This is a genomic window from Pseudomonas sp. LF020, from assembly GCF_053456425.1.
Map to the genome: position 1 here is coordinate 1 of NZ_JBRFIX010000001.1, position 56375 is coordinate 56375.

A 56375-nucleotide genomic window follows, 5' to 3' on the forward strand; every position below is an offset into this window, starting at 1 on the left:
AGATAACCGCTGAAAGCATCTAAGCGGGAAACTTGCCTCAAGATGAGATCTCACTGGAACCTTGAGTTCCCTGAAGGGCCGTCGAAGACTACGACGTTGATAGGTTGGGTGTGTAAGCGCTGTGAGGCGTTGAGCTAACCAATACTAATTGCCCGTGAGGCTTGACCATATAACACCCAAGCAATCTGACTACTCGAGAGAGACCAGATTGCGGTGTGTGAAGACGCAATGAACCGAAAGTTCGCGCTGCTCACAAACACCTGTATCACATACCCGATTTGCTGAAGCGAGGCCAACCGGCCGCGAGTCAGTACCCGAATTTCTTGACGACCATAGAGCGTTGGAACCACCTGATCCCATCCCGAACTCAGAAGTGAAACGATGCATCGCCGATGGTAGTGTGGGGTTTCCCCATGTGAGAGTAGGTCATCGTCAAGATTAAATTCCGAAACCCCAATTGCGAAAGCAGTTGGGGTTTTGTTTTGCCCGCAGGAAAGTATTTTTGCTTAGCCAGCGAACAATTTTGCACAGTTATTTTCGAATCAGAACACTAGAATAACCCCCATCTTTTTCGGAGCCAGAGCCTTTATGTCAGATCCGGTTGACGCCCAAGGGCTGTCAGATTTACCGCTGGAAGACTTGGTGGCCTGTCATGAGTGCGACCTGCTGATGCGCAAGCCCGAGCTTGCCTATGGCGAGAAAGCGCTCTGCCCGCGCTGCGGTTACGAGTTGTACGCCCATCGCCATAATGTGGTGCAGCGCAGCCTTGCCTTGGTGATCGCAGCATTATTGCTGTATATCCCGGCAAACTTTTTACCCATCATGCAACTCAATATCCTCGGACAATCTTCGCAGGATACGGTCTGGAGCGGCGTGCTCGGCTTGTTCAATACGGACATGCAGGGCGTTTCGATCGTCGTATTCCTGTGCAGTATGGCCATTCCGTTGCTGAAGTTGCTTTGCCAGTTATTCGTTTTGCTGACGATCCGTTTCAACATCGGCCGCAGTTACGGCTTGCTGCTCTACCGCATTTATCACCACCTCAAAGACTGGGGCATGCTCGAGGTCTACCTCATGGGCGTCCTCGTGGCGATCGTCAAACTGGCGGACATGGCGGCCATCACCGTCGGCCTCGGTCTGGCGTGTTTCATCGGTTTGTTGTTGGTCCAGGTCTGGCTGGAAGTGGTGATGTCACCGCACCAGATCTGGCAGGCATTATCAGGAGAGGATGCCCATGCGGGCGATTGATGCGGGCATTCTGATCTGTACCGAATGCCATGAATTGAACAGACAGGATGCGGACACCGACGAGCAGACCTGCACGCGCTGCGGCGCGCTGGTTCACGCTCGCCGGCCCAACAGCCTGGTCCGAACCTGGGCCCTGCTGATCACGGCTGCGATTATCTATATTCCGGCCAACGTGTTGCCGATCATGACCGTCAGCTCTTTGGGTCAGGGCGACCCTAGCACCATCATGTCCGGCGTGATCCAGTTGGTGCAGCACGGCATGATCCCGATTGCCGCCGTGGTGTTCATCGCCAGTATTCTGGTGCCGACCTTCAAGCTGGTGGGCATCGCGTTGTTGCTGTTTTCGGTGCAGCGATGCCAGCCATTGTCTGCACGGCAGCGGATCTGGATGTACCGCTTCATCGAGTTCATCGGTCGCTGGTCGATGCTCGATATCTTTGTGATCGCCATTCTGGTGGCGGTCGTCAACTTCGGCCGGCTTGCCAGTGTCGAAGCCAACCTTGGCGCCATCGCCTTCGCCAGTGTGGTGATTCTGACGATGCTTGCCGCAGTAACTTTCGATCCCCGACTGATTTGGGATAACACGGAGTCGGACGACGACCATGACTGATTTGCCTGTAGCGAAAACCCGACCGGCCTCCAACTGGTCTGCCATTTGGGTACTGCCTCTGATTGCCCTGATCATCGGCGGCTGGCTCGGCTGGCGTGCCTATAACGAAACCGGCATCGAGATTCAGGTGCGTTTCGAAAGCGGTGAAGGCATCCAGGCCAACAAGACCGAAGTGGTCTACAAGGGCATGCCAGTGGGTAAAGTGAAGACACTCAAACTGGATGACGAAGGCAACTCCAAAGGGGTAATTGCCACCGTCGAAATGAACAAGGACGTCGAGCAATACCTCAAGACCAGCACGCGTTTCTGGCTGGTGAAACCGAGCGTGACCCTGGCCGGCATTACCGGTCTGGAAACCCTGGTTTCAGGTAATTACGTGGCCATCAGTCCCGGTGAAGGCGAGCCGACCCGCAAGTTCAAGGCACTCGCCGAAGAGCCGCCGCTGTCGGACTCCAAGCCCGGCCTGCACCTGACCATCAAGGCCGATCGCCTTGGTTCGCTGAACCGCGGCAGTCCGGTGTTCTACAAACAGATCAAGGTCGGTCAGATCAAAAGCTACGTGCTGTCTGAAGACCAGAGCACCGTTGAGCTCAAAGTGTTCATCGAGCCGACCTACGCCAAACTGGTGCGCAAACACACACGTTTCTGGAATGCCAGCGGCATCAGCATCGACGCCAACCTGTCCGGGGTAAAGGTACGCAGCGAGTCTCTGGCGAGCATCGTCGCCGGCGGTATCGCCTTCGCCACACCGGAGAATCGCAAGGACAGTCCACCCACTGATCCAAGCCTGCCGTTCCGCCTGTATGAGGACTTCGACGCCGCCGCTGCCGGCATCCGGGTCAAGGTCAAACTCAGTGACTTCGAAGGCCTGCAGGCCGGCCGTACGCCGGTGATGTACAAGGGCATTCAGGTCGGCAACATGAAAGCGTTGAAAATCGATCCGGATCTGAATAGCGCCACGGCCGAGCTGACGCTGGATCCTCTGGCGGAAGACTATCTGGTCGAAGGCACGCAGTTCTGGGTGGTCAAACCGTCGATTTCCCTGGCCGGTATCACCGGGCTCGAAGCGTTGGTCAAAGGTAACTACATCGCCGTGCGTCCGGGCGACAAAGGTGCCGCGCCGAAACGCGAGTTCGAGGCGCGGCCAAAAGCGCCGCCGCTGGATCTGCGTTCGCCGGGTCTGCACCTGGTGCTGTTCACCGATGTTCTCGGTTCGATCGAAGTCGGCAGTCCGATTCTGTACAAGCAGGTCAAGGTCGGTTCGGTTCAGAGCTATCAGTTCTCCAAGACCAAAAAACAAATCGTCATTGGCGTGCATATCGAGAAGGAATACGAAAACCTGGTCAACGCGTCGACACGCTTCTGGAACGTCAGCGGCATCACCCTCACCGGTGGTCTGACGGGCGGGATTCAGGTCAAGAGCGAGTCGTTGCAGACGTTGATGGCCGGCGGCATTGCCTTCGAAACACCGCAAGCCAAAGCGCCGCTGCAGAAGCGTATTCCACGCTTCCGGCTGTTCGCCAACCATGACGAGGCCAACCAGAAAGGCACTTTAGTCACGATCAAGGTCGACCGCGCCGATGGTTTGCGTCCGGGCACGCCGATTCGTTTCAAAGGCCTGGATGTCGGCAAGATTGAAGACGTCGATCTGACCGACGATCTGCAAGCCGTGATGATTACCGCGCGGATCACCGAAGTGCCGGAGCGCATTGCGCGGGTCGGCAGTCAGTTCTGGGTGGTCAAGCCAGAGTTGGGACTGATCAAGACGCAGAACCTGGAAACCCTGGTTACCGGGCAGTATGTGGAAGTGCAGCCGGCGGCAAAAAACCTCGGCCCGCAGAAGAACTTCGTTGCGCTGGCCAGTCCGCCGGAAGTCGCCAAACAGGAAGCCGGTTTGAGTCTGGTGTTGAGCGCTGCGCGCCGTGGCTCACTGAAACCGGGCGTACCCGTGACCTACCGAGAAATCACTGTGGGCAAAGTCACGGGCTATGAGCTGGGTCAGACCGCAGATCGCGTCTTGGTGCACATTCTGATCGAGCCGAAGTACGCGCCGCTGGTGCGCAGCGGCAGCCGATTCTGGAACACCAGCGGTGTCGGTTTCGACATCGGCTTGTTCAATGGTCTGACGGTGCGCACGGAGTCGCTGGAGACGGCGATTCAGGGTGGCATCGCCTTCGCCACGCCGGACGGTGAGCGCATGGGCAACCCGGCACGACCTGAGCAGACGTTCCCGCTGTTCGACAAGTTCGAGGATGAGTGGCTGACCTGGGCGCCGAAGATTTCGCTCGGTAAGTAATCCGGAATTGATGTGGCGTCTGGGAGGACGCCTTCGCTGGCAAGCCAGCTCCCACAGGGTTTTATGTCGTATACAGAATTTGTGTTTAGCGCAAAAACCTGTGGGAGCTGGCTTGCCAGCGATGAGGTCCTCTAAGTCAGCACAAACCCAAAGCCATAAAAAAGGGCCGCGATCCCAACAGATCGCGGCCCTTTTTTTGCCTTCAGCTAACGCCGGTCAAACCTCATCCAGCTCCGGCTCATCGGCTTGCACATTGACGGTGGCCTTCACCACATCATGGCGGCGGATGTACTTCCAGTCCGCCTCGTCGATGTAGATCCCCGCCGGACCGCTGCCGCCCTCTAGGTCGATGGCGACACTGGCGCAGACTTGCGGCTTCACGCTCGCCAGAATCGGCACGAAGCCCAGTTGCAGGCTGGTTTCCAGCAGCGCGGCCTGGTTCTTCTCGTCGATGTCCGCCGCCTCATCGAGGTAGTACGGCAAGCGCACGCGACCGGCGAGGTCGCGATCCATCAAGTGCAGCAACAAGTACATGTTGGTCAGCGCCTTGATGGTCATAGTGGTGCCGTTGGAGGCCGCGCCGTCGATGTCGGTGTGAATCACCGGCTGACCGTTGACCTTGGTGATCTCGAACGCCAGTTCGAACAAGTCCTTGAGGCCTAGTTGGTTGTGGTTCGCTGCCACCAACCGTGCCAGATATTCCTTGGCCTCTTCGTTCTTGTTGTCCTGTTCGGCGCTCTGGCTCAGATCGAACACCGACAGGGTTTCGCCTTCTTCGTACTGACCGGCGCTGTGGATGATCTGGTCGATGTGCTTGAGCGCTTCCTTGTTCGGCGCCAGGACGATGCGGAAGCTCTGCAGGTTGGACACCTGACGCTTGTTGATCTCGCGGTTGAACAGCGCCAGTTGGTGTTCGAGGCTGTCGTAGTCGCTGCGAATGTTGCGCAGGGTCCGGGCGATGTCGGTGACCGCCGCACGCCGTGCCTTGCCCAATGTCAGGGCTTCGTCGGTACGGTGCGCGTAAGCGTTGATCAGCAGCGACAGACGGCGCTCCATGTCGTCTTCGCTGTCGAACTTGGCCACGCCTTTGAGGCGTACTTGCGCGTACAGCGCTTCGATCTGCCCGTCAGCGCGCAGCAAGCCTTGCCAGCTGTCCTGATAGTCGTTGAGCAGCGGCAGCAGGTTGTCCATCGAGTCGTCGACTGGATCCATGAACGGCGTGCCGAACGGCAGGTCCGCCGGCAGCAGTTGACGGCGACGCAAGGCGTCGTCGAGGGTGCGCTGCTTGGCTTCCATGTCGGCGATCTGCCGACCGACCAGTTGCAGCTTGGCTGACAGCTGCTGGACGCGCTCGGTGAACGCATCGCTGGAGCGCTTGAGTTCGTCCTGCGCGGCTTCCATCTGCGCCAGTTGCTCGAGCTTGTCGCCTTCTTCGGCGCTCAGCGTCTGGGTACGGCGGAAATCTTCCAGGGCTTTCTGCGCATCCAGCACTTGCTGATACAGCGCTTCGGTCTGGGTCTTGCTCGCGGCGCGGTCGGCAGCCACGGCTTGCTGGGTTTTCAGTTGCTTGAGTTCTTTTTCCAGACGCTCTTTCTGGTCACGCAGCGCGGCGCGGTCGGCCAGCGCTTGCAGAGCTGGCGGCTCGATGTGCGAGATGTCGATCGACAGCCCCGGCACTTCGAAACGCTCGCCCTTGAAGCCATCGAGGATCAGCTCGACTGATTTGACCCACTCGCCATCCTCGTCGAGGGTGATGCCATGTTCGCCCAGCGGCAGACTGAACAGCGCGCTGTTGAACAGGCGCATCAGGCGCTCGACGTCCTGCTGTGAGAACTCCTCACGCAGGCGCGCATAGCTGTTGTTGTCGGCGTGATCGAGTTGCTGCTTCACCGACTTCAGGCGTTTTTCCAGATCGCGCAGACGCTCTTCCAGATCCTCGGCGCTGAACTGTCGGGACTGTGCCAGCGCACCGGCCAGTTCGTCGTGGGCATCCTTGGCCGCGAGCAACTGTTGCTCCAGCACTTTCACGTCATCGACCAGGGCGAAGCGGTTCTTCAGCACCGACAACTCACCGAGCCAGCGTTGGATACCGGAAATTTCCCGCTCCAGACGCATCAGTTCCTGCGTGCCACCGCGCTGATCGTTTTGCAGATCGTCCTGCTCGCGACGGTAGTGTTCGGCCTGAATGGTCAGCTCTTCCTTGCGCGCCGTGGCGTAGTCCGACCAGGTGCCGAGCAACGAGTCGAGCAGCGGCGACAGGCGATGCAGCTTGCCGCGCAGCACATCGCGCTGTTTCACGCCGTTGGCCAAGGCTTCGACCAGCGGGCCGGCGGCGACCAGCGAGTTGTAGTCCTGCTCCATGCGGCGCACGTCGCGGAAGGCTTCTTCGCACGCGGCGATGTAATCGACGCTGCCGGAACGCAGGCTGTGCTCGAAGGCATCGAGGAACAGTTGCTTCAACTTGGCCGCAGTGATTTCACGCATGTGCAGCAGGTTGATGAACAGCGCGCGGAAGGTTTTCAGGCTCTGCTCGCTGGTGGAGCGCAGCGGGATCAGCGTCAGGTCCAGCGGGATAGAGGTGTGCCCGCCCACCAGCAGACGACGCAATTCATCAGGTTTGAGTTCGTAGGCTTTCAGGCCTTCTTTCTCAAGGTTGCTGAACAGCTCTTTCTGCCGCAGGCAGGTGTCGTTCTTCTGGTAATGCGCCAGATCCAGCTTGCCGGCATAAGCGAAGAACTGGTGACCGAAACCACCACCCGGGCCGCGACCGACCACACCGATCACGTGCGGACCGTGGGGCAGATTGACTTCGACGAGGATGTAACTGGTGTCGGAGGCGAAGTAGAAACGCCGCGATTGTTCCAGGCTGTACTTGCCGAAACTCATGTCCGACATGCGCGCCAGAATCGGGAACTGCAAGGCGTTGATCGACGCCGACTTACCGAGGTTATTCGCGCCGTAAACCGACAGCGGTTCTTCCAGCGGGAACAGGCCGAGGCTGTAACCGGCGGTGTTCAAAAGAGCAAAGCGGCGGATGCCGTAGCGTTCCTGGCTCATGCGTCGGACTCCTGTTCTTCGGCAATGGCGCGGGCCAGTGCGTCTTCTTCGCTTTCTTCTTCGAATTCGGACAGATCAAGCGGATCGTCGGTCTCGAGGAATTTCGCTTCGGCTTCTTCGTCGATCACCACCGGTGCCGGCAGCGGCAGCACGCTGTGCACGCTGGCCGCCAGATCGCGGTCCTGTTGCACCGACAGGCACACGTCGAGGAAACGGTGCATCGGCGGCAGGAAGCGGTACACGCCGTTTTCTTCGCCGGCGAAACCAAGCTGAGTCATGCGACGCATGATTTTTTCTTCGAGCTCTTCAACGGTCTGCACTTCGGCCTGGATGAACAGGTCGCGGTATTTGTCCAGCAGCGACGGCAATTCTTCGCGGCCGAGGCTGCCGCCGTCGAGCACGGCAATCGGGTCGCGGCCCTGATCGGCCAGGTGCTCGACGAGGATGAAGGTGAACAGTGCCAGACGCTGGGCGGTCTTGTTCACCGCCGCAGCGGCCATGTCCGGCACGAAGTAGTAGAAACCCCGGGTGTCGCAGACCAGCTCGAACCCCAGCGCCTTGAACAGCGTGCGGTATTGATCCTGGAAGTTCGACAGTTGCGCGTACAGCTCCGGGTCGCGGCGGCTGACGTGGTAGCCCTTGAACAGCTCACGGAAGATCGGCGCCAGTTGGGACAGTTCGGATAGATCAAGATGCATTGGGGATGCTCGCAGAATCCTCGGCGGCGGCAGGGTCGCGGGCCGAGAGCAGGGCGAAGGAGCGCAGGCTGACCTGGTGCTCGTGAGTGTGGTATTCGCGGCGTTCCAGACGCTCGCGGGTGAAGCGTTTTTCCCGCGACAGACGCGAGAACCAGTAGAGCAATTCGTCGGTGGCGCCGTCCGGTTCCTGCTCCAGCAACCATGTCATCAGATCCGGCATCGGCAGCGATTCTTCGCAGCGCTCGACCATCTCGCGCACGGTGCGCGGTGCGCGCGGGGCGTCGCCGGTCTTCTGGGTCTTGTGCGCCTTGGGGAAACGCGCCGGTTTCGGCTCGAAACGCGCCAGGGCGTAGACGTAGGCCTCGACCTGACTGGCGCTGCCGAGGAAGGTGCTTTGCGGCCGGGTGAACAGTGGCATCGCCGCTTGCGGCACGGCATCGATGCCTTTGCGGCGAATCGCCGCCAGTGCGAGTGCGGCGCCACGGGTCACGGCGTTGTGCCGGCGCGCCTCTTCACGCAGCGGCAGCAGCAGTTCGCGGGCGTGGCGCAGGGTCAGCTGGGCGCTGGTCTGCATCTCGAGGATGCGCGCGTGGGTGCGCAGCAGCATGTCGTCATCGACCAGATGGCCGAGGCGCTGCTGTTCGCTGAGCATCTTCAGCAGCACGGTTTCGACCTTGCGCACGCCTTGTTCGAAGGCGCCGTCGGCGTTCACCAGGTCGATCATCGGCTCGACGTATTCGTCCCAGGTTGCCAACACTTCGGCGTATCGCTGACGCAACGGAATCTGCCGGTCGCTGGTCTTGGCCCGTTCGGCCACGGCCACCAGTGCCTGCTCATCGTTATCGAGCTTTTTCAGCACGTCGCGAACGCGCATGTCGAGCAAACGCAGTTGACGGGCGAGGTCGTTGCCATCGCGCACGTCGAACGCGTCCTGAATGTAGCCGGCCAGCCGTTCGAGGTGGCGCAGATAGGCTTCAATTTCCAGGCACAGGCCCAGACGGTGCTCACGACGCAGGTAGGCGAGGAAGTCGTGGATCTGCGCGTTGAGCTCGAAACGGTTCGGGCTTTTCGCCACGGGCACCAGAATGTCCAGGCGAATCCACACGTCGAGCAGGCTGGTGATGTCCTGCGGCGTGCTGTCCAGTTGTTGGGCGGCCAGTTGCGTGCGCAGTTCGTTGAGGCTCAGGGTGCCCTGGTCGAAGTGCTCGCACAGTGGCTCCAGAAGTGCCCAGTGTTCAGCGAGGGCGCGCAAGACGCGCTTGGGTTCGATCATCGGAATGGCCGGCTGGTTGGCGATTAAAAGCCGCGATTGTACTGCATCGGGAGGGATGCGATTCACTCTCGGGACGGGCTGTCGCATTTTCTCAGGGAGCGAGCCCAGGTAAAGGCTATCGATCAACAGCAAGCGATCTTGAACGAAGGGCGGTAGAATCAGCCTACTTTCAGTTATCCACAAGTGGCCGACCTTTGCTTATCGAGTCCCGCCGCCGCGCCTATTTGAACGCCATGCAGGTGGTCAACTGGCTGCCGCGCACCGAATTGCCTTTCGCCGCCCCGTCGCGGCCCGAGCTGCTGGACATGCCCGAGCCTGAGCCCGAGGTCGTGGCGATGCCGGTCGCTCAGGCCCAAGCCCCGGTGCAGACTGCACTGCGCCCGGTCGAACGGCCGAAGATCGAAGTGCCACGCCCGTCGCTCGCCAGCACCCGCACCGGTGCCAAACCGGTGGCAGAGGTCGAGGAGGCGCCGGTCGTGGTCAAACCCGCGCCCGTGCCGCCTCCGCGTTTCGCTCTGCAACTGCTGCGCGCCGGGGCTTGCCTGCTGCTGGTCGAGTTACCCACAGGCGAAGCGTTCCAGAGCCGCGATCCGGCTTATCTGCTGCTTAAGGACATGCTGCGCGCCGCCGGTCTGCCGGATGCGCCACAAATCGTCGGCGAACCGGTGCGCTGGCCATGGTTGAATCGCGGCACCATGGACCAAGGCCCGGAGGCGGCGCGCGACTTCGTTCAAGGCTTCCTTTCGGTGCAAATGGAAGCGGCGCCTTGCGCCTGCCTGTGGCTGATCGGTCTGCCGGCGGTGCGCTTTGCCGGTGAGGCGGATGCTGCAGCGTTCAATAGTGAGTTGCAGATCGAAGGCCTGGGCCAGGCCTGGGCCATCCCCGGTCTGGAATTGTTAATGGAAGAGCCGCAGCGCAAAGCCGCTGTGTGGCAAGCCATGCGTCGGCTGATGGCGCGCTGGAAACCATCGAATGAGTGAAGCTGTATCGTTCCGCCCGATGACCGAGGCGGACCTGGACGCGGTATTGAAGATCGAATACGCGGCGTACAGCCATCCCTGGACCCGCGGGATTTTTCTCGACGGGCTGGGCAAGTATCAAATCTGGCTGATGTTCGAAGGCCAGCAGCAGGTCGGCCATGGCGTGGTGCAGATCATTCTGGATGAGGCGCACCTGCTGAACATCACGGTCAAGCCGGAAAATCAGGGGCGTGGGCTGGGGCTGACGCTGCTCGAGCATCTGATGTCGCGAGCGTATGCGGCTGAAGCGCGGGAGTGTTTTCTGGAAGTGCGTGACAGCAATACTGCGGCGTTCAAGCTGTATGAGCGCTATGGATTCAATGAGATTGGCCGGCGGCGGGATTATTATCCGGCGGTGGGCGGGCGTGAAGATGCTGTGGTCATGGCCTGCACGTTGGTTGACTGAATACCTGTAGGAGCTGCCGCAGGCTGCGATCTGTTGATGTTGTTTTTAAAAGCAAGATCAAAAGATCGCAGCCTGCGGCAGCTCCTACAGTGAGTCGCGTCACATCAGGCTATCAGCGGTTGCCATCCAGCGGATCGCGCCGCGCCAGCTCCGCCTCATCCAGGCCATTGCCGCCGCCGATGTCGTCTTCATCGACAATGCTCAGATCCCAATCCGCCTGATTGCCTTCGCCAGCTTCCTCGGCATCCCGGGCGCCATCTTCATGAATCAGTGTTTCCGGACTCATATCGTCGTCGGTCGGTTCATGGTCAGCGGTCGATGCACCGGTAAACCCGGCCTCGCGTACTCTTTCGTTGGGCATCAGTTGCTCGCGTTCACGTTCCGGAATCTCGTCGCCAATCTTGGCGCTGGGTTCGTCTTCATCGAAATCCAGCTCGTGCACCGAGCCCATGCGGTCTTCGTTGTCATCGATGGGTTCCGGTTGCACCGCATCGTACGGACGTCGTGAATCAGTCATGGCAAATCCTCATACTGTGGGCCTTACTGAGTGGACTCACCGGGCACCCGAGAATTCCAAAGAAAAACACCGGCGATTCTCGCGTGACCCCGACGGGCGGTCGTCTGTCATACCTGCGCATCTTTCTTGAGGCCTTAACCATGCACGACTTACAAGACCTGATTGATAACAACGAGCGTTGGGCTGACGCGATCACCAAGGAAGACCCGGATTTCTTCGCCAAGCTGGCGCGCCAGCAGACCCCGGAATATCTGTGGATCGGCTGCTCCGACGCACGGGTGCCGGCCAACGAGATCGTCGGCATGCTGCCGGGCGATCTGTTCGTACACCGCAACGTCGCCAACGTGGTGCTGCACACTGACCTCAATTGCCTGTCGGTGATCCAGTACGCAGTCGATGTGCTCAAGGTCAAACACATCCTTGTCACCGGCCACTACGGTTGCGGCGGGGTCCGCGCCTCGATGCAGGATCGCCAGTTCGGTCTGATCGATGGCTGGCTGCGTTCGATCCGCGACCTGTATTACGAAAAACGAGAAGAACTGGCCAAGCTGCCCACCGAGGAAGAGCAGGTCGATCGGCTGTGCGAGCTCAACGTCGTCCAGCAAGTGGCCAACGTCGCCCACACCAGCATCATCCAGAATGCCTGGCATCGCGGGCAGAGCCTGTCGATCCACGGCTGCATTTACGGCATCAAGGACGGTCGCTGGAAAAGCCTGAACACCACCATCAGCGGTTTCGAGCAACTGCCGCCGCAATATCGCCTGCGTCCGGTCGGAGCCTTGTAATCCCGATCAGTGCGCGTGCCGCCAGTGCTGCAAAAAGTGCTGGCCCTCGATACTGGGTGGCTCGTCGTAACCGGTGATCCACCCCCGACAGCGCGGCGAGCCACAGGTGCAGGCGAATTGCTGCAACAAACGGTCCTCGGTGGCGGCGAGGTCGATGGTCAGGCGTTCACCCGGCTGAATGTCGCGCAGCGCCCACAGCCACAGTTCACTCATGTCCAGAAATACATTCGGATCGCAGGCATGTTCGAGCAACCCGCAAAAGCGCGGGTCGTAGATATGGATGCCGGCCAGTAGCTGGCGGGTCTGGCGACAGCGATAGGGCAGCAGTTGCCCGGACACCCGACACATCCGGGTGATGCGCAAGAATGCCCGGCGCGCCACCACTGCCGCGCGACCATGGCTGTTCTGAACGATTTGGAAATCCTCAGTCGAGGGGAAACCCAACCGTACCGGCAACCCGGCAAATGGGTAGATACCCGGTGTGTCGCGGGGGATGGGGTGTTGATGTGCCTGGTTGTTCATAACGATCCCTGTCGGCAAATGCTGCGACTTCCCCGGTCTGACGTCCTGTCAGCGCTGCAACATGTTTGGATCCAATATTCCGGTGTATCTCTCAAACCGTCTACTGTCAGATCTGACAGGCGTAATCCGCTGCTTCCCGCGTCAGCATTGACTGACACGGGAAGCTTTTTCAGCGGATCAGAGGTGTGGTGCGGGAACGGCGGTGTCCGGCAATTCGCCCTGAAGCTGTTGCAGCTGCGTCTTGATCGGCGTGGTCGAGCACTTGGCGGCAGCATCCGCCGGGCTCAGGTTGCGGATCGAGGTGTAGAACAGCTCACAGGTTTTGACCTTCTGCGTCACTTGCCAAGACTGCTTGCAGCTGTCGAGCAGGGTTTTCGCATCGGTACCGGGTTTGCTGCCCATTCCGGCCTGCCAGCAAGCGGCGCTCAAGTCCTGACCCATGACCTTCAAACCGGCGGCATCGGCTTTCGCTTCATCGCCGTCGTAGCTCGCCGGATCGGCGGCGTACCAGATGTAGCTCGGGTGGTTCGATCCCAGCACCGGCACGTTCACCCCTGCACTCGGGCTGATAGTCGCCAGACCCAATACCGCCACGGTCGGGCCGTATTGCTGCTTGATCCAGTTACGCACCGGCGCACCGAAGGCGACCATCGGCAGGGTGCTACCGGCGCTGGTCTGGCTGAACTGCTTGACCAGCGTGGTCTGGTAATCCTTGAAGTAGTCGTAGACGCCCTCCAGATCACTGCCGGCATTGGACGGCGCGGCGATTGGCGCGATGTCGATGATGGTCTGATAGGCCGGCGTCTGGTCAGCCGGGATGCCGTTGGCGGTCAGCAGCGTGGCCCAGCGGTCGGTGGTGTTCGAGCGCAGATAATCCTGGGCCTGGGTTAGCGAGTAATCGGGCGGAAAGTGCAGCAGTTCGACGCTCTTGCGGTTTTCCAGGGCCATGCCCAACGGCAGGAACAGATACCAGCTGTACGCCCACTTGCCATCGGCATTGAGCTTGCTGGCGCCGGTATAGGCCAGATCCCCGGCGTCCAGTAGCGCCGACAGCGGCTTGTCGTAGCCTTCGGGAACGCCGCTGATCTCGGCGTAAATCTGCCCGTTATCGTTCTTCACCAACACCTTGGCATTGCTGTAGCCATCGCGTTGCACGCTCTGGCTCAGGTAATGGGCGACGGTCTGCTCCAGCGACCAGTTGCGATAGCAGATCACGCTGCAGTTGTTGGGGTAGGCGAAGAGGCGGGTGACGCGTTCGGTGCTGCCCAGCTTCAGATCGACATCGGCGTGGGCCGCCGCGCTCAGGGTGAGCGCGGCGAGGGTGAAGGCTGCGGAGGTCAGTCCTGCGAGTTTGAACATGCTCAGATCCTTTTCAGCGTGGGTTCCCCGGGATTTCGGGGCGCTTCATATTGGATCAGCCGTGTTGCACAGAGAAGCCGTCATTCACGGATTTTTGCGTCAGCCCGCAGAACCGGGTTTTCAGGCCTGAAACTGCAGAGCGTTGGTCAGGTCGCCCATGGGTTTCTGGCCGCGTGCGCTCATCGCCTCATCGCGCTGCTTGAGGCCATCGAGGGTTTCGAGCTGGAACACCCGGGTGATCAGGCGCAGGATCGACGCCGTGTCGTAGACCGTGTGATCCACCGTGCCTTTGCGGGCGAACGGCGACACCACCAGCGCCGGCACCCGTGAACCCGGGCCCCAGCGATCGCCTTTGGGCGGCGCCACGTGATCCCACCAGCCGCCGTTTTCATCGACAGTGACAACCACCACCATGTTTTTCCACTGCGGACTTTCACGCAGCACTTTCAAGGCGCGGACGATGTGCCGGTCACCCGAGGCGACGTCGGCATAACCGGCGTGCATGTTCAGGTTGCCCTGGGGTTTGTAGAAACTCACCGCCGGCAACTTGCCGGCCTCGGCATCGGCGAAGAATTTGTTGGTGCTTGATTCATCGCCCAGGCCGGCATCGCGCAGGCGTTTGTTACGCTCGTCCGGGTTCTCCGGACCTTGCTGCTTGAAGTAGTTGAACGGTTGGTGGTGATACTGGAAGTTGGGGATCTTCGGAATCCCGCCCGAATCCTTGTACTGCTCCAGCGTCGCCTGCCACGCGCCGGCATACCAGGCCCAGTCGACGTTCTTCTTCGACAGCTTGTCGCCGATGTGCTCGTGGGTCTGCGGCACCATCACGTTGGGCAGATCCGGCTTGGAGTAGGCCGGACGCTCCGGGTCGCGAATCCACGTCGGCCAGTACGGCGGGGCAAGGGTGTTCACACCGTAGCCGTCCGGGGTCAGCGCACTCGGGCCGAACTGCGGCGGACCGGTCATGGCGCTGGCCGGCGATTGTTCCAGTGGTTTGAGGCGCGGATCGGCGGGGTCAGCGCTTTGCAGCGTTGCGATTTGCGATTTGGCTACCGAATTGGCCGCGTCCGGATAGAACGGCGCGGTGGCGCTGATCAGATACTGGTGGTTGAGGAACGAGCCGCCGAAAGCGCCCTGGAAGAAGTTGTCGCACAGCACGAATTCTTGCGCCACGTCCCACAGGCGCAGCGAGTAACGACTCTGTGCGTAATGACCCATGGTCAGCCCACCGGAATCGGCCCAGGCGACGAAGCCGTCGTTCTTGCCACCATTGATCTGCATCTGGTTCTGATAAAACACGTGCCACAAATCACGGGTGACCAGGCCGAACGGCAAATCTTCACCATTCGGGCCTTTGAGGGCGAACGGTGCGTTGGGCAGATTTTCCTGAAACTGCGTAGCGGCGGGGTAGGTCACGCCATCGAGGGTTTGCGGGCCGATCTGCAACACGCCGCCCCAGGCGGGGGGCAGGGACTGCAACAGACTGCCGTCGCGGTCACGTTGCTGGTAATCGGCAGGCTTGAGCGACGACAGCGGCTTCTCGACACCGGGGAAATCACCGAACAGGTTGTTGAAGCTGCGGTTCTCGGCGTAGATCACCACCACGGTTTTCACCTGCTCGCGCAGGGCCTTGTCCAGCTCGGCTGGCGTCAGCGGTCGCTCGACTGGTTTGCCCGGCTGATCGCTGGCGCTGCCACAGCCGGCCAGCGTCGCGCCCACGCCGAGGACGGCAACACCACCGAGGAAGCGGCGGCGGCTGGTGTCGGTAGGGGTGTCGGATTCTGGCGAGGTGGGTTCTTTGTCGTTCGTCTCGTCGTTCATGTCGCGCCCGTTTTGCTTAAATGTTTCAGTATGTTTCGGCGGACGCTAGCAAGGGAATGTGACGGTTGGGTTACAAAATCGTGCGGTGTCTACGACCCCTCCGCACTGCTAGACTGCTGCAATACCGAAACTGGCCTGAGTGAACCATGAAGCCTTCCATTGCTCTTGATCTGCAACGAGCTGCCGTTCGTGAGGTTGTCGGCAGATTCCGTGTGGCCAATCCGCGCGTGTTTGGCTCGACGGTGTTGGGGACCGATATGGAAGGCAGTGACCTTGATCTGTTGGTCGATCCATTGCCCGGTGCCACCTTGTTTGATCTCGGCGGGCTTCAGGTTGAGCTTGAAGATTTGCTGGGCGTTACCGTCGACCTGCTGACGCCGGGAGACCTTCCGCTGAAGTTTCGTCAGCAGGTACTTGAACAGGCCCGGCCCGTATGAACGAGAACCGACTTGCTCATGGCTATTTCATCAATCTGGATGTCGTCTGGGATACGGTTCAAGTTGCTTTGCCTGAACTGTTGAGATTCCTGCCCTCCGAGCAACATTGATTGCACCTGCCCTAAGGCAGGTGCAATCTCGTCAATCTACGGCATCACCGGCGGCGTATACGCCAATGTCGTCCCCAGCACCCACAGCAGGAACAGCACCAGCGGCGTGTGCACCAGCAACTGCACGAACGAGAAGCCGATCAGGTCCCGCGCCTTCAAGCCGAGTACACCCAGCAACGGCAGCATGTAGAACGGGTTGATCAGGTTCGGCAGCGCTTCGGCGGCGTTGTAGATCTGCACCGCCCAGCCGAGGTGGTATTGCAGATCGTTGGCCACTTGCATCACGTACGGCGCTTCGATGATCCACTTGCCGCCGCCGGACGGGATGAAGAAACCGAGAATCGCCGAGTACACGCCCATCAACAGCGCATAAGTGTCGTGCGAGGCGATGCTGACGAAGAAGGTCGAGATGTGATGGGCCAGCGTCTGCGCATCGGCGCCTTTGACCGTGGTCAGCAGCGCGGCAATCGAGCCGTACAGCGGGAACTGGATCAGCACGCCCGTGGTGGTTGGCACCGCGCGGGCCACCGCATCGAGGAAGCTGCGCGGGCGCCAGTGCAGCAGGGCGCCGAGCATGATGAACAGGAAGTTGTAGGTGTTGAGTCCGGAAATCGCGGTGATCGCCGGTTTGCTCGAGAACTCGTGGAACAGCCAGCCGGCCGCCAGCAACACCAGCAAGATAATCAGCAGCGGACTGTGTTCCAGCCATTCGCCGGGCCGGGTGCGTGGTTGCAGTGGTGGCAGATTGAACGCCGGGTCGATGCCGCAATCCTTGGCGTCGCGCGCAGAGTTCGGGCCGGGCGCAGTGGCATAGGCGACGATGATCGAAATCACGATCAGCGCCAGCAGCATCGCGCCGGACTGCCAGAGGAAGATGGTCTGCGTGAACGGAATCACCCCGGTGATCGACAGAATCGCCGGCGGCAGGCTGGCCGGATTGGCCTGCAATTGCGCCGCCGACGATGACAGCCCCAGCGCCCACACCGCGCCGAGGCCCAGATACGCCGCCGCACCGGCCGCGCGGTAGTCCATTTTCAGATCGGTGCGGCGGGCGAGGGCGCGCACCAGCAAACCGCCGAACACCAGCGACAGGCCCCAGTTCAACAGCGAGGCGACCATCGAGATCAGCGCGACCCAGGCCACGGCGGAGCGGCCGTTTTTCGGGATGCGCGCCAGTTTGTCGATCAGTTTGACCGCCGGCGGTGAACTGGCGACCACATACCCGCCAATCACCACGAAGGCCATTTGCATGGTGAACGGGATCAGGCTCCAGAAGCCGTCGCCGAACGCCATCGCGGCATCGGTGGGTTTGGCGCCCATGGCCAGGGTGGCCAACGCGACAATGATCACCGCCAGTGCGGCGAACACCCAGGAGTCGGGGAACCAGCGTTCGGCAAAGCTTGAACAGCGCAAGGCAAAGCGCGCGGAGCGGCTATCTTCGATATCAACGGCCACAGGGAGTACCTCGGATTTTTATGGTTATTGTGGTCCTTGGGACATTCAAACCCGACAACCCTGTGGCGAGGGAGCTTGCTCCCGCTGGACTGCGCAGCAGTCCCCTTCTTTTACGGTTCAGAGGGGGCCGCTTTGCGACCCAGCGGGAGCAAGCTCCCTCGCCACAGAGGCAGAACCTGATTCAGGCGTGTCCCGCCAGACAAGCCTCAACAGTAAATCAAGCCAAGCCATTTTGTGAGCAGGTTTTGCCAAACCATGACTATGGTCTAACGGGTTGTCCATCAGCGCATTTGCGTAGACCATGAGCGCCTTGGTTTTTTGCCTGCCAGAGTTCTTTGCCATGACTGCCCAATCCACAGCCCGACCGGCGCCGTTCAGCCGTTCCGACTACAAGACCCTCGGCCTTGCGGCCCTCGGCGGGGCGCTGGAGATCTACGATTTCATCATTTTCGTGTTCTTCGCCCTGACCCTCAGCCAATTGTTCTTCCCGCCGGAAATGCCCGAATGGCTGCGTCTGCTGCAAAGCTTCGGGATCTTCGTCACCGGTTATCTGGCGCGCCCGCTGGGCGGGATCCTGATGGCGCATTTCGCCGACAGACTTGGGCGCAAGAAAGTCTTCAGCCTGAGCATCCTGATGATGGCGCTGCCGTGCCTGCTGATCGGGATCATGCCGACTTATGCCCAGATCGGTTATTTCGCGCCACTGCTGTTGCTGGCGCTGCGCATCCTGCAAGGTGCAGCGGTGGGGGGCGAGGTGCCGAGCGCCTGGGTGTTCGTCGCCGAGCACGCGCCTGCCGGGCATCGCGGTTACGCGCTGGGCTTTTTGCAGGCCGGGCTGACCTTTGGTTACCTGATCGGCGCGCTGACCGCCACGTTCCTCGCACAAGTGTTCACCCCGGCGGAAATTCTCGACTACGCCTGGCGTTATCCGTTCCTGCTTGGCGGAGTGTTCGGCGTGATCGGTGTGTACCTGCGCCGCTGGTTGAGCGAAACGCCGGTGTTCATGGCCATGGAAGCCCAGCGTGAGGCACGGGTCGAACTGCCGCTGCGTACGGTGTTGCGCGAACATCGCCTGGCGATGTTGCCGGCGATGCTGCTGACCTGCGTGCTGACCTCGGCGGTGGTGGTGTTCGTGGTCATCACCCCGACCATGATGCAGAAAACCTTCGGCATGACCGCCAGCCACACCTTTGCCCTGAGTGCACTGGGCATTGTCTTTCTCAACATCGGTTGTGTGATTGCAGGTCTGTTGGTCGATCGCCTCGGTGCCTGGCGCACGGTCATGCTGTATAGCCTGCTGCTGCCCTTGGGCATTGGTGTGCTTTATAGCTGTCTGATCATGGGCGGCGACTGGGTGGGGTTGGCGTATGCCATCGCCGGTCTGGCGTGCGGAGTGGTCGGCGCGGTGCCGTCGGTGATGGTCGGTCTGTTCCCGGCGCGTATCCGGGTGTCCGGCATCTCCTTCACCTACAACATTGCCTACGCCGCATGGGCGAGCATCACACCGCTGTTGCTGATCGGTCTGATGCCGTGGAGCCCGTGGATCTGCGTGATGTTCTGTGCGGTGATGGGGGCGGTTGGCATCGTCAGCGCGGCCTACTTCGGCGGACGTATGCCGGGAGTCGGACGCCAATCCGTGGCGCCCTGTTCCTGAGAATTTTCAGGTCAGCCAGTGCCACCAGAGCAACGTCCCCACCAGTCCCACCACCGAGACGATGGTTTGCAGGATCGACCAGACCCAGATGGTCTGTTTGAGCTGCAAGCCAAAGTACTCGCGAACCATCCAGAAGCCGGCGTCGTTCACGTGGCAGAAGAACACTGAGCCGGCGCCAATCGCCAGCGCCACCAACGAGCTTTGCGTCGCGGCGAGGCCCGCCATCATCGGCGCCAGAATCCCCGCCGTCGTCGTGGTCGCGACGGTCGCCGAACCCGTAGCCTGACGCAGGGCCACGGCAATCAGCCAGGCCAGCAGCAGATACGGCATGTGCGCACCTTCGGCGACTTTGCTGATGGTCTGGCTGACACCGGCGTCCAGCAAGGTCTGCTTCAAGCCGCCGCCAGCACCGATGGTCAGCAACAACACGGCAATCGGCGCCAGGCTTTTGCGCAGCGTACCGCCGACTTGCTCACGTGGCATGCCGTTGGCCCAGCCGAGGCAGATCACCGCCGCCATCACCGCGATGCCCAGCGCCACCAGCGGTTCGCCGAGGAACCTCAGGGTCAGGGCGACGCTGCTTTCCGGGCTCATCGCGACTTTCGCCAGGGTGCTGCCGAGCATCAGCAGCACTGGCAACAGAATGATCAGCAACGACAGGCCGAAACTCGGCTGGCGCGGCGCTTTCGGCGGGGCGCTGAACAGTGCGCCGAGCTCTGCCGGCTCATCGACGTGCATGCGTTTCGACAGCCAGTTGCCGTAGATCGGCCCCGCCAGAATCACCGCCGGAAGCGCAATGCTGAAGCCCAGCAACATGGTCAGCCCAAGATCGGCATGCAACGCACTGACCGCGATCAGCGGCCCGGGATGCGGCGGCATCAAGGCATGCAGGGTGGTCATCCCGGCCAGCGCCGGAATGGCGATTTTCAACAATGGCTGCCCCGAACGACGGGCCATGACGAAGATGATCGGCACCATCATCACCAGCCCCACTTCGAAGAACAGCGGCAAGCCGATCACCATCGCCACCAGCGCCATGACCCACGGCAAGGACTTGCCTTTGCCCAGACCCAGCAGGGTCGAGGCGATACGGTCGGCCGCGCCGGACTCGGCCATCAGCGCGCCGAGCATCGAGCCCAAGGCGATGATGATCCCGGCTTCACCGAGAATCGCCCCGGCGCCTTTGCTGAAGGCCTTGGCGACATCTTCCGGCGGCAAACCGGCGCCGATACCAGCAATGAAGGTGCCGATCAGAATCGATAGAAAGGGCGGGAGTTTAGTCGCGCTGATCAGCACGATGATGGTGGCAATCGCCACCAGACAGCAGAGAATCAGGCGGGTGTCATGCACCATCCAGGCAGCGGTCGATAAATCCAAAAGGGCACTCCTTATCGGGCGGATACCTGCAACATGTTGTTGCAATTTTCCCTGAGAATACCTGAAGTGGCCGGACCAGAGCGGCGGCTTTTGTAACCGCGTTGCGGGGTGACGGTTTAGACCAATGGCCTATTGAGATTATTTTTGACTGACCAGTCTCAAACGCTCTTCAGAAAAGTTTTCCAAGGCCGATGGTTAAGCTGCATCCCGCTTTCTACCCTGCCTATCGGTACTTCCCCATGTTCAACAAACGCCTCAAGCAAGAGCTGGCCACTCTTCGTGAAGAACTCTCCAGCCTGCTGCAGGTAAAGGAAAGCCTGGAAAGCGAGATGCTGGTGCTGACTCTGGAACCCGATGGCCGGATTCAGTCGGTCAACCAGAATTTCCTCGGCGAGATGCTCTACAAGAGCCAGGATCTGGTGGGGCGCGCCATTGAAGACATCGTTCCGGCGCATGTGAAGGCCGATGACTTTCATCATCGTTTCAAGGCCGCACTGACCCGTGGCGAGCATTTCGCTGGCGCCGTGCGCCTGCTGCGCGGTAATGGTGAAGAAGCGTGGCTGCGCTCCATCGTGCAGCCGGTGCGCGCTTCGGACGGGCGGATCAAACATTTCTCGATCTTCTCCAGCGACCTGACCCGCACCATCGAAGCTTCCCGCGAACACGAAAACCTGATCGGCGCGCTGGTGCGTTCGACGGCGGTGATCGAGTTCGACCTCAATGGCAACGTGCTCAATGCCAACGAGCGCTTTCTGCATGGCATGGGTTACAGCCTGGCGCAGATCAAAGGCAAACATCACCGGATGTTCTGCACACCGGAGGAGTACAACAGCGCCGAATACCAGAACTTCTGGCGTCGTCTGAACAATGGCGAGTTTGTCGCCGACCGCTTCAAACGGGTCGACAGCCATGGTCGTACGGTGTGGCTGGAGGCGTCCTACAACCCGGTGGTCGATGCCAACAACAAACTGTACAAAGTGGTGAAATTCGCCACGGTGATTACCGATCAGGTCAACCGCGAACAAGCGGTTGCCGACGCGGCCAGCATTGCCTACAGCACTTCGCAGCAAACCGACAGCACCGCGCAACGCGGCACCACGGTGGTCACCGAGGCGGTGAATGTGATGCGTGATCTGTCGCGCCACATGCAGGCGGCCGGTGAAGGCATTGAGGCGCTGAACGAGCAGTCGCAGGTGATCGGCACCATCGTCAAAACCATCAGCGGCATTGCCGAACAAACCAACCTGCTGGCGCTCAACGCCGCCATCGAAGCTGCCCGCGCTGGCGAGCAGGGCCGGGGCTTTGCGGTGGTGGCCGACGAAGTGCGGCAACTGGCCTCGCGCACCAGCCAGGCGACCGAAGAGATCGTCACTGTGGTGCGGCAGAACCAGGAGATGGCGCGCAACGCCGTGGCCCTGATGACCGATGGCAAGCTGCAGGCCGAGCAGGGCCTGGCGCTGGCGGCGGAGGCGGGCACGGTGATCGTCGAGATCCAGGACGGCGCGCAGAAAGTGGTGGATGCGGTCGGGCAGTTTGCCAATCAACTCTCCAACTAACCTCCATTGATCCCATGTGGGAGCGAGCTTGCTCGCGAATGCGGTGTGTCATTCAACATTGATGTAACTGACCTATCGCCTTCGCGAGCAAGCTCGCTCCCACAGGTTTTTCATCCGCCTTCTTTCTGTGGTCTGGCGCTACAATCTGTTCCTTTTTCCCCGGAGCAGATCCCCATGAGCGCTTCCCATCGCCGCCCGGTTCCCCTGAACAAAGCCTACCGTCTGCTCAATCACGGGCCGACCGTGCTGGTCAGCGCTGCCCATGACGGCCAGCGCAACATCATGGCCGCCGCCTGGGCTATGCCGCTGGATTTCGAACCGCCGAAAGTAGCGGTCGTCCTCGACAAGTCCACCTGGACCCGCCAGTTGCTCGAAGCGTCCGGCACCTTTGTGCTCAACGTGCCGTGCGTCAATCAGGCCGACATCGTGCAAACCGTCGGCAATACCTCGGGGCTGGAGATCCGGCAGAATCAGGGGCAGGACAAGTTTCAGGCTTACGGCCTGCAAACCTTCACCGGTGAAACCGTTGAGGCGCCGTTGCTCGAAGGCTGCGTGGCCTGGCTCGAATGCCGCTTGCTGCCCGAACCGCGCAACCACGAGCAATACGACCTGTTCCTCGCCGAAGTCATCGCCGCTCAGGCTGATGAACGGGTGTTCAGCGACGGCCGCTGGCATTTCGACGGGCACGACGGCTTGCGCACGCTGCACCACGTCGCCGGCGGGCATTTCCTGACGATTGGCGATGCGGTGGACGGTAAAACCCTGCCGTTGTGATATTTGCCTGATGGAAAACCTGCGCCGGATGTAGCAAGGTGTGGGGCATTGTCGAACCAATCAGGCGCTCGCCCCATGGACCTTTCGCTTTCTGGCTATCTCGCTCCGTTGCTGTCGCTGGCGCTGTTGTGGACGGTCGCAGTGGTCACCCCCGGCCCGAACTTCTTCAACATCGCCCAACTGGCGGTCAGCCGCTCGCGTCGTCACGGGGTGGTCGCGGCGCTGGGCGTCGCCAGCGGGACCGTGTTGTGGGGCCTGGCCGGCGGTTTGGGTATTCAGACCTTGTTCAGCGCGGCGCCAACCCTGTTCCTGAGCTTCAAGATCGCCGGTGGCTGCTACCTGATCTGGCTCGGACTCAAGCAGTTCAAACGCAAGGCGCCGATTGCCCCCGGCACGCTGGATGAGTCGCAGCAAACCTTGCTCGGCGCTTACGGGCGAGGCTTGCTGGGCAACATGACCAACCCCAAATCGGCACTGTTCGTCGCCACCATCTTCGCCACCGCAATGCCGGCCCACGTCCCGCCACTGTTGTTGGCGCTGGCGGTGCTGACCATGGCCACGTTGTCGTTCAGCTGGTATTGCAGCGTCGCGCTGTTCTTCGCCAGCCGCCGGATCGCCAGTGTTTACGAGCGTTCACGGCAATGGCTGGATCGTTTGGCCGGTGGTTGTTATTTGCTGTTTGGGGCGCATTTGGTGGCTAATCGTTGAGCGGATAGTCTTTGGATTTAAATCAGTTGCATGAAAAAAGGCTTACCTCGCGGTAAGCCTTTTCTTTTCTCTGCGTAACCTCAATCCCCCAACGCTTCCCCTTCGCGCCGCGGATCTGCGCCACCTTCCAGCGAGGCTTTCCCTTGCGCATCCTTGATCCGCACGATCGCCTGAGTGCCGCTGGTCATGTCGATTTCATTTACCACATGCCCTTTATCTTTCAACGCCTGGATCAGCGCCGGGCTGAACTGGCCTTGTTCCAGTTCGGTCGGGCCGTTGCGGCTGCCGAAGTTGGGCAGGCTGATGGCGCGTTGCGGGTCGAGGTTCCAGTCGAGCAGGCCGACGGTGGTTTTCGCCACGTATTCGATGATCTGCGAGCCGCCCGGCGAGCCGACGCTGGCGAGGAATTCGCCGCTGTTGCGGTCAAAGATCAGGGTTGGTGCCATCGACGAGCGTGGGCGTTTGCCGGGTTCGACGCGGTTGGCGACTTTCTGCCCGTTCTCTTCGGGGATGAACGAGAAGTCGGTCATCTGGTTATTCAGCAAAAAGCCCTGAACCATCAGGTGCGAGCCGAACGCCGCTTCGATGGTGGTGGTCATCGACACCGCGCCACCGAGGTCATCCACCGCCACCACTTGCGAGGTGGAGATGCGCAGCGGCGAGCGATCCGGGGCGTAGGCCACTTGCACGCCCGGCGGGGTGCCCGGTTGGGCGCTGCCCATGCTGCGTTCGCCGATCAGGCTGGCGCGGCTGGCCAGATAACCCGGGTCGACCAGACCTTTGACCGGCACCGGAACGAAATCGGTGTCGGCGACGTATTGCGCCCGGTCGGCGTAGGCCAGGCGTTCGGCTTCGGCGATCAGGTGCACGGCTTGGGGATCGGGTTCGATACCGGCCGGTTTGTTGGTTTTCACGGGTTTGAGCGGCGTCAGCGACAGGCGCGGGTCGCGGGTTTCCAGCGCCTGCAAGGTGCCGAGAATCTGCGCCACGGCGATCCCGCCCGACGACGGCGGCGGCATGCCGCAGACCTGCCAGCGTTTGTAGTCGGTACACAGGGGGGCGCGTTCCTTGGCCTGATAACGCTGCAGATCATTCAGCGACAGGCTGCCGGGGTTGGCGTGGCCCTGCACCTTGGCGACGATCTCTTCGGCGATCGGGCCTTTGTACAGCGCGTCCGGGCCTTCGTTGGCGATGCGCTTGAGCACGGCGGCGAGCGCCGGGTTCTGCAGGCGCGTGCCGACCGCTTTGACGCTGCCGTCGCTGTTGAGAAAGTACGCGGCCATGTCCGGCGATTTACGGATCACCGGGTCGGAATCCAGCAGCGAATGCAAGCGCGGCGAAATCGCAAAACCCTGCTCGGCGAGCTTGATCGCCGGTTCGAACAGCGTGGCCCACGGCAGTCGACCGTGTTGTTTGTGTGCCATTTCCAGCGCACGCAACACGCCCGGCGTGCCCACCGAGCGCCCGCCGATCTGCGCCTGCGGGAACGGCATCGGTTTGCCGTCAGCCTGCAGGAACAACTTCTCGGTGGCGCCCGCCGGTGCGGTTTCGCGTCCGTCATAGGTGCGCACCTGTTTGCCGTCCCACAACACGATCATCGCACCGCCACCGATCCCGGAGGATTGCGGCTCGACCAGGGTCAGCACCGCCTGCATCGCAATCGCTGCATCAATCGCCGAACCACCCTTGCGCAGCATCTCGCGCCCGGCCTCGGCGGCCAGCGGGTTGGCGGCAGCGGCCATGTGTTTGCTGGCGTGGCGGGTCTGCAGATCGGTGCGATAGCCCGAGGCGGCTTCCGGCGCCAGTGGCAAGGTCGAGGAGGGCGGGGCGTTGCATGCGGTGAGGGTCAGGGCGCTGATGATCAGCGTCAGGGCAGGCAGGCGAAAGCGGCTCAGGGGCAGGGCTGGAAACACGTGGGGCTCTCCGTCCGTGGGGTGAAAGGTCTGACGGACTTTATCGACCGGTCGGTCGCGACGCAAACCGGTGGGCATTTTTGTCTTTCTTTTCGGGGCGGATGTTCGCTAGGGTCAACCTCAATCGAACGACCGCAAACACCCCCCTGTAGGAGTGAGCCTGCTCGCGATGGCGTCATAACATTCAACATCTAAGTTGACTGACCCACTGCTATCGCGAGCAGGCTCACTCCTACAAAGGTCAAGCCATAAAAAACACAAGAGGCCGACATGCACAGCGAGTTCCCCACCGAATCCAGTTACCGCGATCAACGCGAACAGTTTCTGACCGCCGCCCAAACTGCCGGAGCCACGCTCACCTCCTACGCCCATCCGCGTTGCGGCCCTTTTGGCGAACCGCTGAGCACTGACGTCGCGGTGCTCGGTGATCCGCAAGCCAAACGCCGGCTGGTCGCACTCAGCGGTACCCATGGGGTCGAGGGCTATTACGGTTCGGATTGCCAGATCGACTGGCTGAAGACCTTCGTGCCGGGTTCGCTGCCCAAGGATGTCGCGGTAGTGATGATTCACCTGATCAATCCATGGGGTACCGCGTGGCTGCGCCGGGTCAACGAAGACAACATCGACCTCAACCGCAATCACCTGGATTTCACCGGGCCGCTGCCGGACAACCGCGCCTACGCCACACTGCACGAGATCTACGCCTGCACCGATTTGCACGGCCCTGAACGTGAGCGCGCCGATGCCTTGCTCGACGCGCAGATTGCCGAACACGGCTGGCCGGCGGTGATGTCGATTGTCGAGGGCGGCCAGCATAGCCATCCCGATGGACTGTTCTATGGCGGCCGCGCGCCGAGCTGGTCGAATCGCACGTTGCATCAAATCATCGACGCACATGTGGCTGGCGCTGAAACCGTCATGTGCTTCGACCTGCACACCGGGGCAGGGGAGTACGGGCATCCGATGTTGCTCACCATCACCCAGGCGCCTTATCCGGCACTCGCGCAGGCACAGGCGATTTATGGCCCATGGCTTTACACGCTGCACACCGGCGCCGAGACCTTGAGCGAAACCGGTGTGGCAGCGACGGCTACCGGGTACACCTCGCAGGCGCTGCTCAATGCGTTGCCCGACGTGCAACTGATGCCATTCGTGATCGAGTGCGGGACGTATCCGGGGCCAGACGTGCATCGGCATTTGCGCGATGACCATTGGCTGCATCTGCATGGTGATCCGCTGGATGCGACGGGGCAGGCTATCAAGTTGAATCTGCTGGAGCAGTTCTATCCGGCGGATCCGGACTGGCGGGCGATGGTCGGGTTGCGAACCCGGCAGATCTGGGCGAAGGGGCTGATGGCCCTGTCGGCAGAGAATTCTGAATAGCCCTGTAGCGAGGGGATTTATCCCCGATGGACTGCGCAGCCGTCCTGTTCGCTTTTTACTGGGCAAGAAGGGAATGAATCCCCTCACCAGAGATGATGGTTTTTTCGAGGCATAAAAAAACGGCCTACCTTTCGGTAAGCCGTTTTTAGTACTTGGTGGCTACACAGGGACTTGAACCCCGGACCCCAGCATTATGAATGCTATGCTCTAACCAACTGAGCTATGTAGCCAAGTGGCGCGCATTATTCCCCTGAAATGGAAAAGCGTCAAGCGTAAATTCAAAAATTTTTTCTACGCTTTCAACCGTTTATCAAAATCATGGGCCGAGCAGCGGTGAAGGAACGCGTTCGAACCAGCGGCTGGCCTGTTCATACGCGTGCGCCAGTTGCAGAACCGCGAAGTCCGCCTGATGCCGGCCGATGATCTGCAGCCCCATCGGCAACCCCTGTGCATTGAAGCCGGCCTGGACGCTGGCCACCGGACAACCGGACAACGTGCCGGGGATCACCACCTCCATCCAGCGGTGATACGTGTCCATGGCCACGCCTTCGATTGCCTTGGGCCACGGCTGGGTTTTATCGAACGGGAAGACTTGGGCGCTCGGCAGCAGCAGATAGTCGTATTGTTCGAACAAGCGCGAGATCGCCCGATACCAGTCGCTGCGCACCACCGAGGCAGCGAACACTTCGCTGGCCGAGAGCTTCAGACCGTTTTCCACTTCCCAGCAGGCTTCCGGTTTCAGCTGCGCGCGCTTCTGCGGATCGGCGTAGGCCGCGCCCAAAGACCCCGCGACCATCCAGTGCCGCAACGTCCGCCAACTGCTCCACAACCGCTCGGGAGCGAAACCCGGTTCAACCGACTCGACCCGGCAGCCGAGGCTTTCGAAGTCGGCAAAGGTTTTTTCGCACAGTCCGAGGATGCCGTTCTCCATCGGCAGATAACCGTTGAAATCCCCCAGCCATCCCAACCGCGTGCCCTTGAAATCACGCTCCAGCGGCGCCGCAAAGACCTCACCGGATTCAGCGATGGACAGTGGCGCCCGCGCATCGCCCCCGGCCTGCACCGACAGCAGCAATGCCGCATCCCTCACGCTGCGCGCCATCGGCCCTTCGTAACCGAGTTGATCGAAAAACAGATCGGCACTGTCATCAAACGGCACGCGGCCCTGAGAAGGTCTGAACCCGAAGATGTTATTGAACGCCGCCGGGTTGCGCAGCGAACCCATCATGTCGCTGCCATCGGCCACCGGCACCAGATGCATCGCCAGTGCTGCCGCCGCGCCACCGCTGCTGCCGCCCGCGGTTTTGCTCGGGTCATAGGCGCAACCGGTGGCGCCGAACAGCGGGTTGTAGCTCTGCGAACCGAGGCCGAATTCCGGGGTGTTGGTCTTGCCGATGATGATCGCACCGGCCGCTTTGATCCGCTCGACCATGATGCCGTCGCGCTCGGGGATAAAGTCCTTGAACAGCGGTGAACCCAGCGTGGTGCGGATGCCCTGGGTCAGCGACAGATCCTTGATCGCGTGGGGCAGGCCGTGCATCCAGCCACGGTATTCACCGCGCGCCAGTTCGGCATCGCGCGCATCGGCCTGGGCCAGCAGGGTTTCCGGTGACTGCAGGCTGATCAGCGCGTTGACCTGCGGGTTGAAACGTTCGATATGGGCAAGATAAGTCTGCATCACTTCGCGGCAGGACACCTGGCGCAGGCGGATGCGTTCGGCGAGCTCGTGGGCCTGCAGCAGGACCAGTTCGCTGATGTTATTGGAATTCATGACAACGGCGCCTTTCAGACGACTGGAGAAACGCCCCGGCCGCATGCCGGGGCGGGCAGGGATCAACGCATCAGGTTGGTCCAGAGACGGTCAGCGAGACGGATCGCGCCTTCGCCGCAGGTCTTGCTGAACACCACGTGGGTACCCTCGGGAATGTGCAGCTCCGGCGCATCCTTGAGCGCCGCGTCGAGGAACGGTTCGACGCCTTTGATCGGGCTCTGGTGCTTGAGGAAGTTCTGGGTCATCGCCGAGTTTTCCGGCTGGCTGAGGAAGGCGATGAACGCCTTGGCATTCGCCGGATTCTTGCTGCCGGTGGGGATGACCATGTTGTCGACCCAGGCCAGCACGCCTTCTTTCGGGTACAGGTATTTCAGGCTCGGTTTCATTTCGCGGGCACGCATCGATGAGCCGCCCCAGAACATCGACATGTCGATTTCACCCGAGGCGAGGTTCTCGCGGATCGAGCCGGCCTTGGAGCTGTAGGTCTTCACGAACGGCTTCTGCGCCTTGAGCAGCGTCAGCACTTGCTGCATCTGTTTCGGGTCTTCGCTGCACAACGGAATGTTCAGGTACAGGCTGGCCATGTCGACCATGTCGCTGACCGAATCGAACATGTTGATCCGCCCCTGCAACTCGGCTGGCGGCTCGTACAAAACCTTGTAGCTGTCGACCGGGCCTTTGTAGCGCGCACTGTCGAGGACCACGCTGGTGGTGCCCCAGATGAACGGCACCGAATACGCGCCTTCCGGGTCCCAGCTCGGTTTTTTCAGGTTATCCACAACGCTGGCATAGTACGGCTCCTTGACCGGATCGAAACGCTCCAGCAGGTTTTCCTTGATCAGGATCGGGATGAACTGGTGTGACGGAATCGCCACGTCATACCCGGTGCCACCCTGTTTCAGTTTGGCCAGCAGGGTCTCGTTGGAATCGTAGGAATCGACGGTGACTTCGATGCCCGTCTGCTTCTGGAACTTGGCGAGAATCTCCGGCGAGAAGTAACCGCTCCAGCTCACCACATTGAGTTTTTCTGCGGCCTGAACGCTGCCGGTCATGACCAGCGGCACAGTCAGGAACAACGCAGTGCCGACGTTTTTCATCCACTTGCTCATGCTATTTCCCCACGGTTCGTAGAAGGTTCAGGCGGGCTTTTTGCCCAGCAGGTAAGAGAGGCTGACAAACAACACCGAGACGCCGAGGATCAGGGTCGAGACGGCATTGACGTCGGGTGTCACGCCCATGCGCAGCAGGCCGAAGATGAAGATCGGCAGGGTCGTGGTGCCGGCCTGGGAGACCATCATCGAGATCACGAAGTTATCCAGCGAGACGATGAAGGCCAGCATCAACCCGGAGAAAATCCCTGGCATCAGCAGCGGCAAGGTCACTTTGCGAAAGGTCCGCCACGGGCCGGCGTAGAGGTCGGCCGAGGCTTGCTCCAGCGACAGATCCATGTCGTTGAGGCGCGCACGGATCGGCAGGTAGGCAAACGGAATGCAGAACACCGTGTGCGCGATGATCAGATTGCCGTAACCCAGCGACAGGCCAATGGTCGAGAACAGTGCGAGCGTCGCCACACCGACGACAATTTCCGGCAGCACCAGCGGCAACATGATCGCGCCCATCGACAGTTGCAGGCCCTTGAACTTCGCTCCGCGTGAAGTGCCGAGGGCGGCGAGGGTAGCAATCGCCGTGGCGATCATGCTCGCGCAGACCGCGATCAACAGGCTGTTGCCAGCGGCCTGGCGCAGGGCCTGATTGGCGAACGCGGCGCGATACCAGTCGAGGCTGAAGCCGGTCCACACCGTCGCTGACTGATTGGCGTTGAACGAGAACACCACCAGCACCACGATCGGCGCGTACAGGTACAGATAGAACAGCAAACTGAAACCACCGAAGCCGGGAAAGTCCTGCACGCCCAGCCCTTTGCGTTTGAATAGCGCGAGCATCACGCACCTCCCTTGGCGATGCGCTGGCGCTCGGCGCGCAGGGCATACACGGTCAGCACCAGCATTACGGCGGCCATCAGCACCAGCGACAGCGCGGCGCCGAACGGCCAGTTACGCGCATCGCTGAACTGCCGGAAGATCAGGTTGCCAAGCATCATCCGCGTGCCGCCGCCGAGCAGTTCCGGGGCGATCATCGCGCCCAGGCATGGCACGAACGTGAGGATGGCGCCGGCGAGAATTCCCGGTCTGGCGATCGGCAACACCACTTTGCGCAAGGTGCGCACGCGGCCGGCATACAGATCCTGAGCGGCTTCGAGCAGACGGATATCCATCTTTTCCAGCGTCGCGTAGATCGGCAACACCACGAACGGTGCATAGGTATAAACCAGCCCCAGCAGCACCGCGCCGTCGGTGTACAACAACTGCAACGGCTCATGGATGACACCCATGCCCATCAGGCTGTTGTTGATCACCCCGGTGTTGCGCAGCAGCAGAATCCACGCGTAGGTGCGGATCAGCAGGTTGGCCCAGAACGGCACGGTGATCAGAAAGATCAGCAGGCCACGCCGGTGTGCCGGTTGCATCGCCAGCCACACGGCGACCGGAAACCCGATCAACAGGGTGATGATCGTGGTCAGTCCGGCGATGCCGATCGAGCGCAGGGCGATGATCAGGTAGGAGTCGGCGAACGCGAGGCTGTCGTCCATTTGCCGTTCGAACAGCAACGATGTGTAAGCGTCAGTGCTGAAGACTTTATTGACCCCGCCGTAGGGGTTGGCTTCCATCAGCGAATAGCCGATGACGATCAGGATCGGCACCAGCAGAAACAGGCCGATGGCGAGCAGTGCCGGGCTGACTCCGAGGAAGCTCTGGAAGGCCTTGCGGCGTTCCAGCGTGTTGGCAATCGGTAAGGCGTGCATGGCAATTCCTCGGGCTCAATCGTGCAGGACGCTGGCGCTTGCGCGGTCGAACAACAGACCGGCCTGACTGCCGACCGCAAAGCGCAGGCTCTGGTCGACGCAGTTGGGTGTGCGCACGGTGAGGCGCGACCCGTCGCTGAGGCAGACCTGATATTGCAGATCGGTGCCGAGGTAGATCTGCGCTTCGATCCGGCACGGCAGCGCGGCTTCGGTCGCGGCGGGCACCAGGTGCAGGCGCTCGGGACGTACCGACAAGGTCACGCTGGCGCCGACTGCCACGTCGCTGCACGCTTGCGCCGGCAGCGGATGCCCGGCCGGCCCGGCGAACCAGGCTTGGCCGTCCTCGATCTTCGTCACCGTGCCCTGGATGAAGTTGGTCTCGCCGATGAAGTCGGCGACGAAGCGATTGCGCGGCCGTTCGTAGATGTCTTCCGGGCGGCCGACCTGCTGCACTTCGCCTTCGGACAACACGGCGATGCGGTCGGACATGGTCAGCGCTTCTTCCTGGTCGTGGGTGACGAAGATGAAGGTGATGCCGGTCTTGGCCTGAATGGTTTTCAGCTCTTCGCGCATGGCCTGGCGCAGCTTCAGATCGAGGGCCGACAGTGGCTCATCCAGCAGCAGGACTTTCGGGTGCGGTGCCAACGCACGGGCCAGCGCCACACGTTGTTGCTGGCCGCCGGACAGCTGCGCCGGTTTGCGATTGGCGAAGCGTTCCATCTGCACCAGCGCGAGCATCTCGCGCACGCGCTCGGCGACTTGCGTTTTGTTCAGCACCTTGCCCATTGGATGCGATTCGAGGCCGAAGGCCAGGTTCTCGGCGATGGTCATGTGCGGGAACAATGCGTAATGCTGGAACACTGTGTTGACCGGGCGCTGGAACGGCGGGCGATCAGCGATGTTTTCGCCGTACAGCAGAATCTCGCCTTCGGTGGGAAACTCGAAGCCGGCGATCATTCTTAGCAGGGTAGTTTTGCCGCAGCCGGAAGGGCCGAGCAGGGTGAAGAATTCGTTGTCGCGAATGTCCAGGTCGACGTTTTTCAACGCCACCGGACCGGTGTTCGGGTCACCGTAAACCTTGCGCACCGAGCGGATCGACACCGCCAGTGTTTGCAGCGAATGCAGGGCATTCATGCGTTACCTCCGATTCCCCCATCGCCTGCGATTGCGCTGCGAATCAGCGACGTCGTCGGGCCATGGATATTATTTTTCTGGGCAGGATCGAGATTGCGTACGGGGTGAAACCAGCTATTTTTTTGTTCTGCTGTGGCTCGATTATCAGCCAGGGGTTGCGCGGGGCGACACTTCAATTTAAACATGGCAGCTGTTAGTTAATTTAACAGCCAAAGGTGCCAGGAATCATGCCCGACCACCGTTTGCCGCCGCTCAACGCGGTGCGTGCGTTCGATGCCGCCGCGCGCTTGGGCAGTTATGTCGAAGCCTCGAAAGCTCTGCACGTGACCCAGCCAGCGATTGGTCGGCATGTGAAGTTGCTGGAGGAGTGGCTGGGCATTCAGTTGTTCGAGCGTACCTCGCGCGGGGTCAACCTGACGTCGGCGGGGGAGAAGTATCACCGCAAGATCGCCGCCGCCCTGCAGTTGATCATCGAGGCCGGCAAGGAAGCGCAGCCCAAAGAGGCCGAGCGCTGGTTGCGGATCATGGTGGTGCCGGGGTTCGCCAAGCGCTGGCTGATGCCGCGCATCGAAGCGATGCGCCATTTGCGGCCGGGTTTGAAGTTCGCCATCGAGCCGAATTCGACCTTCACCGAAGTCGACGGCAAGAGCGCCGATCTGGGCATCGTCTACGGCCTCGACGGGCAATACGCCGACTCCCGTGAAGCGCTGATCTGTCCGCGCGTGTTTCCGATCTGCACCCCGCAATACCTCGCCAGCATCGGGCCTGTGGCCGGCCCGGCCGATCTGGTTCGGCATGAGCTGATCCACGTCGATGACGGCGAATGGTGGAACCTGTGGTTCGCCGCCCACGAGCTGGATATTCACCTCAATTCCGACATGCTCTACGTCAACAACGATCACGCACTGTCGGTGGCCGAGAGCGGGCAGGGCATCGCTCTGGCCAATGAAGTGCTGGTTCGCGAGGAACTCAAGTCCGGCAAACTGGTGCGCGCGGTGGACGCGCAGGTGAAGCTGGAAAGCTATCGGGTGCTCACGCCGTCCGCCGAACTGTCGGCGGATGCGGCGTGGTTTATTCAGTGGCTGAAGACCGAGCTGGAAGCGGACTTCCCCGAGGCGCGAATCAACTGAGGCGAAAGCGAGCAGTGTTGTCACTCAGGGCCTTGCTGCCCTGGCTCAAGGTGTCCGCCGCCAGGTTCACTGCTCGGGCGCCTTCGAGCAAGCGCACCGCCGCCTGATCGACCTGCTGGATATTGCCGCTGACCTCATCGGCGGTGCTCGCCTGTTCTTCCACGGCAGTGGCGATCTGCGCCAGGGTGTCGGTGACATTTTGTACGGCGCTGGCGATTTCGCCGAGACGTTCACCGAGACCGGTCACGGCTGCGGCATCCGATTGCGCCTGGCCGCAGGCGGCTTCCATCAGGCTCACCGCTTCGTTGACCGTGGCGCGTAAGCTGTCGACGGTGCCGGCAATCTGCGCAGTGGACGATTGCGTGCGTTGCGACAGGCTGCGCACTTCATCGGCGACCACGGCAAATCCGCGTCCCTGTTCGCCAGCGCGTGCCGCCTCGATCGCAGCGTTGAGCGCCAGCAGGTTGGTCTGCTCGGCGACGCCACGAATGGTGTCGACCACCAATTGAATCTGCTGGCCTTGTTCGCTGACTCGACCGAGCGCGGCGGCGGTGTCGTTCAGGCGTTGGTTGAGTTGCTGAATGCTCGCCGTGGTGCGCTGGCTGTCACGGCTGCTGTCAGCGGCGATGCGCCGGGTGTGCTGGGCGCTGCCGGAGGCCTGTTCGCAGCTCTGCGCCACACCTTGCGACGTGGCGGCCAGTTGCGTGGCAGCGGCGGCGATCTGGCTGATCTGCAACTGCTGCGCTTCGACTTCGCTCAGCGCGCCGCTGGAATGATCGTTGAGGCTGCGCACCGCGTGGCTCAGTTGCGAGGTTTCGTGATCGACCCCGAGCATGCTCGCGCGCAGTTGCACCACCGCGACGTTGAGCGCGGTACTGATCGCCGCCAGCTCATCGCGGCCCACCACCGGCACTTGCAGGCTGAGATTGCCGTCGCGCAGGGCTTCGGCGAGCAGGGTAATGCCGCTGGCGCTGCGGCGTATCGAAGCCTGCAGGCAGACGAACAGGTACAGCGCCGCCAGCAGCAGGCAACCGAAGATCGCCGCGACCACGATGAATTGGCGAATCGCCGAAGCGTGGTAGGCGTCCAGGCGCTGATCCAGCGACAGCAGCGATTGCTGGCGCAACGACGCAAGATCGCTCAGCAGGGCGTCGAGGCTGCGTTCGAAGTCTTCAGGCTTGAGGCTAATACTGCCGCCGAACACGCCGTCATCCAGCACCTTCAGGCCGGCATCGAGGCGTTTGAGACTGTCGTGGTACTGACCGGCCCAGGTTTGCAGATCGCTCGGCAGACGCGCTTCGAGCAGGCCGGCGGTTTTCACGAGTTGCTCGCGGGCATCGCCGATGCGGCCACGCAAGTCACGCAGCTGCAAGCGGCTTTGCAGGGTGAATTGGCCCGAGACCACCGAGGCCTGACCGACCGCCGCCAGACGACCTACGCGCTCGATCAGGTCCGGCGCGTGCTGCGTGGAGATCTGTGTCAGCAGATAGGTTTCCAGCCACGGCGCGAGGGTCAGGCGGTTGTCCATGACGATCTGCTCGCGCAAGGCTTGCAGGGCGCTGAGGGCGTTGGTGAAGCGATCGTAACCGTCCGGCCACCAGCCGACGCTGCTCAGGCTTTTCGAATCCAGACCGCCGAGCCTGATTTGCAGGGCTTGATAGCGGGCGAGGGTTTCGCCTTCGGCGCCTTCCTTGTTCAGGGCGTTGCCCAAATCGCTGGTGGCTTGCTGGACGGCCGGTTGCACGGCGTCAAATGCAGCCATGGCGGCGAGGGTGGCCGGGGTTGGCTGGCGATTGGTTTCGGTGGCGCGCCAACGGGCGGCGCGGTCGCGTTGGGCGGCGAGCAGGTTGTCCAGCGCATCGAGGCTGAGCAATTGGCGCACCCCGGCACGTTCACCGGAAATCAGGTTGAGCCTGTCGCGATAGTCCTGGCCGATCATCAACAGACTGCCGGCCAACGGCAGAATAAACAGCAGAAACAACAGCTGGAATTTACGTGCGAATCCAAACCGCCCCAGCAATTTGATCCCCGGTGAAAGGAAAGCCTGCATGCCTCATGACTCCTCTGGACACCACGCACCGATGGCGTGCATCGCGGTCGTGCAACCCGGATGTCGTGCCCTGCTAAAAGGCCTCGAAAGTTCACTCTTGCCCGCTCTGTAGGCCGGCTCTGTAGCGAAACTTCCCATTCTCGGCAGCCTTTGTAAGGCCGCCGCGTTCGAGGGGAGAAGCAAGGCAAGATTCAGACCATGGCGTTGCGCTATCACCCTTCTCCCTGTAGGAGCTGCCGCAGGCTGCGATCTTTTGATCTTGCCCTTTAAAAACAAAATCAAAAGATCGTCCGATCGCGGCCCGAGCCTTCGGCAGCTCCTACAGGATTGGGTCGTTCGGTTGGTTAGTTAGCTGGCTAAGGGGATGGCGTTGGCGCACCGAAAAATGGCACATTGGCGCACCTGCCCGCGTGCACCCATCTGCTGTACGGAAACTTTCATGGCTATCAGCAACGCTCAGACCGCCGCTGCCTCGGCGCCCGCTGCTCCACAAAGCAGCCCACTGGTGATGCGTATCATCGGCGCGGTGGCGCTGGCGCATTTGATCAACGACCTGATTCAGTCGGTGCTGCCGTCGATCTACCCGATGCTTAAAGCCAACTATGGCTTGAGCTTCACCCAGGTCGGGCTGATCACCTTGACCTTCCAGCTGACCGCATCGCTGCTGCAGCCGTGGGTCGGTTATCACACTGACCGCCATCCGAAACCGTGGCTGTTGCCGGCAGGTTCGATCTGCACGCTGATTGGCATCGTGATGATGTCGGTGGTCGGCAGTTTTCCATTGATTCTGCTGGCGGCGGCGCTGATCGGGATCGGTTCCTCGACGTTCCACCCCGAGGCTTCGCGGATTGCCCGGCTGGCCTCCGGTGGACGCTTTGGTCTGGCGCAATCGACCTTCCAGGTCGGTGGTAACGCCGGTTCCGCGTTCGGCCCGTTGCTGGCGGCGGCGATCATCATTCCGTTCGGTCAGGGCAACGTGGCGTGGTTTGGATTGTTCGCGGTGTTTGCGTTGTTCGTGCTGTATCGCATCAGCCGCTGGTATGCCCATCACCTCAACCTGTTCAAGCTCAAGGCTGGCCAAGCGGCGACTCACGGATTGTCGAAGGGCAGGGTGATCAGTGCGCTCGTGGTGCTCGGCCTGCTGGTGTTCTCCAAGTATTTCTACATGGCCAGCCTCACCAGCTATTTCACCTTCTACCTGATCGAGAAATTCGACCTGTCGGTGGCCAGCTCGCAACTGCATCTGTTCCTGTTTCTCGGTGCGGTGGCGGCGGGGACGTTCTTCGGCGGGCCGATCGGCGACAAGATCGGGCGTAAGGCGGTGATCTGGTTCTCGATCCTTGGCGTGGCGCCGTTTACCTTGCTGATGCCGCACGTCGATCTGTTCTGGACCACTGTCCTCAGTGTGGTGATCGGCTTCATTCTCGCCTCGGCGTTCTCGGCGATTGTGGTGTATGCGCAGGAACTGGTGCCGGGTAACGTCGGGATGATTGCCGGGGTGTTCTTCGGCTTGATGTTTGGTTTCGGCGGGATTGGTGCGGCGTTGCTGGGGCATCTGGCGGATATACACGGGATTGAGTACGTGTACTTCCTGTGTTCGTTTTTGCCGTTGTTTGGCGTGCTGGCGATCTTCCTGCCGCGCACCAAAAAGGCCTGACCCATACCGTTTAAACTGTAGGAGTGAGCCTGCTCGCGATAGCGGTGTGTCAGTTGACGTAACTTCATCTGACACACCGCTATCGCGAGCAGGCTCACTCCTACAGGGGATGGGTGGTGTAACGGAGATTATTTCAGGCACAAAAAAGCCGCGTATCAAACGCGGCTTTTTCTTGGGCGTAACGCTTAGACGTTGAAGCGGAAGTGCATCACGTCACCGTCTTTGACGATGTAGTCCTTGCCTTCCAGGCGCCATTTACCGGCTTCCTTGGTACCGGCTTCGCCCTTGTACTGGATGAAGTCGTTGTAGGCGATGACTTCGGCGCGGATGAAGCCTTTTTCGAAGTCGGTGTGGATCACGCCAGCAGCTTGTGGTGCGGTGGCACCGACTTTGACGGTCCAGGCGCGGACTTCTTCGACACCGGCGGTGAAGTAGGTCTGCAGGTGGAGCATTTCGTAGCCGGCGCGGATCACGCGGTTCAGGCCAGGCTCTTCCAGGCCCAGGGCCTCGAGGAACATGTCTTTTTCTTCGCCGTCATCCAGCTCGGCGATTTCCGCTTCGATCTTGTTGCAGACCGGAACGACCATGGCGCCTTCTTCTTCGGCGATGGCCTTGACCACGTCCAGGTGCGGGTTGTTCTCGAAACCGTCTTCAGCGACGTTGGCGATGTACATGACCGGTTTGGTGGTCAGCAGGTGGAAGCCCTTGATCACGGCCTTCTCGTCCGCGCTCATGTTCTTCATCAGGCTACGTGCAGGCTTGGCTTCGGTGAAGTGCGCGATCAGTTGCTCCAGCAAAGCTTTCTGAACGACTGCGTCCTTGTCACCGCCCTTGGCATTGCGCGCGACTTTCTGCAGTTGCTTTTCGCAGCTGTCGAGGTCGGCGAAGATCAGTTCCAGGTCGATGATTTCGATGTCGCGTTTCGGGTCGACGCTGTTGGACACGTGGATCACGTTGTCGTCTTCGAAGCAGCGCACCACATGAGCGATGGCGTCGGTTTCGCGGATGTTGGCCAGGAACTTGTTGCCCAGACCTTCACCTTTCGAGGCGCCGGCCACCAGGCCTGCGATGTCGACGAATTCCATGGTGGTCGGCAGGATGCGCTTCGGATTGACGATGGCCGCCAGGGCTTCCAGACGTGGATCCGGCATCGGCACGATGCCGCTGTTCGGCTCGATGGTGCAGAAGGGGAAGTTCTCGGCCGCGATACCGGATTTGGTCAGGGCGTTGAACAGGGTGGACTTGCCGACGTTAGGCAGGCCGACGATGCCGCAATTGAATCCCATGGTGTTTCCCCTCGGATTAGAGTCAGGCCTTCTGGCTGTGCAGGTTTTTCATCGCGCGGTTCCATTCACCGGCGAGGATATCCGGCAGCACGCCGAGGGCAAAGTCGATGCTGGCATCGAGTTTTTCCTGTTCGGCGCGTGGCGCACGACCCAGGACGAAATTTGAAACCATACTGGCGACGCCCGGGTGGCCGATGCCAAGCCGCAGGCGGTAGAAAGTATTCTGATTGCCCAGTTGCGCAATGATGTCGCGCAACCCGTTGTGACCGCCATGGCCGCCGCCCTGCTTGAGCTTGGCGACGCCCGGAGGCAGGTCGAGTTCGTCGTGCGCCACCAGGATTTCTTCAGGCTTGATGCGGAAGAAACCGGCTAATGCCGCCACGGCCTGGCCGCTGCGGTTCATGTAGGTGGTGGGAATCAGCAGACGAACATCCTGACCCTGATGCGAGTAGCGTCCGGTCAGGCCGAAATATTTGCGATCGGCCACAAGGTTCACACCTTGCGCGGCAGCGATGCGCTCAACAAAAAGGGCCCCTGCGTTATGCCGGGTCTGTTCGTATTCAGCGCCTGGATTACCCAGGCCAACGATCAGTTTGATGGCAGTCACGATAGGGGCCCTTCCTTGGAGTGGTGGTTAACATCGCCGCGATCAGTGAAGGCGGCGAAAGTGGACGAAAATTGCTCATTTACCATGAATGTAAACTCCGCGTTCCCGCCCGCTTTCTCGCTACGTTCCAGTCCGCGATGTTTCACTCACTCCGACGAACAGAGTGAAATTACTCTGCTGCGCCTTCTTCGGTAGCTTCTGGAGCAACACGTGGAGCGTGGACGTTGGCTACTGCCTTGTCATCGCCGTGTGCCAGAGCAACGAACTCGACACCTTTAGGAGCTTTGAGGTCCGACAGGTGAACGATGGTGCCGATTTCAGCGTTAGCCAGGTCGACTTCGATGAACTCAGGCAGGTCTTTTGGCAGGCAGGAAACTTCGATCTCGGCAACAACGTGCGAGATTTCGCCGCCTTTCTTCACTGGAGCAGCTTCGTTGATGAAGTGCACAGGAACGATAGCGGTCAGTTTCTGGCCAGCGACAACGCGTACGAAGTCAGCGTGCATCACGTGGCCTTTGGCCGGGTGACGTTGCAGAGCTTTGATGACGACGTTTTGTTTCTTGCCACCAACGTTCAGCTCGATGATGTGGCTGTAAGCCGCTTCGTTTTCGAGCAGTTTGGCAACTTCTTTGGCCAGCATGCTGATGGATTCAGGGGCTTTGTCGCCACCGTAAACAACAGCTGGAACCAGGGCGGCGAGACGACGCAGGCGGCGGCTCGCACCTTTCCCCAGGTCGGAACGCACTTCAGCATTCAGAGTAAAATCGTTCATTTTGTATCTCCAAAATAGCCATGACCGAGTGGCGTTTGCGACCAGCGCCAAACACGGTATGGGCAAAAAAGCCCCGCCCCGACAGGTATGCCGGGGCGGGGCGCTTTTCGTCAACGAGACATTTCGAGAAGGGCAGGGCCCTTAACGGAACATCGCGCTGATCGATTCTTCATTGCTGATGCGGCGAACCGCTTCGGCAACAACCGGTGCGATATCCAGTTGACGGATACGTGCACAGGCTTGTGCTGCAGCGGACAGCGGGATGGTGTTAGTCACCACCAGCTCGTCCAGCACGGAATTTTCGATATTCTCGATGGCCCGACCCGACAGCACAGGGTGTGTGCAGTAGGCAAAGACCTTGGCTGCGCCATGCTCTTTCAGGGCCTTGGCCGCGTGGCACAGAGTGCCGGCGGTATCGACCATGTCATCGACCAGAATGCAGGTGCGCCCTTCGACATCACCGATGATATGCATCACTTCAGAGTGATTGGCTTTCTCACGGCGTTTGTCGATGATCCCGAGATCCACGCCCAGGGATTTGGCAACAGCCCGTGCACGCACGACGCCACCAATGTCCGGGGACACGATCATCAGGTTTTCGAAGCGCTGATCTTCAATGTCATCCACCAGAACCGGGGAGCCGTAGATGTTATCTACCGGAATATCGAAGAAGCCCTGAATCTGGTCAGCATGCAGATCAACCGTGAGAACACGGTCGATGCCGACTACGGTAAGCATGTCAGCAACGACTTTCGCGCTGATAGCCACACGTGCGGAACGCGGACGGCGATCCTGACGGGCATAACCAAAATAAGGAATAACAGCAGTAATACGAGTAGCCGAGGAGCGGCGGAAGGCATCAGCCATCACTACCAGTTCCATCAGGTTATCGTTGGTCGGAGCGCAAGTCGGCTGAATAATGAAAACGTCTTTACCGCGAACGTTTTCATTGATCTCGGCAGTAATTTCGCCGTCGGAGAATTTACCGACAGAGATGTCACCGAGAGGGATATGCAGCTGACGTACAACACGCCGAGCCAGATCGGGGTTAGCATTCCCCGTAAAGACCATCATCTTGGACACGCGCAGTACCTAGAGGCTGAGGGTAACCTGGATGAGTATAGAAAATGGCAGGGGCGGCTGGATTCGAACCAACGCATGGCAGGATCAAAACCTGCTGCCTTACCGCTTGGCGACGCCCCTGTATCTGTTGCTTCAAGTGCCTGGCACTTGATTCCTTTTAGAGCAGACTTCGCAGCTTGCGATGCAACATCGAAACGTTGCTTCCTTTCGCTACAAACCCTGTAAGGGTCTCTGTCAGAAGGGCCGAGACTTTATCAGCTTCAGCTTTGCTTGGGAAGCCCCCAAACACACAACTTCCAGTTCCGGTGAGTTTTGCTTCGGTGAATTTACCTAACAAATCCAATGCGTTACGTACTTCTGGATAACGCCTTGCAACCACCGGCAAGCAGTCATTTCGACTGTTTCCCTCGGGAACGGGGCGCACTTTAATGGGCGGCGTGTTACGTGTCAACAAAGGATCGGAAAAAATTTCTGCCGTACTTACAGAGACTTGCGGCACGAGCACCAGATACCACGGTTCTTCGGGGTCGACCGGGGTCAGTTTCTCGCCCACACCCTCGGCAAATGCTGCGTGGCCACGGACGAAAACCGGTACGTCAGCGCCGAGCGACAGGCCCAATGCCGCGAGGCGATCTTCATCCCAGCCCAGTTGCCACAAGTGATTGAGGCCGAGCAGGGTGGTCGCGGCATTCGAGCTGCCGCCACCGATGCCGCCGCCCATGGGCAGAACTTTATCAATCCAGATATCGATACCGAGCGAGCAGCCGGATTGTTGCTGCAGCATTTTTGCCGCGCGCACGATCAGGTTGCTGTCGTGGGGCACGCCGGCGAATTCGGTGTGCAACTGAATCACGCCGTCATCGCGCACGGCGAAGGTGATTTCGTCGCCGTAATCGACAAACTGAAACAACGTCTGCAGTTCGTGATAGCCGTCTGCCCGGCGACCGAGAATGTGCAGCATCAGGTTGAGCTTGGCCGGCGAGGGCAGCGTCAAACGTGGAGCGGTCATGCTTTATTGCCCCAATTTACGCGGTTGCCAGGTCTTGATCACCAGCGTCACGTCCAGATCGGTGCCGTGCAGCTTGATTCGCTCGGGCAGCCAGTAACCGTTTTGCTCGGCGTAGCTGAGGTATTCGACCTTCCAGCCGTCCTGTTCCAGATTGGCCAGGCGACTGTCGTTATCCAGGGTCAGACGGCTTTTGCTTTCTGGTGCCGGCAGGCCACGGACCCACCAGGCCAGATTCGACACCGGCAGCTTCCAGCCGAGTTGCTCTTCGAGCAGCGCTTCCGGCGACTCGGCGTCATAACGGCCCTGATTGGCGACTTCCAGCGAGACCTTGCCCGGGCGCCCGGTCAGACGTGCCGCGCCACGACCCAGCGGGCCGGACAGGCGAATGTCGTAGTAGTCCTGGCGTTGCAGCCAGAACAGCGTGCCGCTGCCGGAGTCTTTCGGCGCGCGAATGCCGATCTTGCCGTCGATCTGCCAGCCGTCGAGGCCGGTCAGCTGTTGTTTGTTCGCGGCCCACTGAGCCGGACTGCCGTGGCCCTCGACCGATTCGCGAGCGCCGAAGCCCGCGCAACCGGCGAGCAAGGCGATGAAGCTGAAAACAATAACGTGGCGCAAAAACATGAGTTAAAGAGTCTCGGATCCGGTCAGGCGCTTGATGGTGCTGCGCAGGATGGTGCTGTCGGGCTGATCTTTGAGGTACTTGCCCCAGACCTGTTTGGCTTCGCGCTGGTTGCCCTTGACCCACAGAACTTCGCCCAGGTGCGCGGCGACTTCGTGGTCCGGGAAACGCTCAAGCGCCTGACGCAGATATTTCTCGGCGTCGTCCAGATTGCCCATGCGGAAATTCACCCAGCCGAGGCTGTCGAGTACCGCCGGGTCTTCCGGGTTGATCTGGTGCGCCTGTTCGATCAGCGCTTTGGCTTCAGCGTAGCGGGTGGTGCGATCGGACAGGGTGTAGCCCAGCGCATTGAGCGCCATGGCGTTGTCCGGGTCGCGCTTGATGATCAGGCGCAGGTCTTTTTCCATCTGTGCCAGATCATTGCGTTTTTCCGCAAGCATGGCGCGGGTGTAGAGCAGATTCAGATCGTCCGGGTATTGCTGCAAGGCTTTGTCCAGCGTCTTCCAGGCCTTGTCGTCCTGTTTGTTGGCCGACAGGGTTTCGGATTCGATCAGATACAGCTGGATCGCGTAATCCGGCTGGGCATCACGTTCGGCGGCCAGTTTGCTCTGGGCTTCGGCGGTCTTGCCGTTGTTCATCAGGATATCGGCCTGACGCAGTTGCGCCGGCAGATAATCGTTGCCCGGGCCGACCTGGGCGTATTCGATCAGCGCGCCCTGCGGGTCGTTGCGCTCTTCAGCGATGCGGCCGAGGTTCAGGTGCGCCGAGTCGACATGGCTTTCACGGGCGATCAGGTCTTCCAGATAACCCTTGGCCTCGTCCCAGGCCTTGGCTTCCAGGCATACCAATGCCAGCGAATAACGCAGTTCATCGTCTTCGGGGTATTGCTGAACCAGGGTGGAGAACTCGACCTTGGCGTCGTCCATCCGGTCCTGTTCGACCAGCGTGCGCGCATAAGTCAGGCGCAGACGCTTGTCGTCCGGGTATTTCTTGATGCTTTTCTGCAACAGCGGCAGGGCTTCGTCGCCACGATTCATGGTTTGCAGCAGACGCGCGCGCAGCAGGATCGGCGCGATCTCGCCTTCTTCCGGCGGGTTGTCTTCGAGCAGGGTCAGGGCGGCCTTATTGTCGCCGTCCTGTTGCAGCAGCAGGGCCTTGCCGAAAATCAGCTGGCTGTTCTTCGGGTGGCGCTGCAACAGACGGTCGAAACTTTTCATCAGGCCGTTGCGGGTTTCCTGATCGGTATCGGCCGCCGACAGGGCGAGGAAGTCGAAATGGGTGTCACCCTTGCCTTGCAGGACTTTCTCCATATAGACCATGGAGTCGTCGTAACGCCCGGCGCGGGCCAGTTGTACGGCGGCGGCGCGTTGCGCTTCGAGGTCGTCAGGAGCGTTTTTTGCCCAGATCAGTGCGGTGTCCAGCGCAGGCTGGTCGGCACCGAGGTATTCGGCGATGCGGAACGCGCGCTCGGAAACGCCCGGATCCTGGGTGTTGATCGCCTGGGTCACGTAGTTATCCAGGGCAATGTCGAAACGATTGCGCTGGCCGGCGAGTTCGGCGCTCAGCAGGCTGAAAACGGTTTCCTCGCTGAACGAGCTGTAAACCTTGGGTTTTTCAGGCGTGGACGCGGTGTCTTCGACCGGCGGGGTACCGTCCGGCGAAACGGGTGCCATGGCCTGGCAGCCGCTGAGGAAGACAAAAGCAAGGAGCAACGCGGAAGATCTATTCATATAAGAGAAGGACGACTAACCTGCGGTCGGATCATCATGACACAAGCCTTCGGTCAAACATAACCGCTCAGGCAATTTACGCTGCTCCCCTGTAGGAGCTGCCGCAGGCTGCGATCTTTTGATCCTGTTTTTTTGAATCCGAAGCAAAATCAAAAGATCGCAGCCTGCGGCAGCTCCTACAAGGGTTGTGTGTACACGAACGAGAATGGATCGCAGCACGATGTGGATACAATAAGGGCGATAGATATCCAATAGTTGTTCTGAATCTGACGAAGTAGGACAATTGCCGGCTTCACGTCACCATCAGCGACCTTGAATGGCCTTCCTTGCACTCGGTATTAACCACAAGACTGCTTCAGTAGACGTCCGCGAGCGCGTGGCCTTTACCCCTGAGCAGCTGGTTGAGGCCTTGCAGCAGCTCTGCCGACTCACCGACAGCCGCGAAGCTGCGATCCTCTCCACCTGCAATCGCAGTGAGCTTTATATAGAACAGGATCAGGTTTCCGCTGATCTGGTGCTGCGCTGGCTGGCCGATTATCACCATTTAAGCCTCGATGAGCTGCGCGCGAGTGCTTATGTGCATGAAGATGATGCGGCAGTTCGTCACATGATGCGCGTCGCCTCCGGACTCGACTCGCTGGTGCTGGGCGAACCGCAGATTCTCGGCCAGATGAAATCGGCCTACGCCGTGGCGCGTGAGGCCGGAACCATCGGCCCGCTGCTGGGGCGGCTGTTTCAAGCGACATTCAATGCCGCCAAGCAAGTGCGTACCGACACCGCCATCGGCGAAAACCCGGTGTCCGTGGCGTTCGCCGCGGTCAGCCTGGCCAAGCAGATTTTCAGCGACCTGCAACGTAGCCAGGCCCTGCTGATCGGTGCCGGCGAGACCATCACTCTGGTCGCCCGTCATTTGCATGAGCTGGGGGTCAAGCGCATCGTAGTTGCCAACCGTACGCTGGAACGTGCCAGTCTGCTGGCCGAGCAGTTCGGTGCGCATGCGGTGCTGCTCTCGGACATTCCGGCGGAACTGGTGCGCAGCGACATCGTGATCAGTTCGACCGCCAGCCAGTTGCCGATCCTCGGCAAGGGCGCGGTGGAAAGCGCGCTGAAGCAGCGCAAGCACAAGCCGATCTTCATGGTCGACATCGCCGTACCCCGCGACATCGAGCCGGAAGTCGGCGAGCTCGACGACGTTTATCTGTACAGCGTCGACGATCTGCACGAAGTGGTCGCCGAGAACCTCAAGAGTCGTCAGGGCGCAGCCCAGGCGGCGGAAGAGATGGTCTCGGTCGGTGCCGACGATTTCATGGTGCGCCTGCGTGAGCTGGCGGCGGTCGATGTGCTCAAGGCCTATCGGCAACAGAGCGAACGCCTGCGCGACGAGGAGCTGCAAAAAGCCCTGCGCCTGCTGGCCAACGGCGGCAACGCCGAAGACGTGCTCGGGCAGCTGGCCCGTGGCCTGACCAATAAACTGTTGCATGCGCCCAGCGTGCAATTGAAAAAGCTTTCTGCCGAAGGCCGCCTCGATGCGCTGGCCATGGCCCAGGAACTCTTTGCCCTCGAGGGCTCACCGGATAGTTTTTCGGATAAAAAACCGCAATGAAAGCGTCACTGCTCAATAAGCTGGACACCCTCCAGGACCGTTTCGAGGAACTGACCGCGCTGCTCGGCGACGGCGAAGTAATTGCCGATCAGGCCAAATTCCGCGCCTACTCCAAGGAATACGCCGAACTCGAGCCGGTGGTACAGGGCTATAAAAAGCTGCTCAGCGTACAAAGCGATCTTGAAGGCGCTCAGGCCCTGCTCAAGGACAGCGACCCGGACATGCGTGAAATGGCCGTGGAAGAAGTCCGCGAAGCCAAGGAATTGCTGATCAGGCTGGAAGATGATTTGCAGCGCATGTTGCTGCCCAAGGATCCCAATGACGGGCGTAACGTCTTTCTCGAAATTCGCGCCGGTACCGGTGGCGACGAGGCGGCGATCTTCTCCGGCGATCTGTTCCGCATGTACTCGCGTTACGCCGAACGACGTGGCTGGCGCGTGGAGATCCTTTCGGAAAACGAAGGCGAGCACGGTGGCTATAAAGAAGTCATCGCGCGCATTGAAGGCGACAACGTTTATGGCAAGCTGAAATTCGAGTCCGGCGCGCACCGCGTACAGCGCGTACCGGCCACCGAATCCCAAGGCCGTATCCACACCTCGGCCTGCACCGTGGCGGTGTTGCCCGAGCCGGACGAGCGCGAAGCCATCGAGATCAACCCGGCGGATCTGCGTGTCGACACTTACCGTTCCTCCGGGGCCGGTGGTCAGCACGTCAACACCACCGACTCGGCGATCCGCATCACGCACATACCGACCGGCACCGTCGTCGAGTGTCAGGAAGAACGTTCCCAGCACAAGAACCGTGCCCGGGCGATGGCCTGGCTGTCGGCCAAGCTCAACGATCAGCAAACCGCAGCGGCAGCGAATGCCATCGCCAGCGAGCGTAAATTGCTGGTCGGTTCCGGTGACCGTTCCGAGCGCATTCGCACGTACAACTTTGCCCAGGGCCGAGTCACTGACCATCGCGTCAACCTGACCCTGTACTCCCTTGATGAAATCCTCGCCGGTGGCGTTGAAGCGGTGATCGAGCCTTTGCTGGCCGAATACCAGGCCGACCAGCTTGCAGCGATAGGTGAATAAATGACCATCATTGCCAGTCTGTTGCGCGCCGCCGAACTGCCGGACTCGCCCACCGCGCGTCTGGATGCCGAATTGCTCCTGGCTGCGGCACTGGGCAAACCGCGCAGCTTCCTGCACACCTGGCCCGAGCGCATCGTACCCAGCGAAGCGGTGCTGATTTTTACCGAGTACCTGCAACGGCGTCGCGGCGGTGAGCCGGTGGCCTATATTCTCGGTCAGCAGGGGTTCTGGAAGCTCGATCTGGAAGTGGCGCCGCACACGCTGATCCCGCGCCCGGACACCGAGTTGCTGGTCGAGGCCGCGCTGGAGCTGTTGGCGGCAATGCCGGCCAAAGTGCTCGATCTGGGCACCGGCAGCGGCGCAATTGCGTTGGCCCTGGCCAGCGAGCGTCCGGCGTGGAAAGTCACGGCAGTGGATCGCGTGCTGGAAGCCGTGGCCCTGGCTGAACGCAACCGCCAGCGCTTGAACCTTAATAACGCAACGGTGTTGAGCAGCCACTGGTTCAGCGCCCTTGAAGGGCAGCGCTTCAATCTGATCATCAGCAACCCGCCGTATATCGCCGCCGCCGACCCGCATCTGGTCGAGGGTGACGTGCGCTTCGAACCGGCCAGTGCGCTGGTGGCCGGTGTCGATGGGCTTGACGATCTGCGGCTGATCGTCGCCCAGGCCCCGGATCATCTGGAAGCCGGCGGCTGGCTGATGCTCGAACACGGCTATGATCAAGCCGAGGCCGTGCGTGATCTGCTGCTCACTCGCGGTTTCGAAGAAGTTCACAGCCGCACCGATCTGGGCGGTCATCAACGGATCAGCCTGGGGCGCCTGCCGTGCTGAATGATCAGGAATTGCTGCGCTATAGCCGGCAGATTCTGCTGCAACACATCGATATCGATGGGCAATTGAAGCTGAAAGACAGCCGCGTGCTGATCGTCGGCCTCGGCGGTCTCGGTGCGCCCGTCGCGCTGTATCTGGCGGCGGCGGGTGTCGGTGAGTTGCATCTGGCGGATTTCGATACGGTTGACCTGACCAACCTGCAGCGCCAGATCATTCATGACACCGACAGCGTCGGCATGAGCAAGGTCGACTCGGCGCTCAAGCGTCTGGGCGCGATCAATCCCGAGATTCAACTGGTGCCTCATCGTCAGGCGCTGGACGAGGATTCCCTGGCCGCCGCGGTGGCTGCGGTGGATCTGGTGCTCGACTGTTCCGACAATTTCTCCACCCGCGAAGCAGTCAACGCCGCGTGCGTGGCCGCGCGCAAGCCATTGGTCAGCGGCGCGGCGATTCGTCTGGAAGGGCAGTTGTCGGTATTCGACCCGCGCCGCCCGGAAAGTCCGTGCTACCACTGCCTGTACGGGCATGGCAGCGAGGCCGAACTGACGTGCAGCGAGGCCGGTGTGGTCGGGCCGCTCGTGGGGCTGGTCGGCAGCCTGCAGGCGCTTGAAGCGTTGAAGGTGCTGGTCGGTTTTGGTGAGCCGCTGGTGGGGCGTTTGCTGTTGATCGATGCCCTGGGTTCGCGCTTTCGTGAACTGCGGGTCAAGCGCGATCCGGGTTGCAGCGTCTGTGGTTCGCAGCATGCGTGAGGCGCCGATCGCGGTGTTCGATTCCGGTGTCGGCGGTTTGTCGGTACTGGCTGAAATCCAGCGTTTGCTGCCCCATGAGTCGCTGCTGTACTTCGCCGATTGCGGGCACATTCCCTACGGCGAGAAAACCCCGGAGTTCATCCGCCAGCGCTGCAACGTGATGGCCGGATTTTTCCGCGAGCAGGGCGCCAAGGCGCTGGTGATCGCCTGCAACACGGCGACGGTGGCCGCGGTTGCCGATCTGCGCCGGGATTTCCCCGAATGGCCGATTGTCGGCATGGAACCCGCGGTCAAACCGGCTGCTGCCGCGACCCGCAGCGGCGTGGTCGGCGTACTCGCCACCACCGGCACCTTGCAGAGCGCCAAGTTCGCCGCGTTGCTCGATCGCTTCGCCGCTGACGTACGCGTCATCACCCAGCCGTGCCCCGGTCTGGTGGAAATGATTGAAAGCGGTGATCTGCACAGCGCCGAGTTGCGCACGTTGCTACAGCATTACGTCGAGCCGCTGCTGGCCAACGGTTGCGACACGATCATTCTCGGCTGCACTCACTATCCGTTTCTCAAGCCGCTGCTCAAGACGATGATCCCCGATAGCGTCAGCCTGATCGACACCGGCGCGGCGGTAGCGCGGCAACTGCAACGGTTGCTGGCCGAACGTGATCTGCTCGCCGAGGGGGCGAACCGCCCGGTCAGATTCTGGACCAGTGCCGATCCCGCGTTCTTCCGCAAGACCCTGCCCCTGCTGGGCCAAGTTGCCGGCGACGTCGAAAAATTCAGCTTGTAAAAAAAGTGTGAAATAACTAAAAAAACAGCTGAACTTCTAATCACGCGCTAGCTTCTATAGCGATGAGTTATCTAGAAAACCAAACGATCGTTCCGGAAAAGGAAGTTTCAACGTGAAGCGACTATTCTGCTTGGCCGCGATTGCGGCCGCACTGATGGGGCAAAGTATTACCGCACAAGCCGCAGGCGTTGAGTTTGCAGTGGGTGCGACCAGCGATTCGACCATGACTTATCGCCTGGGCATGAATTTCGATTGGGATCAGAGCTGGCTGCAAAGTGATGTCGGTCGCCTGACCGGTTACTGGAGCGGCGCTTACACTTACTGGGAGGGTGACAAGACTTCCAGCAACAACAGCCTGTCGTTCTCGCCGGTATTCGTTTACGAGTTTGCCGGTCAGTCGGTCAAGCCGTATGTTGAGGCGGGCATTGGTGTCGCAGCGTTCTCCAACACCAAGTATGAAAGCAACAACATCGGCGGCTCTTTCCAGTTCGAAGACCGTATCGGTTTTGGTCTGCGCTTCAATGGCGGGCATGAAGTGGGGATTCGTGCAACGCACTATTCCAACGCCGGCCTGGCCAGCAGCAACGACGGTGTAGAAAGCTACGCGCTGCATTACACGATGCCGCTGTAAGCAAAATCAAAAGATCGCAGCCTGCGGCAGCTCCTACAGCAAACCCAATCCCCTGTAGGAGCGGCCGCAGGCTGCGATCTTTTTGCTTCTAATCAGCAGTAAGCAGTGGCAATGCCTTTGCGTTCTTCAATGCACTCCGGTGCGCCCATCTCGAATTCGCGACAGATCAGCGGACGTTTCTCATAGATCGTGCACATCATGCTGTCGCGATCCAGCGCCGCGCACCAGCCGTCGTCCAGACGCAGCATCACTTCACCACCCCACTCATCGGTATCGATAAAGCGTTCGGGCACGCCGGTGTCGGTGATCAGCATCACTTCGAGCTGGCAACAGCACGCTGCGCAGGTCGAACAGCTGACCGCAGGCTCGGTGATTTGCTGGTGGGGAATGGTTTTCATGGAGCGCAGTGTAAGGCAGCCGCCGGTTGCTGTGTGAAAGGCCTGACAGACGCTCAGTGCGCCAGTCGCCGAGCCATCGCATGCAGCAACGGAAACAGCAGCGCCCAGAGCAGGCCGATGCCGATCAGGGTCGGCAGTTCACCGTAGGGAAATTGCACTCCGGCCAAACGTCCACCGCCGTAATAGGATAGTGCGCCACCCACCGCGCCGAGCACGCTGGCCAGCCACCATGGTCGGGCGCTCCATTGCAGGCAGTGACGCAACGTGGTGGCGAGCAAGGCCCAGAGCAGCATCAGCCACAGCGGAATCAGCGGTGCCGGATCCTGAAAATCGAAAACTCCCGCTGCGCGCAACACGCTGTCCACCGCCGTACCGACAATCACCACGCTGAGGATCAAACGGCCTTCCGCCGCCCAACTGCTGATCCAGCCCAGATGGATCACCAGCACCATCAGGGCCAGCAGCAACCACAGACTGTTGCCGCCGAGCACACAGGCCAGCCAGCCGACCTGAAACAGCACTGCATTGGTCAGCCGCTCAAGCATCGAAGCGTCCGAGCAACGGCGCGGGCATCGCGGCCGGTTTGGCCAGCAGCAGTTGTGCGGTGCCGATGGTGCGCTCGAGGAACCCGCCTTCGCAGTAGCACAGGTAAAACTCCCACAGCCTGAGGAAATAATCGTCGTAACCCAGCTCGCTCAACCGCCCGTGGGCGCGACGAAAGTTCTCATTCCACAGGCGCAGGGTGCGGGCGTAGTGCAGGCCGAAGTCTTCCATGTGCAGCAGGTTCATGTCGGTCTCGCGGCTGACCACTTCGAGCATTTTCTGCACGCTGGGCAGGGCGCCGCCGGGGAAGATGTAGCGCTGGATGAAGTCGACGCCGCGCCTGGCCTGCTCGTAACGTTGTTCGCGGATAGTGATTGCCTGCAACAGCATCAGGCCGTTGCTCTTGAGCAGGTGCGCGCACTGTTTGAAGTAGGTCGGCAGGAAGCGATGGCCGACCGCTTCGATCATCTCGATCGACACCAGTTTGTCGTATTCGCCGGTGAGGTCGCGGTAGTCCTTGAGCAGCAGGGTCACCCGATCCTGCAACCCCAGTGCTTCAATGCGCTTGGCGGTAAACGCGTACTGCTCTTTCGACAGTGTTGTGGTGGTGACGCGGCAGCCGTAGTGCTGCGCGGCGTAGAGCGCCATGCTGCCCCAGCCGGTGCCGATCTCCAGCAGATGATCCTCGGGTTTGAGCGCGAGCTTCTGGCAGATCCGTTCCAGCTTGTTCAACTGCGCCTGTTCCAGGCTGTCTTCGGGGCTGAGGAACTGTGCCGCCGAATACATCATGGTCGGGTCGAGAAACTGTTCGAACAGATCGTTGCCGAGGTCATAGTGCGCCGCGATGTTTTTCTGCGAGCCCTTGCGCGTGTTGCGGTTGAGCCAGTGCAGGCCTTGCACCAGCGGCCGGCTGAGGCGAGCCAGGCCGCGCTCCATCGCGTCGAGCACGTCGAGGTTGCTGACGAACACGCGCACGACCGCCGTCAGGTCCGGCGAACTCCAGTAACCGTGGATAAACGCTTCGCCGGCGCCAATCGATCCGTTGCCGGCAACCATGCCCCAGACCGCTGCGTCCTGCACATGGATTTCGCCGAGCAGGTGGCTGCCCGGCGTGCCGAACATCAGGCGTTCGCCGTCCTCGACCACCAGCAATTGCCCGTGTTTGAGCTGACTGAGTTGCCGCAAAACGCCGCGACGCAGCAGCGAACCGGTCAAACCGTTGGTGCTGAGGCGACTGACCGACAGGCTAGAGGATTTCATGGCGGTGCTCCTTGGGAGGCACAGTGGCGATCTGAAAGCTGCCGTCGGCAGCCTGATGAGCAAAAATCGGGGCACGCTTGAGCAACAGGCGCACGGCTTGCCAATAAATCGCCAGACAGGTTTTCGCGGTCATCCACGGAAAACGTCGCAAGTAGCGGTGCAGGCTGTGGCGGTCGAGGGGTTCGCGCTGCAGATTGAGCGTGGCGTCGAACAGCTTGTGCTCACCTTGCCAGTCGGCCATGTGCACACCGAGCTTTTGCGCCGCCGGGCTGAAGCTCATGCGGTACTCGAGATCGCGCGGCAAAAACGGCGAGACATGAAAGGCCTTGGCCACGGCAAAGTGCTGGTGAAAGTCTTGCAGGTCGGTCGGTGCGCTGGCCGGCAGCACGTAGTGATAACGCTCGCGCCACGGCGTGTTGGTGACTTCGCAGAGAATCGCCGCCAGTTGCCCGTCGGCCTCGTGGCAATAAAAGAAGCTCACCGGATTGAATGCCAGACCCCAACTGCGCGGTTGGGTCAGCAGGCAGATTGAACCCTGCGGTTGATGGCCGATGGCGACGCCGACTTGCTGGCGTACCGCATCGATCAGGCGCATGCCGCTGCCAGTGAAGGTTTTCAGGTAGTCGGTTTCGCGAAACGAAAACGGGGCAAAGCGGCTGCGACTGGCGAATGGCGACAGGCCGAGCACGGCGTCCTGTTCCGCCAGATCGAGGTACAGCAGCCCGATCCGGTAACGGAATTCGTGGCGTCTGGGCGAAAAGCGCCGATGGCCGATCCAGCCGCTGTACAGGGCACTGTTCATAGGTTTTCGCCGAAGGCGGCGGCCACGCGCAGGGCACTGACCACACCGTCCTCATGGAAGCCATTGGCCCAATAAGCGCCGCAGTAGTGGGTGTGCTGCTGACCGTCGAGTTCGGCCCAGCGGTTCTGCGCCGCCACAGCCGCGAGGCTGAATTGCGGGTGGGCGTAGGTGTATCGGGCAAGCACTTTGAACGGGCTGATACCGGCGCTTTGGTTGAGGCTGACGCAGAAGGTGGTGTCGCTCTGAATGCCCTGCAGGATGTTCATGTCGTAAGTCACGGCCGCGTGGGTATGGCCGGCGCCGCTCAAGCGATAGTTCCAGCTGGCCCACGCCAGTTTGCGGGTCGGCAGCAGACGGGTATCGGTATGCAGCACGACTTCGTTGTCGGCATAGGGCAGGGCACCGAGGATCGAGCGTTCCGCCTGGCTTGGCTTACCGAGCAGTTGCAGGGCCTGATCGCTGTGGCAGGCGAGCACGACTTTGTCGAAACGCTCGATGCCGGCGGCGCTGTGGATAACTACGCCGTGTTCGTCGCGATCGATGCGCGTCACCGGACAACTGAGGCGAATCTTGTCCTGGAAGGCGGCCGTCAGCGGCGCGACATAGGCACTTGAACCGCCCTCGATCACCTGCCATTGCGGGCGATCACTGACTGACAACAGTCCATGATTCTTGAAGAAGCGGACAAAGAATTGCAGCGGAAAATTGAGCATTTCGGCCATCGGCATCGACCAGATCGCCGAGCCCATCGGCACGATGTAATGCAGGATGAAACGTTCGCCATAACCGCCGGCCTTGAGGTAATCGTCGAGCGTGGTATCGGCGGCAATGCGCTGTTCGGCGAGGTCGCGCTGGGCTTCTTTATTGAAGCGCAGGATGTCGCGCAACATGCCCCAGAAGCCCGGTGACAGCAGGTTGCTGCGCTGGGCGAACAAACTGTTGAGGTTGTTGCCGTTGTATTCCAGGCCGGAATCCGGGTCGGTGATCGAGAAGCTCATTTGCGTCGGTTTGACCGACACGCCGAGCTGGCCGAGCAAGCGAATGAAGTTCGGGTAGGTCCAGTCGTTGAACACGATGAAGCCAGTGTCGACCGCGTATTCGCGGCCATCGACGGTCACCTGCACGGTGTGCGTGTGGCCGCCGACCCAGTCGCTGGCCTCGAACACCGTGATGTCGTGTCGGCGATTGAGCAGGTGAGCGCAGGTCAGGCCGGCGATCCCGCTGCCGACAATGGCGATCTTCATATCGGGTCTCGCAGCGGTGGATTGCTGCGCACCATGCGCTTGCCGATCGCCAGTTGCAGGCGCGCCGGCAGCTTGGACAGTGGCCACAGCGCCGCCATGAACAGCGCCGGAAAGGCGATTTCCAGAGGACGATCCTTGAGCTTGGCGAAGATGTGCCGCGCCGCTTTATCCACAGGCCAGCTTAACGGCATCGGGAAATCGTTTTTCGCGGTCAGCGGGGTTTCGACAAAACCCGGGCTGATGATGGTGACTTCGATGCCCTCGTCCGCCAGATCGATGCGCAGCGATTCAAACAGGTAACGCAGCCCGGCTTTCGACGCGCCATAGGCCTCGGCCCGGGGCAGCGGCAGGTAGGTCACGGAGCTGGCCATGCCGATCAGATGCGGCGCGGTACCTTTGCGCAGCAATGGCAGGGCTGCTTCGATGCAGTAGCTGCTGGCGAGCAGGTTGGTGCGCACCACGTGTTCGATGATCGAGGCATCGAACTGGCGCGCGTCGACGTACTCGCAGGTGCCGGCATTGAGGATCACGCTGTCGAGCGAACCCCAGGCCTGTTCGATCTGCTGGCCGATTTCGCGCACGGTCTGACTGTCGGTCAGGTCGCCCGCGACCACCAGCACTTGCCCCGGATAACGTTGCGAAAGCACCTTGAGCGGTGCCACCTGACGCGAACTGACAGCCAGATGCGCGCCGCTTTTCAGAATGTTTTCCGCCAGAGCAGCGCCGATGCCACTGCTGGCACCGGTCAGCCAATAACGCCGTGGAGGTGTACGACTCATCCCATTCTCCTTTTCAGCCAGGCGATCACCCGGCCCAATACGGGTAAATGTTCATACAGCATGGCCCCGGCATCGAAGTAATCCCGGTGGCGATAAACCTTGTCGCGCCAGAGCAGGTGCGAACACCCGGCGACGCGAATCAAACGACCGCCGGCCAGACGCGGGTGGCGGTAACTCATGACCCAGCGCAAGTAGCCTTCACCGTCAGCGATCTGGTCGAAGCCGTGGAAATCGAAGCGCAGTTCGCTGACATTGGTGTACAGCTCGCTGAAGTAATCTCGCAGTTGCGCCAGCCCCTGCACTTCATGCAGTGGGTCGGTGAAGTGAATGTCATCGCTGTACAGCTCGCTCAGGCGTTGCAAGTTGTCTTTATCCAACCCGGCAAACTGCTGGGCGAAGCGGCGCAGGAATTCACTCATGGGCCTCTCCGATAGACGAGCGCGACGGCAGGTTCTTGAAGGCCGCCAGCGCACGTTCGCGCGAAGCCCCCAGATTGACGATTGGCGCCGGATAATCCGCCACGCCGAACAGCCCGCCGGCACTGGCCGGGTTGTGCACTTCCTTCTTGTTCAGGCCGGCCAGTTCAGGCAACCAGTGCTTGATGAACAGGCCTTCGCTGTCGAATTTTTCCGATTGGCTCAACGGATTGAAAATGCGGAAGTACGGCGCCGAATCGGTGCCGGTCGAGGAGCTCCATTGCCAGCCACCGTTGTTCGCCGCCAGATCACCGTCGATCAGGTGACGCATGAAAAAGCGTTCGCCTTCACGCCAGTCGATCAGCAGGTTTTTGGTCAGGAACATCGCCACAATCATCCGCAGCCGGTTGTGCATCCAGCCGGTTTCCAGCAGTTGGCGCATGGCTGCATCGATGATCGGCAAACCGGTGCGCGCCTCTTGCCAGGCCGCCAGATCGTCCGGTGCATCCCGCCAGGCCAGGGCTTCGGTTTCCGGGCGAAACGCGCGGTGGCGCGAAACCCGTGGGT

At 60.8% G+C, this 56375-nt stretch carries 51 protein-coding genes, 2 tRNA genes, 2 rRNA genes and 2 pseudogenes (1 of these 57 running past the window's edge); 24 read left to right on the forward strand and 33 right to left on the reverse strand.

What is annotated here, in order from left to right:
• The 5 genes from ACU680_RS00005 to ACU680_RS00025 all read left to right on the forward strand — a co-directional run.
• A 23S ribosomal RNA gene (locus ACU680_RS00005) occupies positions 1 to 169 on the forward strand; the annotation flags it as partial.
• Positions 170 to 322: 153 nt separating this feature from the next.
• A 5S ribosomal RNA gene (gene rrf / locus ACU680_RS00010) occupies positions 323 to 438 on the forward strand.
• A gap of 150 nt (positions 439 to 588) precedes the next feature.
• Positions 589 to 1248, forward strand: coding sequence for a paraquat-inducible protein A (locus tag ACU680_RS00015; protein WP_367085732.1), 660 nt, complete (start codon positions 589 to 591; stop codon positions 1246 to 1248).
• Positions 1235 to 1858, forward strand: coding sequence for a paraquat-inducible protein A (locus ACU680_RS00020; protein WP_448178345.1), 624 nt, complete (start codon positions 1235 to 1237; stop codon positions 1856 to 1858). Before ACU680_RS00015 ends, ACU680_RS00020 begins: the two co-directional genes overlap by 14 nt.
• On the forward strand, positions 1851 to 4154 hold the full coding sequence (locus ACU680_RS00025; RefSeq protein ID WP_367085731.1) for a PqiB family protein: 2304 nt from the start codon (positions 1851 to 1853) through the stop codon (positions 4152 to 4154). Before ACU680_RS00020 ends, ACU680_RS00025 begins: the two co-directional genes overlap by 8 nt.
• Before the next feature lie 216 nt (positions 4155 to 4370).
• On the opposite strand, the gene mksF is transcribed toward ACU680_RS00025, so the two are convergent.
• From mksF to mksB, 3 genes are read right to left on the reverse strand one after another with little or no spacing between them, the layout of a single operon-like run.
• Positions 4371 to 7211, reverse strand: coding sequence for an Mks condensin complex protein MksF (mksF, locus tag ACU680_RS00030; protein ID WP_003228206.1), 2841 nt, complete (start codon positions 7209 to 7211; stop codon positions 4371 to 4373).
• Positions 7208 to 7909: an Mks condensin complex protein MksE gene (mksE, locus tag ACU680_RS00035; RefSeq protein WP_448178346.1), complete on the reverse strand. Its 702-nt coding sequence runs from the start codon at positions 7907 to 7909 to the stop codon at positions 7208 to 7210. The genes mksF and mksE overlap by 4 nt, the downstream gene beginning before the upstream one ends.
• Positions 7899 to 9182 (reverse strand): Mks condensin complex protein MksB, encoded by a 1284-nt coding sequence (gene mksB / locus ACU680_RS00040; protein ID WP_448178347.1) that lies wholly within the window; start codon positions 9180 to 9182, stop codon positions 7899 to 7901. Before mksB ends, mksE begins: the two co-directional genes overlap by 11 nt.
• Before the next feature lie 233 nt (positions 9183 to 9415).
• Here mksB and ACU680_RS00045 point away from each other — a divergent pair, with 233 nt between their 5' ends.
• Together ACU680_RS00045 and rimI are read left to right on the forward strand one after the other, a co-directional pair.
• On the forward strand, positions 9416 to 10162 hold the full coding sequence (locus ACU680_RS00045; protein ID WP_448178707.1) for an energy transducer TonB: 747 nt from the start codon (positions 9416 to 9418) through the stop codon (positions 10160 to 10162).
• Positions 10155 to 10607 (forward strand): ribosomal protein S18-alanine N-acetyltransferase, encoded by a 453-nt coding sequence (rimI, locus tag ACU680_RS00050; RefSeq protein WP_007961522.1) that lies wholly within the window; start codon positions 10155 to 10157, stop codon positions 10605 to 10607. Before ACU680_RS00045 ends, rimI begins: the two co-directional genes overlap by 8 nt.
• 112 nt (positions 10608 to 10719) lie before the next feature.
• On the opposite strand, the gene ACU680_RS00055 is transcribed toward rimI, so the two are convergent.
• Positions 10720 to 11124: a serine kinase/phosphatase gene (locus tag ACU680_RS00055; RefSeq protein WP_400764706.1), complete on the reverse strand. Its 405-nt coding sequence runs from the start codon at positions 11122 to 11124 to the stop codon at positions 10720 to 10722.
• Between the two features lie 140 nt (positions 11125 to 11264).
• Between ACU680_RS00055 and can the strand changes: the two genes are divergently transcribed.
• Positions 11265 to 11909 (forward strand): carbonate dehydratase, encoded by a 645-nt coding sequence (gene can / locus ACU680_RS00060; RefSeq protein WP_003228196.1) that lies wholly within the window; start codon positions 11265 to 11267, stop codon positions 11907 to 11909.
• 6 nt (positions 11910 to 11915) lie between these two features.
• Here the strand turns inward: can and ACU680_RS00065 are convergent, their stop codons facing one another.
• The 3 genes from ACU680_RS00065 to ACU680_RS00075 all read right to left on the reverse strand — a co-directional run bounded on the left by ACU680_RS00065 (position 11916) and on the right by ACU680_RS00075 (position 15611).
• Positions 11916 to 12431, reverse strand: a complete 516-nt coding sequence (locus tag ACU680_RS00065; protein ID WP_448178348.1) for an SET domain-containing protein-lysine N-methyltransferase — start codon at positions 12429 to 12431, stop codon at positions 11916 to 11918.
• Between the two features lie 177 nt (positions 12432 to 12608).
• The gene (locus ACU680_RS00070; RefSeq protein ID WP_448178349.1) at positions 12609 to 13790 is read right to left on the reverse strand and encodes a hypothetical protein; all 1182 of its coding nucleotides are present in this window, start codon (positions 13788 to 13790) and stop codon (positions 12609 to 12611) included.
• A gap of 120 nt (positions 13791 to 13910) precedes the next feature.
• Positions 13911 to 15611, reverse strand: coding sequence for an acid phosphatase (locus tag ACU680_RS00075; RefSeq protein WP_448178350.1), 1701 nt, complete (start codon positions 15609 to 15611; stop codon positions 13911 to 13913).
• A 146-nt stretch (positions 15612 to 15757) separates the two neighbouring features.
• On the opposite strand from ACU680_RS00075, the gene ACU680_RS00080 reads away from it, so the two are divergent.
• On the forward strand, positions 15758 to 16048 hold the full coding sequence (locus ACU680_RS00080; protein ID WP_103368563.1) for a nucleotidyltransferase family protein: 291 nt from the start codon (positions 15758 to 15760) through the stop codon (positions 16046 to 16048).
• Positions 16045 to 16158: a HepT-like ribonuclease domain-containing protein gene (locus ACU680_RS00085; protein WP_448178351.1), complete on the forward strand. Its 114-nt coding sequence runs from the start codon at positions 16045 to 16047 to the stop codon at positions 16156 to 16158. Before ACU680_RS00080 ends, ACU680_RS00085 begins: the two co-directional genes overlap by 4 nt.
• Positions 16159 to 16194: 36 nt before the next feature.
• On the opposite strand, the gene ACU680_RS00090 is transcribed toward ACU680_RS00085, so the two are convergent.
• Complete coding sequence (locus ACU680_RS00090; RefSeq protein ID WP_047599146.1) at positions 16195 to 17613, reverse strand: short-chain fatty acid transporter; 1419 nt, start codon at positions 17611 to 17613, stop codon at positions 16195 to 16197.
• Between the two features lie 340 nt (positions 17614 to 17953).
• Between ACU680_RS00090 and ACU680_RS00095 the strand changes: the two genes are divergently transcribed.
• Positions 17954 to 19267 (forward strand): MFS transporter, encoded by a 1314-nt coding sequence (locus ACU680_RS00095; RefSeq protein ID WP_448178352.1) that lies wholly within the window; start codon positions 17954 to 17956, stop codon positions 19265 to 19267.
• 6 nt (positions 19268 to 19273) lie between these two features.
• Here the strand turns inward: ACU680_RS00095 and ACU680_RS00100 are convergent, their stop codons facing one another.
• Entirely contained in the window at positions 19274 to 20644 is a 1371-nt protein-coding gene (locus ACU680_RS00100; RefSeq protein WP_448178353.1) for a GntT/GntP/DsdX family permease, read from the reverse strand.
• A 329-nt stretch (positions 20645 to 20973) separates the two neighbouring features.
• Between ACU680_RS00100 and ACU680_RS00105 the strand changes: the two are divergent.
• From ACU680_RS00105 to ACU680_RS00120, 4 genes and pseudogenes are all read left to right on the forward strand, one after another.
• Positions 20974 to 21660, forward strand: a pseudogene (locus ACU680_RS00105) (PAS domain-containing protein); the annotation flags it as partial.
• A gap of 102 nt (positions 21661 to 21762) precedes the next feature.
• Positions 21763 to 22200 (forward strand): annotated as a pseudogene (locus ACU680_RS00110) (methyl-accepting chemotaxis protein); the annotation flags it as partial.
• A gap of 174 nt (positions 22201 to 22374) precedes the next feature.
• Positions 22375 to 22974 carry a flavin reductase family protein gene (locus ACU680_RS00115; protein ID WP_448178354.1) on the forward strand — a complete coding sequence of 200 codons (600 nt, stop codon included), beginning with the start codon at positions 22375 to 22377 and terminating at the stop codon, positions 22972 to 22974.
• A gap of 75 nt (positions 22975 to 23049) precedes the next feature.
• A complete protein-coding gene (locus ACU680_RS00120; RefSeq protein WP_448178355.1) occupies positions 23050 to 23682 on the forward strand; it encodes a LysE family translocator in 633 nt (210 codons plus the stop codon).
• Between the two features lie 80 nt (positions 23683 to 23762).
• On the opposite strand, the gene ggt is transcribed toward ACU680_RS00120, so the two are convergent.
• Positions 23763 to 25595 (reverse strand): gamma-glutamyltransferase, encoded by a 1833-nt coding sequence (ggt, locus tag ACU680_RS00125; protein WP_448178708.1) that lies wholly within the window; start codon positions 25593 to 25595, stop codon positions 23763 to 23765.
• A 270-nt stretch (positions 25596 to 25865) separates the two neighbouring features.
• Here ggt and ACU680_RS00130 point away from each other — a divergent pair, with 270 nt between their 5' ends.
• Positions 25866 to 26978: a DUF2817 domain-containing protein gene (locus ACU680_RS00130; RefSeq protein WP_448178356.1), complete on the forward strand. Its 1113-nt coding sequence runs from the start codon at positions 25866 to 25868 to the stop codon at positions 26976 to 26978.
• A 153-nt stretch (positions 26979 to 27131) separates the two neighbouring features.
• Here ACU680_RS00130 and ACU680_RS00135 read toward each other — a convergent pair.
• From ACU680_RS00135 to ACU680_RS00160, 6 genes are all read right to left on the reverse strand, one after another.
• A tRNA-Met gene (locus ACU680_RS00135) sits at positions 27132 to 27208 on the reverse strand.
• 86 nt (positions 27209 to 27294) lie between these two features.
• Positions 27295 to 28749, reverse strand: a complete 1455-nt coding sequence (locus tag ACU680_RS00140) for an amidase (RefSeq protein ID WP_448178357.1) — start codon at positions 28747 to 28749, stop codon at positions 27295 to 27297.
• A 62-nt stretch (positions 28750 to 28811) separates the two neighbouring features.
• Positions 28812 to 29846: an ABC transporter substrate-binding protein gene (locus tag ACU680_RS00145; RefSeq protein ID WP_448178709.1), complete on the reverse strand. Its 1035-nt coding sequence runs from the start codon at positions 29844 to 29846 to the stop codon at positions 28812 to 28814.
• A gap of 39 nt (positions 29847 to 29885) precedes the next feature.
• Positions 29886 to 30692 (reverse strand): ABC transporter permease, encoded by an 807-nt coding sequence (locus ACU680_RS00150; protein WP_448178358.1) that lies wholly within the window; start codon positions 30690 to 30692, stop codon positions 29886 to 29888.
• Positions 30692 to 31612 (reverse strand): ABC transporter permease, encoded by a 921-nt coding sequence (locus tag ACU680_RS00155; protein WP_448178359.1) that lies wholly within the window; start codon positions 31610 to 31612, stop codon positions 30692 to 30694. Before ACU680_RS00155 ends, ACU680_RS00150 begins: the two co-directional genes overlap by 1 nt.
• Before the next feature lie 15 nt (positions 31613 to 31627).
• Complete coding sequence (locus ACU680_RS00160; RefSeq protein WP_448178360.1) at positions 31628 to 32746, reverse strand: ABC transporter ATP-binding protein; 1119 nt, start codon at positions 32744 to 32746, stop codon at positions 31628 to 31630.
• Between the two features lie 227 nt (positions 32747 to 32973).
• On the opposite strand from ACU680_RS00160, the gene ACU680_RS00165 reads away from it, so the two are divergent.
• Positions 32974 to 33876: a LysR substrate-binding domain-containing protein gene (locus tag ACU680_RS00165; RefSeq protein ID WP_448178361.1), complete on the forward strand. Its 903-nt coding sequence runs from the start codon at positions 32974 to 32976 to the stop codon at positions 33874 to 33876.
• Here the strand turns inward: ACU680_RS00165 and ACU680_RS00170 are convergent.
• Entirely contained in the window at positions 33869 to 35926 is a 2058-nt protein-coding gene (locus ACU680_RS00170) for a methyl-accepting chemotaxis protein (protein WP_448178362.1), read from the reverse strand. The genes ACU680_RS00165 and ACU680_RS00170 overlap by 8 nt on opposite strands.
• Positions 35927 to 36365: 439 nt before the next feature.
• Here ACU680_RS00170 and ACU680_RS00175 point away from each other — a divergent pair, with 439 nt between their 5' ends.
• Complete coding sequence (locus tag ACU680_RS00175) at positions 36366 to 37583, forward strand: MFS transporter (RefSeq protein WP_448178363.1); 1218 nt, start codon at positions 36366 to 36368, stop codon at positions 37581 to 37583.
• A gap of 185 nt (positions 37584 to 37768) precedes the next feature.
• Here ACU680_RS00175 and ychF read toward each other — a convergent pair whose 3' ends face one another.
• The 8 genes from ychF to ACU680_RS00215 all read right to left on the reverse strand — a co-directional run bounded on the left by ychF (position 37769) and on the right by ACU680_RS00215 (position 44689).
• Positions 37769 to 38869, reverse strand: a complete 1101-nt coding sequence (gene ychF, locus ACU680_RS00180; RefSeq protein WP_103306068.1) for a redox-regulated ATPase YchF — start codon at positions 38867 to 38869, stop codon at positions 37769 to 37771.
• A 22-nt stretch (positions 38870 to 38891) separates the two neighbouring features.
• Positions 38892 to 39476: an aminoacyl-tRNA hydrolase gene (pth, locus tag ACU680_RS00185; RefSeq protein ID WP_003228164.1), complete on the reverse strand. Its 585-nt coding sequence runs from the start codon at positions 39474 to 39476 to the stop codon at positions 38892 to 38894.
• A gap of 169 nt (positions 39477 to 39645) precedes the next feature.
• Complete coding sequence (locus ACU680_RS00190) at positions 39646 to 40248, reverse strand: 50S ribosomal protein L25/general stress protein Ctc (protein ID WP_007967646.1); 603 nt, start codon at positions 40246 to 40248, stop codon at positions 39646 to 39648.
• Positions 40249 to 40389: 141 nt separating this feature from the next.
• Complete coding sequence (locus ACU680_RS00195) at positions 40390 to 41331, reverse strand: ribose-phosphate pyrophosphokinase (RefSeq protein WP_003171603.1); 942 nt, start codon at positions 41329 to 41331, stop codon at positions 40390 to 40392.
• A gap of 45 nt (positions 41332 to 41376) precedes the next feature.
• Positions 41377 to 41451 (reverse strand) — tRNA-Gln (locus ACU680_RS00200).
• A 37-nt stretch (positions 41452 to 41488) separates the two neighbouring features.
• Complete coding sequence (gene ispE / locus ACU680_RS00205) at positions 41489 to 42340, reverse strand: 4-(cytidine 5'-diphospho)-2-C-methyl-D-erythritol kinase (protein ID WP_448178364.1); 852 nt, start codon at positions 42338 to 42340, stop codon at positions 41489 to 41491.
• A gap of 3 nt (positions 42341 to 42343) precedes the next feature.
• Entirely contained in the window at positions 42344 to 42961 is a 618-nt protein-coding gene (lolB, locus tag ACU680_RS00210; protein WP_285419444.1) for a lipoprotein insertase outer membrane protein LolB, read from the reverse strand.
• Positions 42962 to 42964: 3 nt separating this feature from the next.
• Positions 42965 to 44689, reverse strand: coding sequence for a tetratricopeptide repeat protein (locus ACU680_RS00215; protein WP_448178365.1), 1725 nt, complete (start codon positions 44687 to 44689; stop codon positions 42965 to 42967).
• Positions 44690 to 45005: 316 nt separating this feature from the next.
• On the opposite strand from ACU680_RS00215, the gene hemA reads away from it, so the two are divergent.
• From hemA to ACU680_RS00245, 6 genes are all read left to right on the forward strand, one after another.
• Complete coding sequence (hemA, locus tag ACU680_RS00220; RefSeq protein ID WP_027612235.1) at positions 45006 to 46292, forward strand: glutamyl-tRNA reductase; 1287 nt, start codon at positions 45006 to 45008, stop codon at positions 46290 to 46292.
• Positions 46289 to 47371, forward strand: coding sequence for a peptide chain release factor 1 (prfA, locus tag ACU680_RS00225; RefSeq protein WP_400763995.1), 1083 nt, complete (start codon positions 46289 to 46291; stop codon positions 47369 to 47371). The genes hemA and prfA overlap by 4 nt, the downstream gene beginning before the upstream one ends.
• On the forward strand, positions 47372 to 48202 hold the full coding sequence (prmC, locus tag ACU680_RS00230) for a peptide chain release factor N(5)-glutamine methyltransferase (RefSeq protein ID WP_400763998.1): 831 nt from the start codon (positions 47372 to 47374) through the stop codon (positions 48200 to 48202).
• Entirely contained in the window at positions 48196 to 48951 is a 756-nt protein-coding gene (locus ACU680_RS00235) for a molybdopterin-synthase adenylyltransferase MoeB (RefSeq protein WP_400764001.1), read from the forward strand. Before prmC ends, ACU680_RS00235 begins: the two co-directional genes overlap by 7 nt.
• Complete coding sequence (gene murI / locus ACU680_RS00240) at positions 48944 to 49735, forward strand: glutamate racemase (RefSeq protein ID WP_448178366.1); 792 nt, start codon at positions 48944 to 48946, stop codon at positions 49733 to 49735. The genes ACU680_RS00235 and murI overlap by 8 nt, the downstream gene beginning before the upstream one ends.
• 112 nt (positions 49736 to 49847) lie before the next feature.
• Entirely contained in the window at positions 49848 to 50366 is a 519-nt protein-coding gene (locus ACU680_RS00245; RefSeq protein WP_007967661.1) for an acyloxyacyl hydrolase, read from the forward strand.
• A 92-nt stretch (positions 50367 to 50458) separates the two neighbouring features.
• Here ACU680_RS00245 and ACU680_RS00250 read toward each other — a convergent pair whose 3' ends face one another.
• The 8 genes in view from ACU680_RS00250 to phrB are tightly spaced (at most 53 nt apart) and all read right to left on the reverse strand, a layout consistent with a single transcriptional unit that may run on beyond the window.
• A complete protein-coding gene (locus tag ACU680_RS00250; protein ID WP_448178367.1) occupies positions 50459 to 50764 on the reverse strand; it encodes a YkgJ family cysteine cluster protein in 306 nt (101 codons plus the stop codon).
• A 53-nt stretch (positions 50765 to 50817) separates the two neighbouring features.
• Positions 50818 to 51309 (reverse strand): DUF2878 domain-containing protein, encoded by a 492-nt coding sequence (locus ACU680_RS00255; protein WP_448178368.1) that lies wholly within the window; start codon positions 51307 to 51309, stop codon positions 50818 to 50820.
• The gene (locus ACU680_RS00260; protein ID WP_448178369.1) at positions 51302 to 52567 is read right to left on the reverse strand and encodes a class I SAM-dependent methyltransferase; all 1266 of its coding nucleotides are present in this window, start codon (positions 52565 to 52567) and stop codon (positions 51302 to 51304) included. The genes ACU680_RS00255 and ACU680_RS00260 overlap by 8 nt, the downstream gene beginning before the upstream one ends.
• Positions 52554 to 53369, reverse strand: coding sequence for a DUF1365 domain-containing protein (locus ACU680_RS00265; RefSeq protein WP_448178370.1), 816 nt, complete (start codon positions 53367 to 53369; stop codon positions 52554 to 52556). Before ACU680_RS00265 ends, ACU680_RS00260 begins: the two co-directional genes overlap by 14 nt.
• Positions 53366 to 54613 carry an NAD(P)/FAD-dependent oxidoreductase gene (locus ACU680_RS00270; protein WP_448178371.1) on the reverse strand — a complete coding sequence of 416 codons (1248 nt, stop codon included), beginning with the start codon at positions 54611 to 54613 and terminating at the stop codon, positions 53366 to 53368. The genes ACU680_RS00265 and ACU680_RS00270 overlap by 4 nt, the downstream gene beginning before the upstream one ends.
• Positions 54610 to 55392: an SDR family NAD(P)-dependent oxidoreductase gene (locus tag ACU680_RS00275; protein WP_367085705.1), complete on the reverse strand. Its 783-nt coding sequence runs from the start codon at positions 55390 to 55392 to the stop codon at positions 54610 to 54612. The genes ACU680_RS00270 and ACU680_RS00275 overlap by 4 nt, the downstream gene beginning before the upstream one ends.
• Positions 55389 to 55811 carry a nuclear transport factor 2 family protein gene (locus ACU680_RS00280; RefSeq protein ID WP_448178372.1) on the reverse strand — a complete coding sequence of 141 codons (423 nt, stop codon included), beginning with the start codon at positions 55809 to 55811 and terminating at the stop codon, positions 55389 to 55391. Before ACU680_RS00280 ends, ACU680_RS00275 begins: the two co-directional genes overlap by 4 nt.
• Positions 55804 to 56375, reverse strand: partial view of a deoxyribodipyrimidine photo-lyase gene (gene phrB, locus ACU680_RS00285; protein WP_448178373.1) — the 3' end only. Its footprint extends 874 nt past the window's final position; the window shows 572 of its 1446 coding nt (coding positions 875–1446); the start codon falls outside the window, past its right edge — the gene reads right to left on this strand; the stop codon is at positions 55804 to 55806. The genes ACU680_RS00280 and phrB overlap by 8 nt, the downstream gene beginning before the upstream one ends.

Excerpts from the sequence above, each read along its gene's own strand:
- prfA (WP_400763995.1), top strand. The coding sequence starts at position 46,289 with ATGAAAGCGTCACTGCTCAATAAGCTGGACACCCTCCAGGACCGTTTC.
- ACU680_RS00070 (WP_448178349.1), bottom strand. The coding sequence starts at position 13,790 with ATGTTCAAACTCGCAGGACTGACCTCCGCAGCCTTCACCCTCGCCGCG.
- ACU680_RS00085 (WP_448178351.1), top strand. The coding sequence starts at position 16,045 with ATGAACGAGAACCGACTTGCTCATGGCTATTTCATCAATCTGGATGTC.
- ACU680_RS00215 (WP_448178365.1), bottom strand. The coding sequence starts at position 44,689 with ATGAATAGATCTTCCGCGTTGCTCCTTGCTTTTGTCTTCCTCAGCGGC.
- ACU680_RS00145 (WP_448178709.1), bottom strand. The coding sequence starts at position 29,846 with ATGAAAAACGTCGGCACTGCGTTGTTCCTGACTGTGCCGCTGGTCATG.
- ACU680_RS00165 (WP_448178361.1), top strand. The coding sequence starts at position 32,974 with ATGCCCGACCACCGTTTGCCGCCGCTCAACGCGGTGCGTGCGTTCGAT.
- ACU680_RS00095 (WP_448178352.1), top strand. The coding sequence starts at position 17,954 with ATGACTGCCCAATCCACAGCCCGACCGGCGCCGTTCAGCCGTTCCGAC.
- ACU680_RS00015 (WP_367085732.1), top strand. The coding sequence starts at position 589 with ATGTCAGATCCGGTTGACGCCCAAGGGCTGTCAGATTTACCGCTGGAA.
- ACU680_RS00275 (WP_367085705.1), bottom strand. The coding sequence starts at position 55,392 with ATGAGTCGTACACCTCCACGGCGTTATTGGCTGACCGGTGCCAGCAGT.
- can (WP_003228196.1), top strand. The coding sequence starts at position 11,265 with ATGCACGACTTACAAGACCTGATTGATAACAACGAGCGTTGGGCTGAC.
- ychF (WP_103306068.1), bottom strand. The coding sequence starts at position 38,869 with ATGGGATTCAATTGCGGCATCGTCGGCCTGCCTAACGTCGGCAAGTCC.
- ACU680_RS00020 (WP_448178345.1), top strand. The coding sequence starts at position 1,235 with ATGCGGGCGATTGATGCGGGCATTCTGATCTGTACCGAATGCCATGAA.
- ACU680_RS00130 (WP_448178356.1), top strand. The coding sequence starts at position 25,866 with ATGCACAGCGAGTTCCCCACCGAATCCAGTTACCGCGATCAACGCGAA.
- mksB (WP_448178347.1), bottom strand. The coding sequence starts at position 9,182 with ATGATCGAACCCAAGCGCGTCTTGCGCGCCCTCGCTGAACACTGGGCA.
- ACU680_RS00065 (WP_448178348.1), bottom strand. The coding sequence starts at position 12,431 with ATGAACAACCAGGCACATCAACACCCCATCCCCCGCGACACACCGGGT.
- ACU680_RS00055 (WP_400764706.1), bottom strand. The coding sequence starts at position 11,124 with ATGACTGATTCACGACGTCCGTACGATGCGGTGCAACCGGAACCCATC.
- ACU680_RS00150 (WP_448178358.1), bottom strand. The coding sequence starts at position 30,692 with ATGCTCGCGCTATTCAAACGCAAAGGGCTGGGCGTGCAGGACTTTCCC.
- ACU680_RS00265 (WP_448178370.1), bottom strand. The coding sequence starts at position 53,369 with ATGAACAGTGCCCTGTACAGCGGCTGGATCGGCCATCGGCGCTTTTCG.
- ACU680_RS00045 (WP_448178707.1), top strand. The coding sequence starts at position 9,416 with ATGCAGGTGGTCAACTGGCTGCCGCGCACCGAATTGCCTTTCGCCGCC.
- ACU680_RS00255 (WP_448178368.1), bottom strand. The coding sequence starts at position 51,309 with ATGCTTGAGCGGCTGACCAATGCAGTGCTGTTTCAGGTCGGCTGGCTG.
- ACU680_RS00025 (WP_367085731.1), top strand. The coding sequence starts at position 1,851 with ATGACTGATTTGCCTGTAGCGAAAACCCGACCGGCCTCCAACTGGTCT.
- ACU680_RS00115 (WP_448178354.1), top strand. The coding sequence starts at position 22,375 with ATGAGCGCTTCCCATCGCCGCCCGGTTCCCCTGAACAAAGCCTACCGT.
- ACU680_RS00075 (WP_448178350.1), bottom strand. The coding sequence starts at position 15,611 with ATGAACGACGAGACGAACGACAAAGAACCCACCTCGCCAGAATCCGAC.
- murI (WP_448178366.1), top strand. The coding sequence starts at position 48,944 with ATGCGTGAGGCGCCGATCGCGGTGTTCGATTCCGGTGTCGGCGGTTTG.
- ACU680_RS00160 (WP_448178360.1), bottom strand. The coding sequence starts at position 32,746 with ATGAATGCCCTGCATTCGCTGCAAACACTGGCGGTGTCGATCCGCTCG.
- ACU680_RS00260 (WP_448178369.1), bottom strand. The coding sequence starts at position 52,567 with ATGAAATCCTCTAGCCTGTCGGTCAGTCGCCTCAGCACCAACGGTTTG.
- ACU680_RS00080 (WP_103368563.1), top strand. The coding sequence starts at position 15,758 with ATGAAGCCTTCCATTGCTCTTGATCTGCAACGAGCTGCCGTTCGTGAG.
- ACU680_RS00140 (WP_448178357.1), bottom strand. The coding sequence starts at position 28,749 with ATGAATTCCAATAACATCAGCGAACTGGTCCTGCTGCAGGCCCACGAG.
- ispE (WP_448178364.1), bottom strand. The coding sequence starts at position 42,340 with ATGACCGCTCCACGTTTGACGCTGCCCTCGCCGGCCAAGCTCAACCTG.
- mksE (WP_448178346.1), bottom strand. The coding sequence starts at position 7,909 with ATGCATCTTGATCTATCCGAACTGTCCCAACTGGCGCCGATCTTCCGT.
- prmC (WP_400763998.1), top strand. The coding sequence starts at position 47,372 with ATGACCATCATTGCCAGTCTGTTGCGCGCCGCCGAACTGCCGGACTCG.
- rimI (WP_007961522.1), top strand. The coding sequence starts at position 10,155 with ATGAGTGAAGCTGTATCGTTCCGCCCGATGACCGAGGCGGACCTGGAC.
- ACU680_RS00190 (WP_007967646.1), bottom strand. The coding sequence starts at position 40,248 with ATGAACGATTTTACTCTGAATGCTGAAGTGCGTTCCGACCTGGGGAAA.
- ACU680_RS00250 (WP_448178367.1), bottom strand. The coding sequence starts at position 50,764 with ATGAAAACCATTCCCCACCAGCAAATCACCGAGCCTGCGGTCAGCTGT.
- ACU680_RS00175 (WP_448178363.1), top strand. The coding sequence starts at position 36,366 with ATGGCTATCAGCAACGCTCAGACCGCCGCTGCCTCGGCGCCCGCTGCT.
- mksF (WP_003228206.1), bottom strand. The coding sequence starts at position 7,211 with ATGAGCCAGGAACGCTACGGCATCCGCCGCTTTGCTCTTTTGAACACC.
- ACU680_RS00270 (WP_448178371.1), bottom strand. The coding sequence starts at position 54,613 with ATGAAGATCGCCATTGTCGGCAGCGGGATCGCCGGCCTGACCTGCGCT.
- lolB (WP_285419444.1), bottom strand. The coding sequence starts at position 42,961 with ATGTTTTTGCGCCACGTTATTGTTTTCAGCTTCATCGCCTTGCTCGCC.
- ACU680_RS00155 (WP_448178359.1), bottom strand. The coding sequence starts at position 31,612 with ATGCACGCCTTACCGATTGCCAACACGCTGGAACGCCGCAAGGCCTTC.
- ACU680_RS00170 (WP_448178362.1), bottom strand. The coding sequence starts at position 35,926 with ATGCAGGCTTTCCTTTCACCGGGGATCAAATTGCTGGGGCGGTTTGGA.
- ACU680_RS00280 (WP_448178372.1), bottom strand. The coding sequence starts at position 55,811 with ATGAGTGAATTCCTGCGCCGCTTCGCCCAGCAGTTTGCCGGGTTGGAT.
- ACU680_RS00120 (WP_448178355.1), top strand. The coding sequence starts at position 23,050 with ATGGACCTTTCGCTTTCTGGCTATCTCGCTCCGTTGCTGTCGCTGGCG.
- hemA (WP_027612235.1), top strand. The coding sequence starts at position 45,006 with ATGGCCTTCCTTGCACTCGGTATTAACCACAAGACTGCTTCAGTAGAC.